Source organism: Algibacter ulvanivorans, from assembly GCF_048381495.1.
In the GTDB taxonomy this organism is placed as follows: Bacteria; Bacteroidota; Bacteroidia; order Flavobacteriales; family Flavobacteriaceae; genus Algibacter_B; species Algibacter_B ulvanivorans.
This window is the reverse complement of sequence record NZ_JBLWGD010000005.1, coordinates 228,352-286,022: the sequence shown is the minus strand read 5'-3', so window position 1 is coordinate 286,022 and position 57,671 is coordinate 228,352. Positions and strand designations below refer to the sequence as shown.

The 57,671-nt window shown below is 30.3% G+C and carries 59 protein-coding genes, 5 tRNA genes and 1 other RNA gene (2 of these 65 only partly in view); 22 read left to right on the top strand and 43 right to left on the bottom strand.

From position 1 onward, the window contains the following. From rplA to ACNG5D_RS13480, 19 genes are all read right to left on the bottom strand, one after another. Nucleotides 1-318 carry the start of a 50S ribosomal protein L1 gene (gene rplA / locus ACNG5D_RS13570; RefSeq protein WP_418184063.1) on the bottom strand. 372 nt of this gene lie to the left of the window's left edge, so the window shows 318 of its 690 coding nt (coding positions 1-318); the start codon lies at nucleotides 316-318; the stop codon falls past the left edge of the window. Nucleotides 319-338: 20 nt separating this feature from the next. Further along, nucleotides 339-776 (bottom strand): 50S ribosomal protein L11, encoded by a 438-nt coding sequence (gene rplK, locus ACNG5D_RS13565; protein ID WP_144116615.1) that lies wholly within the window; start codon nucleotides 774-776, stop codon nucleotides 339-341. A gap of 71 nt (nucleotides 777-847) precedes the next feature. Then, the gene (gene nusG, locus ACNG5D_RS13560; RefSeq protein ID WP_418184062.1) at nucleotides 848-1,402 is read right to left on the bottom strand and encodes a transcription termination/antitermination protein NusG; all 555 of its coding nucleotides are present in this window, start codon (nucleotides 1,400-1,402) and stop codon (nucleotides 848-850) included. 6 nt (nucleotides 1,403-1,408) lie between these two features. Beyond that, complete coding sequence (gene secE, locus ACNG5D_RS13555) at nucleotides 1,409-1,603, bottom strand: preprotein translocase subunit SecE (RefSeq protein ID WP_418184061.1); 195 nt, start codon at nucleotides 1,601-1,603, stop codon at nucleotides 1,409-1,411. A 45-nt stretch (nucleotides 1,604-1,648) separates the two neighbouring features. Then, nucleotides 1,649-1,721, bottom strand: a tRNA-Trp gene (locus ACNG5D_RS13550). Between the two features lie 64 nt (nucleotides 1,722-1,785). Continuing rightward, nucleotides 1,786-2,973 (bottom strand): elongation factor Tu, encoded by a 1,188-nt coding sequence (tuf, locus tag ACNG5D_RS13545; protein ID WP_418184060.1) that lies wholly within the window; start codon nucleotides 2,971-2,973, stop codon nucleotides 1,786-1,788. A gap of 68 nt (nucleotides 2,974-3,041) precedes the next feature. Further along, a tRNA-Thr gene (locus ACNG5D_RS13540) sits at nucleotides 3,042-3,113 on the bottom strand. A gap of 90 nt (nucleotides 3,114-3,203) precedes the next feature. Next, nucleotides 3,204-3,276: transfer RNA gene (locus tag ACNG5D_RS13535), tRNA-Gly, on the bottom strand. A 61-nt stretch (nucleotides 3,277-3,337) separates the two neighbouring features. Beyond that, nucleotides 3,338-3,419, bottom strand: a tRNA-Tyr gene (locus ACNG5D_RS13530). 33 nt (nucleotides 3,420-3,452) lie between these two features. Beyond that, nucleotides 3,453-3,526: transfer RNA gene (locus ACNG5D_RS13525), tRNA-Thr, on the bottom strand. A 109-nt stretch (nucleotides 3,527-3,635) separates the two neighbouring features. Continuing rightward, nucleotides 3,636-3,938, bottom strand: coding sequence for a ribosome hibernation-promoting factor, HPF/YfiA family (gene hpf, locus ACNG5D_RS13520; RefSeq protein WP_418184059.1), 303 nt, complete (start codon nucleotides 3,936-3,938; stop codon nucleotides 3,636-3,638). A gap of 38 nt (nucleotides 3,939-3,976) precedes the next feature. Further along, nucleotides 3,977-4,867 carry a tyrosine-type recombinase/integrase gene (locus ACNG5D_RS13515; protein WP_418184058.1) on the bottom strand — a complete coding sequence of 297 codons (891 nt, stop codon included), beginning with the start codon at nucleotides 4,865-4,867 and terminating at the stop codon, nucleotides 3,977-3,979. A 138-nt stretch (nucleotides 4,868-5,005) separates the two neighbouring features. Further along, nucleotides 5,006-5,200 carry a 30S ribosomal protein S21 gene (rpsU, locus tag ACNG5D_RS13510; RefSeq protein ID WP_418184057.1) on the bottom strand — a complete coding sequence of 65 codons (195 nt, stop codon included), beginning with the start codon at nucleotides 5,198-5,200 and terminating at the stop codon, nucleotides 5,006-5,008. A gap of 344 nt (nucleotides 5,201-5,544) precedes the next feature. Next, the gene (locus ACNG5D_RS13505; protein WP_418184056.1) at nucleotides 5,545-6,711 is read right to left on the bottom strand and encodes an acyl-CoA dehydrogenase family protein; all 1,167 of its coding nucleotides are present in this window, start codon (nucleotides 6,709-6,711) and stop codon (nucleotides 5,545-5,547) included. Next, a complete protein-coding gene (locus tag ACNG5D_RS13500) occupies nucleotides 6,712-7,593 on the bottom strand; it encodes a ComEA family DNA-binding protein (RefSeq protein WP_418184055.1) in 882 nt (293 codons plus the stop codon). Between the two features lie 14 nt (nucleotides 7,594-7,607). Next, nucleotides 7,608-9,305, bottom strand: a complete 1,698-nt coding sequence (locus tag ACNG5D_RS13495; RefSeq protein WP_418184054.1) for an alanine/glycine:cation symporter family protein — start codon at nucleotides 9,303-9,305, stop codon at nucleotides 7,608-7,610. A gap of 107 nt (nucleotides 9,306-9,412) precedes the next feature. Next, nucleotides 9,413-10,432: a potassium channel family protein gene (locus ACNG5D_RS13490; RefSeq protein ID WP_418184053.1), complete on the bottom strand. Its 1,020-nt coding sequence runs from the start codon at nucleotides 10,430-10,432 to the stop codon at nucleotides 9,413-9,415. After that, complete coding sequence (locus tag ACNG5D_RS13485; RefSeq protein WP_418184052.1) at nucleotides 10,429-10,656, bottom strand: PspC domain-containing protein; 228 nt, start codon at nucleotides 10,654-10,656, stop codon at nucleotides 10,429-10,431. Before ACNG5D_RS13485 ends, ACNG5D_RS13490 begins: the two co-directional genes overlap by 4 nt. Before the next feature lie 45 nt (nucleotides 10,657-10,701). Continuing rightward, on the bottom strand, nucleotides 10,702-11,973 hold the full coding sequence (locus tag ACNG5D_RS13480; protein ID WP_418184051.1) for a DUF2851 family protein: 1,272 nt from the start codon (nucleotides 11,971-11,973) through the stop codon (nucleotides 10,702-10,704). 79 nt (nucleotides 11,974-12,052) lie between these two features. On the opposite strand from ACNG5D_RS13480, the gene ACNG5D_RS13475 reads away from it, so the two are divergent. Next, nucleotides 12,053-12,448: a DUF2721 domain-containing protein gene (locus ACNG5D_RS13475; RefSeq protein WP_418184050.1), complete on the top strand. Its 396-nt coding sequence runs from the start codon at nucleotides 12,053-12,055 to the stop codon at nucleotides 12,446-12,448. Here ACNG5D_RS13475 and ACNG5D_RS13470 read toward each other — a convergent pair. Together ACNG5D_RS13470 and ACNG5D_RS13465 are read right to left on the bottom strand one after the other, a co-directional pair. Further along, entirely contained in the window at nucleotides 12,445-13,284 is an 840-nt protein-coding gene (locus ACNG5D_RS13470; protein WP_418184049.1) for a sterol desaturase family protein, read from the bottom strand. The two genes, ACNG5D_RS13475 and ACNG5D_RS13470, sit on opposite strands and share 4 nt — an antisense overlap. A gap of 25 nt (nucleotides 13,285-13,309) precedes the next feature. Next, nucleotides 13,310-13,801: a YkgJ family cysteine cluster protein gene (locus ACNG5D_RS13465; RefSeq protein WP_418184048.1), complete on the bottom strand. Its 492-nt coding sequence runs from the start codon at nucleotides 13,799-13,801 to the stop codon at nucleotides 13,310-13,312. A gap of 65 nt (nucleotides 13,802-13,866) precedes the next feature. Here ACNG5D_RS13465 and ACNG5D_RS13460 point away from each other — a divergent pair, with 65 nt between their 5' ends. Next, complete coding sequence (locus ACNG5D_RS13460; protein ID WP_418184047.1) at nucleotides 13,867-14,565, top strand: class I SAM-dependent methyltransferase; 699 nt, start codon at nucleotides 13,867-13,869, stop codon at nucleotides 14,563-14,565. Here ACNG5D_RS13460 and ACNG5D_RS13455 read toward each other — a convergent pair. Genes ACNG5D_RS13455 through ACNG5D_RS13445 form a run of 3 tightly spaced genes read right to left on the bottom strand, consistent with a single transcriptional unit; the run spans nucleotide 14,562 to nucleotide 19,762 of the window. Then, the gene (locus ACNG5D_RS13455; protein ID WP_418184046.1) at nucleotides 14,562-14,969 is read right to left on the bottom strand and encodes a hypothetical protein; all 408 of its coding nucleotides are present in this window, start codon (nucleotides 14,967-14,969) and stop codon (nucleotides 14,562-14,564) included. The two genes, ACNG5D_RS13460 and ACNG5D_RS13455, sit on opposite strands and share 4 nt — an antisense overlap. Before the next feature lie 13 nt (nucleotides 14,970-14,982). Continuing rightward, entirely contained in the window at nucleotides 14,983-16,710 is a 1,728-nt protein-coding gene (locus ACNG5D_RS13450; protein ID WP_418184045.1) for a TonB-dependent receptor, read from the bottom strand. Nucleotides 16,711-16,744: 34 nt separating this feature from the next. Then, a complete protein-coding gene (locus ACNG5D_RS13445) occupies nucleotides 16,745-19,762 on the bottom strand; it encodes a tetratricopeptide repeat protein (RefSeq protein ID WP_418184044.1) in 3,018 nt (1,005 codons plus the stop codon). 198 nt (nucleotides 19,763-19,960) lie between these two features. Here ACNG5D_RS13445 and ACNG5D_RS13440 point away from each other — a divergent pair, with 198 nt between their 5' ends. Next, nucleotides 19,961-20,644 carry a cell division ATP-binding protein FtsE gene (locus ACNG5D_RS13440; protein ID WP_418184043.1) on the top strand — a complete coding sequence of 228 codons (684 nt, stop codon included), beginning with the start codon at nucleotides 19,961-19,963 and terminating at the stop codon, nucleotides 20,642-20,644. Here the strand turns inward: ACNG5D_RS13440 and ACNG5D_RS13435 are convergent. Both ACNG5D_RS13435 and ACNG5D_RS13430 read right to left on the bottom strand, forming a co-directional pair. Then, nucleotides 20,641-21,759, bottom strand: coding sequence for a glycosyltransferase family 2 protein (locus ACNG5D_RS13435; protein ID WP_418184042.1), 1,119 nt, complete (start codon nucleotides 21,757-21,759; stop codon nucleotides 20,641-20,643). The genes ACNG5D_RS13440 and ACNG5D_RS13435 overlap by 4 nt on opposite strands. After that, nucleotides 21,749-23,005, bottom strand: coding sequence for a hypothetical protein (locus ACNG5D_RS13430; RefSeq protein WP_418184041.1), 1,257 nt, complete (start codon nucleotides 23,003-23,005; stop codon nucleotides 21,749-21,751). The genes ACNG5D_RS13435 and ACNG5D_RS13430 overlap by 11 nt, the downstream gene beginning before the upstream one ends. 406 nt (nucleotides 23,006-23,411) lie before the next feature. Between ACNG5D_RS13430 and ACNG5D_RS13425 the strand changes: the two genes are divergently transcribed. After that, nucleotides 23,412-24,266: a glycosyltransferase gene (locus tag ACNG5D_RS13425; protein ID WP_418184040.1), complete on the top strand. Its 855-nt coding sequence runs from the start codon at nucleotides 23,412-23,414 to the stop codon at nucleotides 24,264-24,266. Beyond that, nucleotides 24,266-25,201, top strand: a complete 936-nt coding sequence (locus ACNG5D_RS13420) for a glycosyltransferase family 2 protein (protein ID WP_418184039.1) — start codon at nucleotides 24,266-24,268, stop codon at nucleotides 25,199-25,201. The genes ACNG5D_RS13425 and ACNG5D_RS13420 overlap by 1 nt, the downstream gene beginning before the upstream one ends. A gap of 1 nt (nucleotide 25,202) precedes the next feature. On the opposite strand, the gene ACNG5D_RS13415 is transcribed toward ACNG5D_RS13420, so the two are convergent. The 6 genes from ACNG5D_RS13415 to typA all read right to left on the bottom strand — a co-directional run bounded on the left by ACNG5D_RS13415 (nucleotide 25,203) and on the right by typA (nucleotide 32,750). Continuing rightward, nucleotides 25,203-26,282 carry a glycosyltransferase gene (locus tag ACNG5D_RS13415; RefSeq protein WP_418184038.1) on the bottom strand — a complete coding sequence of 360 codons (1,080 nt, stop codon included), beginning with the start codon at nucleotides 26,280-26,282 and terminating at the stop codon, nucleotides 25,203-25,205. 8 nt (nucleotides 26,283-26,290) lie between these two features. Continuing rightward, complete coding sequence (locus tag ACNG5D_RS13410) at nucleotides 26,291-27,601, bottom strand: phosphoethanolamine transferase (RefSeq protein WP_418184037.1); 1,311 nt, start codon at nucleotides 27,599-27,601, stop codon at nucleotides 26,291-26,293. Nucleotides 27,602-27,920: 319 nt separating this feature from the next. After that, nucleotides 27,921-29,201 (bottom strand): O-antigen translocase, encoded by a 1,281-nt coding sequence (locus tag ACNG5D_RS13405; RefSeq protein ID WP_418184036.1) that lies wholly within the window; start codon nucleotides 29,199-29,201, stop codon nucleotides 27,921-27,923. Between the two features lie 34 nt (nucleotides 29,202-29,235). After that, nucleotides 29,236-30,537, bottom strand: coding sequence for an O-antigen translocase (locus ACNG5D_RS13400; RefSeq protein WP_418184035.1), 1,302 nt, complete (start codon nucleotides 30,535-30,537; stop codon nucleotides 29,236-29,238). 178 nt (nucleotides 30,538-30,715) lie between these two features. Further along, nucleotides 30,716-30,949, bottom strand: coding sequence for a uroporphyrinogen decarboxylase (locus ACNG5D_RS13395; protein ID WP_418184034.1), 234 nt, complete (start codon nucleotides 30,947-30,949; stop codon nucleotides 30,716-30,718). Between the two features lies 1 nt (nucleotide 30,950). Beyond that, nucleotides 30,951-32,750: a translational GTPase TypA gene (gene typA, locus ACNG5D_RS13390; protein ID WP_418184033.1), complete on the bottom strand. Its 1,800-nt coding sequence runs from the start codon at nucleotides 32,748-32,750 to the stop codon at nucleotides 30,951-30,953. A gap of 174 nt (nucleotides 32,751-32,924) precedes the next feature. Here typA and ACNG5D_RS13385 point away from each other — a divergent pair, with 174 nt between their 5' ends. The 3 genes from ACNG5D_RS13385 (at nucleotide 32,925) to ACNG5D_RS13375 (ending at nucleotide 35,157) form a co-directional block, all read left to right on the top strand. Next, a complete protein-coding gene (locus ACNG5D_RS13385; RefSeq protein WP_418184032.1) occupies nucleotides 32,925-33,284 on the top strand; it encodes a hypothetical protein in 360 nt (119 codons plus the stop codon). 183 nt (nucleotides 33,285-33,467) lie between these two features. Further along, nucleotides 33,468-34,286 (top strand): 3-deoxy-8-phosphooctulonate synthase, encoded by an 819-nt coding sequence (gene kdsA, locus ACNG5D_RS13380; protein WP_418184031.1) that lies wholly within the window; start codon nucleotides 33,468-33,470, stop codon nucleotides 34,284-34,286. Between the two features lie 10 nt (nucleotides 34,287-34,296). Continuing rightward, nucleotides 34,297-35,157: a hypothetical protein gene (locus tag ACNG5D_RS13375; RefSeq protein WP_418184030.1), complete on the top strand. Its 861-nt coding sequence runs from the start codon at nucleotides 34,297-34,299 to the stop codon at nucleotides 35,155-35,157. Here ACNG5D_RS13375 and ACNG5D_RS13370 read toward each other — a convergent pair. Next, complete coding sequence (locus ACNG5D_RS13370; protein WP_418184029.1) at nucleotides 35,154-36,146, bottom strand: helix-turn-helix domain-containing protein; 993 nt, start codon at nucleotides 36,144-36,146, stop codon at nucleotides 35,154-35,156. The two genes, ACNG5D_RS13375 and ACNG5D_RS13370, sit on opposite strands and share 4 nt — an antisense overlap. A 78-nt stretch (nucleotides 36,147-36,224) precedes the next feature. On the opposite strand from ACNG5D_RS13370, the gene ACNG5D_RS13365 reads away from it, so the two are divergent. The 5 genes from ACNG5D_RS13365 to ACNG5D_RS13345 all read left to right on the top strand — a co-directional run bounded on the left by ACNG5D_RS13365 (nucleotide 36,225) and on the right by ACNG5D_RS13345 (nucleotide 41,563). Then, nucleotides 36,225-38,564, top strand: a complete 2,340-nt coding sequence (locus ACNG5D_RS13365) for a TonB-dependent siderophore receptor (protein ID WP_418184028.1) — start codon at nucleotides 36,225-36,227, stop codon at nucleotides 38,562-38,564. A 92-nt stretch (nucleotides 38,565-38,656) separates the two neighbouring features. Then, complete coding sequence (locus tag ACNG5D_RS13360) at nucleotides 38,657-39,373, top strand: DUF4198 domain-containing protein (protein WP_418184027.1); 717 nt, start codon at nucleotides 38,657-38,659, stop codon at nucleotides 39,371-39,373. Nucleotides 39,374-39,388: 15 nt separating this feature from the next. Next, complete coding sequence (locus tag ACNG5D_RS13355) at nucleotides 39,389-39,721, top strand: hypothetical protein (RefSeq protein ID WP_418184026.1); 333 nt, start codon at nucleotides 39,389-39,391, stop codon at nucleotides 39,719-39,721. 1 nt (nucleotide 39,722) lies between these two features. Further along, nucleotides 39,723-40,022 carry a hypothetical protein gene (locus ACNG5D_RS13350; RefSeq protein WP_418184025.1) on the top strand — a complete coding sequence of 100 codons (300 nt, stop codon included), beginning with the start codon at nucleotides 39,723-39,725 and terminating at the stop codon, nucleotides 40,020-40,022. A gap of 2 nt (nucleotides 40,023-40,024) precedes the next feature. Then, a complete protein-coding gene (locus tag ACNG5D_RS13345; protein WP_418184024.1) occupies nucleotides 40,025-41,563 on the top strand; it encodes a PepSY domain-containing protein in 1,539 nt (512 codons plus the stop codon). Here the strand turns inward: ACNG5D_RS13345 and ACNG5D_RS13340 are convergent. Then, nucleotides 41,556-41,933, bottom strand: a complete 378-nt coding sequence (locus tag ACNG5D_RS13340; RefSeq protein ID WP_418184023.1) for a DUF1801 domain-containing protein — start codon at nucleotides 41,931-41,933, stop codon at nucleotides 41,556-41,558. The two genes, ACNG5D_RS13345 and ACNG5D_RS13340, sit on opposite strands and share 8 nt — an antisense overlap. A gap of 87 nt (nucleotides 41,934-42,020) precedes the next feature. On the opposite strand from ACNG5D_RS13340, the gene ACNG5D_RS13335 reads away from it, so the two are divergent. From ACNG5D_RS13335 to ACNG5D_RS13305, 7 genes are read left to right on the top strand one after another with little or no spacing between them, the layout of a single operon-like run. Beyond that, the gene (locus tag ACNG5D_RS13335) at nucleotides 42,021-42,626 is read left to right on the top strand and encodes a hypothetical protein (RefSeq protein ID WP_418184022.1); all 606 of its coding nucleotides are present in this window, start codon (nucleotides 42,021-42,023) and stop codon (nucleotides 42,624-42,626) included. Further along, the gene (locus ACNG5D_RS13330) at nucleotides 42,626-42,916 is read left to right on the top strand and encodes a hypothetical protein (protein ID WP_418184021.1); all 291 of its coding nucleotides are present in this window, start codon (nucleotides 42,626-42,628) and stop codon (nucleotides 42,914-42,916) included. Before ACNG5D_RS13335 ends, ACNG5D_RS13330 begins: the two co-directional genes overlap by 1 nt. Before the next feature lie 10 nt (nucleotides 42,917-42,926). Beyond that, complete coding sequence (locus ACNG5D_RS13325) at nucleotides 42,927-43,220, top strand: winged helix-turn-helix domain-containing protein (protein ID WP_418184020.1); 294 nt, start codon at nucleotides 42,927-42,929, stop codon at nucleotides 43,218-43,220. Nucleotides 43,221-43,271: 51 nt separating this feature from the next. Next, nucleotides 43,272-44,654 (top strand): DUF4153 domain-containing protein, encoded by a 1,383-nt coding sequence (locus ACNG5D_RS13320; RefSeq protein WP_418184019.1) that lies wholly within the window; start codon nucleotides 43,272-43,274, stop codon nucleotides 44,652-44,654. Then, entirely contained in the window at nucleotides 44,654-45,034 is a 381-nt protein-coding gene (locus ACNG5D_RS13315; RefSeq protein ID WP_418184018.1) for a hypothetical protein, read from the top strand. Before ACNG5D_RS13320 ends, ACNG5D_RS13315 begins: the two co-directional genes overlap by 1 nt. 1 nt (nucleotide 45,035) lies before the next feature. Continuing rightward, entirely contained in the window at nucleotides 45,036-45,404 is a 369-nt protein-coding gene (locus tag ACNG5D_RS13310) for a ribosomal maturation YjgA family protein (RefSeq protein WP_418184017.1), read from the top strand. Further along, on the top strand, nucleotides 45,401-46,066 hold the full coding sequence (locus ACNG5D_RS13305) for a DUF1361 domain-containing protein (protein WP_418184016.1): 666 nt from the start codon (nucleotides 45,401-45,403) through the stop codon (nucleotides 46,064-46,066). Before ACNG5D_RS13310 ends, ACNG5D_RS13305 begins: the two co-directional genes overlap by 4 nt. Here ACNG5D_RS13305 and ACNG5D_RS13300 read toward each other — a convergent pair. Next, entirely contained in the window at nucleotides 46,045-47,250 is a 1,206-nt protein-coding gene (locus ACNG5D_RS13300; protein WP_418184015.1) for an NAD(P)-dependent oxidoreductase, read from the bottom strand. The two genes, ACNG5D_RS13305 and ACNG5D_RS13300, sit on opposite strands and share 22 nt — an antisense overlap. A gap of 259 nt (nucleotides 47,251-47,509) precedes the next feature. Here ACNG5D_RS13300 and ssrA point away from each other — a divergent pair. Then, nucleotides 47,510-47,904: a transfer-messenger RNA gene (ssrA, locus tag ACNG5D_RS13295) on the top strand. A gap of 116 nt (nucleotides 47,905-48,020) precedes the next feature. Then, nucleotides 48,021-49,178 (top strand): tyrosine-type recombinase/integrase, encoded by a 1,158-nt coding sequence (locus ACNG5D_RS13290; RefSeq protein WP_418184014.1) that lies wholly within the window; start codon nucleotides 48,021-48,023, stop codon nucleotides 49,176-49,178. Here ACNG5D_RS13290 and ACNG5D_RS13285 read toward each other — a convergent pair. The 8 genes from ACNG5D_RS13285 to ACNG5D_RS13250 all read right to left on the bottom strand — a co-directional run. Continuing rightward, on the bottom strand, nucleotides 49,175-51,418 hold the full coding sequence (locus tag ACNG5D_RS13285; protein WP_418184013.1) for a hypothetical protein: 2,244 nt from the start codon (nucleotides 51,416-51,418) through the stop codon (nucleotides 49,175-49,177). The genes ACNG5D_RS13290 and ACNG5D_RS13285 overlap by 4 nt on opposite strands. Next, nucleotides 51,390-52,457, bottom strand: coding sequence for a hypothetical protein (locus ACNG5D_RS13280; RefSeq protein WP_418184012.1), 1,068 nt, complete (start codon nucleotides 52,455-52,457; stop codon nucleotides 51,390-51,392). The genes ACNG5D_RS13285 and ACNG5D_RS13280 overlap by 29 nt, the downstream gene beginning before the upstream one ends. Continuing rightward, on the bottom strand, nucleotides 52,454-55,216 hold the full coding sequence (locus tag ACNG5D_RS13275) for a phage tail tape measure protein (protein WP_418184011.1): 2,763 nt from the start codon (nucleotides 55,214-55,216) through the stop codon (nucleotides 52,454-52,456). The genes ACNG5D_RS13280 and ACNG5D_RS13275 overlap by 4 nt, the downstream gene beginning before the upstream one ends. After that, nucleotides 55,209-55,706, bottom strand: a complete 498-nt coding sequence (locus ACNG5D_RS13270; protein ID WP_418184010.1) for a hypothetical protein — start codon at nucleotides 55,704-55,706, stop codon at nucleotides 55,209-55,211. The genes ACNG5D_RS13275 and ACNG5D_RS13270 overlap by 8 nt, the downstream gene beginning before the upstream one ends. A 179-nt stretch (nucleotides 55,707-55,885) precedes the next feature. Continuing rightward, the gene (locus ACNG5D_RS13265) at nucleotides 55,886-56,407 is read right to left on the bottom strand and encodes a hypothetical protein (RefSeq protein WP_418184009.1); all 522 of its coding nucleotides are present in this window, start codon (nucleotides 56,405-56,407) and stop codon (nucleotides 55,886-55,888) included. Continuing rightward, entirely contained in the window at nucleotides 56,400-57,143 is a 744-nt protein-coding gene (locus tag ACNG5D_RS13260) for a hypothetical protein (protein WP_418184008.1), read from the bottom strand. Before ACNG5D_RS13260 ends, ACNG5D_RS13265 begins: the two co-directional genes overlap by 8 nt. 2 nt (nucleotides 57,144-57,145) lie before the next feature. Next, nucleotides 57,146-57,388, bottom strand: a complete 243-nt coding sequence (locus tag ACNG5D_RS13255; RefSeq protein WP_418184007.1) for a hypothetical protein — start codon at nucleotides 57,386-57,388, stop codon at nucleotides 57,146-57,148. A gap of 1 nt (nucleotide 57,389) precedes the next feature. Continuing rightward, nucleotides 57,390-57,671, bottom strand: the end of a protein-coding gene (locus ACNG5D_RS13250; RefSeq protein WP_418184006.1) for a hypothetical protein. The gene runs 318 nt beyond the window's last position; only the last 282 of its 600 coding nucleotides appear in the window; its start codon lies off the right edge, out of view; its stop codon occupies nucleotides 57,390-57,392.

Genomic DNA, 57,671 nt, shown 5'->3' with positions numbered 1-57,671 from the left:
ACCTTTAATTTTATCAAGGTACTCATCTAGACCTACGTAGTCTGCACCAGCTTCTTTAGCTTCTGCTTCTTTATCTGGTGTTACTAATGCTAATACTTTCATGTCTTTTCCAGTTCCGTGCGGTAAAGATACCACACCTCTTACCATTTGATTAGCTTTACGAGGATCTACCCCTAAACGTACTGCTAAATCAACTGATGCGTCGAACTTTGTATTGGTAATTTCTTTGATTAATGCTGATGCTTCATCAATAGAATAAAGTTTACCCTTTTCAATTTTTGCTAAAGCCTCTTTTTGCTTTTTTGTTAATCTTGCCATTTTGTAATGTCTTTAATAGATTAAGATGGGAATTGCCCCGTTACGGTTATACCCATTGATCTTGCTGTACCAGCTACCATTTTCATTGCAGATTCAATTGTAAATGCATTTAAATCTACCATTTTGTCTTCTGCGATAGTTTTTACCTGATCCCAAGATACTTTAGCTACTTTTTTTCGGTTTGGCTCTCCAGATCCCTTTTTCACCTTTGCTGCTTCTAATAACTGAACTGCTGCTGGTGGAGTTTTAATTACAAAGTCGAATGATTTGTCTTTGTAAACAGATATAACAACTGGTAATACTTTACCTGCTTTATCTTGGGTTCTGGCATTGAATTGCTTACAGAACTCCATGATGTTAACACCTGCAGCTCCTAAAGCGGGTCCAACCGGTGGCGATGGATTCGCAGCACCTCCCCGAACTTGTAACTTAACTACTTTACCTAATTCTTTTGCCATTTTTAATAATTTAAATTTGATGTTATCTTTCTTTTGGAAGCGAAAGACTCATCTATCTTAATGTAACACTATTATACTTTTTCTACTTGCATATAACTTAACTCTAATGGTGTTTTTCTTCCAAATATTTTCACCATTACTTCAAGCTTACGCTTTTCTTCATTAATTTTTTCTATGGTACCATCAAATCCATTAAAAGGCCCATCTATTACTTTAACAGTTTCTCCTTTTGTAAATGGTATTGCTACGTTAGTAGTTTCTTCAACAGATAACTCATCTACTTTACCTAACATTCTATTTACTTCAGACTGTCTTAATGGTACTGGGTCTCCGCCTTTAGTTTCGCCTAAGAAACCTATAACATTGGTTACAGATCTAATAATGTGAGGCACTTCACCTGTTAAATTAGCTTGAACCATGATATAGCCTGGAAAAAACACTTTCTCTTTTTGTATCTTTTTTCCACTACGAATTTGTATTACTTTTTCTGTTGGCACTAATACTTGATCAACATAATCTTGCAAACCTAAACGAGCAATTTCATTCTCTATATAAGTTTTAATTTTGTTCTCTTGACCACTTACAGCACGAACAACATACCATTTTTTTTCGCTTACTTCAGACATATTCTCTTAATTTATAATATCAAAATAAGCTGCAATAACCTTACTAAAAACTGTATCTACTCCCCAAATTGCTAGAGAGAACACTATAGAAAAAACAGCCACTAAAACTGTTAAACTTTGCGATTCCGCCCATGTAGGCCAAGTCACATTATTTTTTAGTTCTCCGAATGATTCTTTTATATAATTTACAATTCCAGCCATGTTATTTATTTTTTAATCTAAATTGAAATAATCAATTTTGCATTGCACGGGTTGAGAGACTCGAACTCCCGACACCTGGTTTTGGAGACCAGTGCTCTACCAACTGAGCTAAACCCGTAAACATAAGGCAAGGTATTCCGAATTACGAAATACCTTAACCTTATATTATATATTAAACTAAATTAGTCTAAAATTTCAGTTACCTGACCAGCACCAACTGTTCTACCACCTTCACGGATAGCGAAACGTAAACCTACGTTCATTGCAATTGGTTGAATTAACTCAACAGTTATTGTTAAGTTATCTCCTGGCATAACCATTTCAACTCCTGAAGGAAGCGCAATGTTTCCTGTTACATCAGTTGTACGTACGTAGAACTGTGGACGGTAGTTGTTATGGAATGGAGTGTGACGTCCACCTTCTTCTTTCTTAAGGATATAAACCTCTGCTTTAAAGTTTTTATGCGGTGTTACAGATCCTGGCTTAGTAATAACCATACCTCTTGAGATTTGAGTTTTCTCAATACCTCTTAATAAGATACCTGCGTTATCTCCAGCTTCTCCTCTATCAAGAATTTGACGGAACATTTCGATACCTGTAATAGTAGATGTTAATTTCTCAGCACCCATACCAATAATTTCTACAGGATCTCCAGTATTAGCTACTCCAGTTTCAATACGACCAGTTGCTACAGTACCACGACCAGTAATAGAGAATACATCTTCGATAGGCATTAAGAAAGGCTTATCCATATCACGTACAGGCTCTTCAATCCACTCATCACAAGCTTTCATTAATTCCATAACTGTATCTACCCATTTAGCTTCACCGTTAAGTGCTCCTAAAGCAGAACCAGAAACTACAGGTCCATTATCACCATCATACTCATAGAAGTTTAATAAATCTCTAACCTCCATGTCTACTAACTCTAACAACTCTTCATCATCAACCATATCAACTTTGTTTAAGAAAACAACGATACGAGGAATACCTACTTGACGACCTAATAAGATGTGCTCACGAGTTTGTGGCATAGGACCATCTGTTGCAGCTACTACTAATATAGCTCCGTCCATTTGCGCAGCACCAGTTACCATGTTCTTTACGTAATCGGCGTGACCTGGACAGTCAACGTGTGCATAGTGACGATTTGCTGTTTGATATTCTACGTGAGATGTATTAATTGTTATACCTCTTTCTTTTTCTTCTGGAGCGTTATCAATTTGATCGAAATCTCTTGCTTCAGATAAACCTGCATCAGCTAATACTTTAGTAATAGCAGCAGTTAAAGTTGTTTTACCGTGATCTACGTGTCCAATTGTACCAATATTTAAGTGTGGTTTTGAACGATCGAAAGTTGCCTTTGCCATGTTTTTAAATAATTTTAATCTTAGTTATATAATAATATTAGTGTATTCTACTTTTTAAACTCTAAAAGAGCCAATGACGAGATTTGAACTCGTGACCTCTTCCTTACCAAGGAAACGCTCTACCCCTGAGCTACACCGGCGTAAAGTTTTTATTCCTATTTTTCTTAAACAAAACCAACACTTTTGCTTCACTTAAAAAAAAGAAACTCCTACTTTCGCAGGATTTTTAGAGCGGGAGACCAGGTTCGAACTGGCGACATTCAGCTTGGAAGGCTGACGCTCTACCAACTGAGCTACTCCCGCAATTTTTTTGACAAATTCACATTTATCAAACTTCAATATTTACAAAAGCACTAAAAAATTGTGGGGAGAGCAGGATTCGAACCTGCGAAGACATAGTCAGCAGATTTACAGTCTGCCCTCGTTGGCCGCTTGAGTATCTCCCCAATTAACTTATTTTTAATACTTTAAAGAACTTGAGCCGATGGAGGGACTCGAACCCACGACCTGCTGATTACAAATCAGCTGCTCTAGCCAGCTGAGCTACATCGGCTTTTATATATTTTTATCATTAAAAACACATAAAAAAAGCCCGCTATTTCTAACGGACTGCAAATGTATATATTTTTTATTTTATTCAAAACATTTTTTAATAAATTTTATTATAAATGTGCTCTTAATTTTTCTTTTCGCTTTTTTAACTGCCTTTCTAACGATGCAACTGCCATATCTGTACCCTCTTCAAAAGATTTACATTGCTTTTTTACTACAAAGCTATCTCCTGGTACACTTACTTTTGCTTCAAATATTTTATTTTCTTTATCACTTGTATTTTCTACCTTTAAAAAAACATCGGATTTAATGACCTTATCATAAAACAAATCTAATTTATCCATTCGTTTTTGAATAAAATCGATTAATTTTTGGTCTGCGTTAAAATTTACTGATTGGGTGTTTACCTTCATAATCCTTTTTTTTTTGGTTAGACAATAATTTATTAATACTATTTTTTACTTCTTGGATGCGCATTGACATGCACTTTTTTTAATTCTGCTATACTATTATGTGTATATACTTGTGTAGCAGCTAAACTGGTATGTCCTAGAAGTTCTTTTACAGCATTTAAATTAGCACCTTGATTTAACAAATGGGTTGCGAAAGAGTGCCTGAGAATATGCGGACTCTTCTTTACCTTTGAAGATGCTAAACTAAAATACTCATTAATTATTCTGTAAACAAGTGTTTCGTATATTTTAACGCCTTTTTTTGTTAAAAAAAGTTTTTCTTCATTTAAAACATCCTCTAATTGGCTTCTTGCTTTTAAATATTTTAGTGCTGTTTGCTTTACTGATTTTAATAACGGGACAATACGCTCTTTATTTCTTTTTCCTAATACTTTTAACGTATTATTATGTAAATCTAAACTTTGTATTGTGAGTTCTACAAGTTCTATTCTTCTTATGCCTGTTGAATAAAATAGTTCTATAATGAATTTATTTCTTATCCCTTCAAAATCTTCTGTAAGGTTTAAAGTTTCTAAAACATTATTTATTTCTGTTTCTGAGAAAGGAACTTGAATTTTTTTACTTGCCTTTAAGGCTTTGTGTTTTGATAACGGGTTTATATTAATATGATTAATTTTTAAAAGAAATTTATAATAGGTATTGAGTGCCGATATTTTTCTATTTATGCTTCTGTTTGTTAATCCATTTTCTACAAGCAATACTATCCAGCTACGTATTTGAGAATAGTTTACTTTATTTATTGAATTGGTTTGATATTCGCTTTTAATAAATTGCAAAAAATCTTCTAAATCGTTTTGGTAGGCACTTACTGTTAGCTTAGAGTAGTTTTTTTCTAGCAGTAAATACTCTATAAATGATTTGAAAGGCATAATAAATTTATATTAAAATTTAAAAGTTAATATATTCTACACAACTTTTACAAGTTTTAAATATATTATTAAAATATTTAAATAAAAAAATCCCACTATATTCTAGTGGGATTGTATAATTTTAAAATAAGCTTTTATTTATACTTCTTCTGCATCTCTTAATGATTGAATGTATTGCGCTTTTTTTACTTGCGCTCTACGTTCAACAGAAGGTTTAGTATATTGCTTACGCTCTTGCAACTGATTTTTAACCGTTGTTTTAACAAACTTACGTTTGTAACGTTTTAATGCTCTATCTATATTTTCTCCTTCTTTTACTGGAATTTTTAACATATTGTCTTAACCTCCTCTCTTTTAGAATTTTCAGGCTGCAAATATAATAAGTATTTTAAAGTTTGCAATTGTTTTATATAAAATAAACATAACTAATTAAGCAAGATTGATGCATAGAACAAGTTTGTTTGTAAAAGCAGATTGAAACGGCATCCTTTTTATAAAGTCATATTTTATATCTTTTATTACAATTAATGCTAGTTATCCACTAAACTAAAAGTGTTTATACTAAAAAATATAATAAAAAGCACGATTGTACTTTTTTAACACAATTTACCAAATAAAAAAACCCTAAGCTTTGGTTTAAGTTTAGGGTTTAAAATTTTATTTATAAAGACTGCTTGTTAGGTTGCTGGCTTATATTCTTTTTTATCTATAATTATTTTTGCTAAAATTTCCTTTAGTATTTCTGATGTTCCTCCTCCTATTGGGCCTAATCTGCTATCGCGAAGTAAACGTGCCATTGGATACTCTTCCATATAACCGTAACCTCCTAAAAATTGCAAACATTGGTAAATAACCTCGTCTGCCATTTTTGTTGATTTTAATTTTGACATGGTAGCTTCTTTTACCACATACTTGCCATTATTTAAACTATTTGCTACGGCATAATTGAAGGATTTACAAATTTCCATATCGGCATATAGGTCTGCAATACTATGCCTTAAGGCTTGAAATTTATTAATAGTCTGCCCAAAAGCTTCGCGCTCGTTCATGTATTGTAACGCATATTCTAGAGCAAACTCTGCTCGTGCATGAGCGTTTATTCCCATAATTAAACGTTCTAAAGAAAAGTGCTGCATGATATAAGCAAACCCTTTGTTTTCTTCTCCCATTAGATTTGCTACAGGTACTTTTACATTATCGAAAGCAATTTCTCCTGTATCTGATGCTCGCCAACCCAATTTATCTAGCTTAGTTGCAGAAATACCAGCCATATCTCTATCTAAAACAAATATACTTATACCTTTATTTCCTAACTCGGGTGTTGTTTTAGCTGCAACAATTAAATAATCGCTTAGCACACCATTTGTTATAAAAGTTTTCGAGCCATTTATTATGTAATGATCTCCATGTTTAATTGCTGTGGTGCGCATGCCTGCAACATCGCTTCCGCCAAAAGGCTCTGTAATACAAAGGCAACCTATTTTATCGCCAGCTATACTTGGTGTTAAATATTTTTGTTTTATTGTTTCGTCTCCTTCGGCATTTAAATGGGTCATGGCTAAATACATGTGCGCCCAAATAGCCGCAGCAAATCCTCCTGAGTTTATTTTTTGAAGTTCTTCTAACATAATAACGGTATAGAATAAATCTAAATTCATTCCGCCATAGGCTTCAGGGTAATTAATCCCAAAGAACCCCATATCTCCAAACTTTTTCCAAATAAACCTTTCAATATTACCTGTTTGCTCCCACTTTTCTATATGTGGAACCACTTCTTTTTGTAAAAAATCTTGAAGGCTCTTTCTAAAAAGATTATGCTCTTCTGTGAAGTACATACTATTCATTTAATTTTCTTTATCGAAGTACAAATATAATTCAATTATCTTGATTTTATTTACCGGAAAGTCTTTAACTTTTAATAATTCGTTAATAGAACTAAAACCCTCTTGCAATTGGCGATGTTCTATAATGTTATGCGCCAAATCATAATCTATATGTGGTATATTTACTAGGTTGTTTATTGTGGCTTCATTTAGGTTTATACGTGTTATAACTTTTGGTGTTTTTACCGTGAATTGATTTGTTATTTTCTCTATTATTTCTGGGCTTAAACCGTAAACATCGTCAAGCTGAACATTGGCAATAAAACCTCCTAAAGATTTATTTCTAAATTTTATAATACGTTCTGAAAGCACTTTGCCCACCCCATTTACTTGCTGTAGTTGTTTAGCAGTTACTTTATTTAAATCTTGTTTTTGGGCATAAGATTTATTTGTGCTTTTATATTTTGTAATAGATGCCTTTTTTGATTTAGCGTTATTTACCCATTCTGGAAACTTAAAAAAAGGAGATATTACTTGTAGTAATGAGTCTGATATTTTGGTAACCTCTTGAAACTGCTTTGTAGAATTAATCCATTTATTTTCTTTTCTATAAGCCAGTAACCTATCAATCTCCCCATTAGTCATTCCTAAGGAAGCTCCTTTAAAATCTGTAATATAGTTTGGATTGAAAGGATATACTTTAGGTTTCCTTTTCTCTAGCTCAACTAACTTTAAGGAATCTATTTTTGCGGTGAATTTTAAAAGTTGCTCTTTATTTATTTTACTAATTTCTGCTGAAGGTAAATCAACAAAAAAATAAATACATTGAGCAATTACTATAAGTATTAATAATAAAAAAATCCCATTTCGCTGTTCTTTAGAAAACGTGAAATGGGATTTCATATCTAATTAACTTTTTAGTTATTTATAGCATCTGACTTTAATTTTATTGCCGACAGATAACGTTTTAATTGCTTCTTTACTACTGGGAATAATAAAAATAAACCAACCATGTTTGGAAAAATCATTGCAAAAATCATGGCATCAGAGAATGACCAAATAGAATTCATACTTGCAGCAGCTCCAATTACAACAAATGTTAAGAATAATATTTTGTAAATTAAATCTGCTGTTTTTCCTCTTCCAAATAAAAATTTCCAAGATTGCAAGCCATAATAAGACCAAGAAATCATGGTTGAAACGGCAAATAACACTACTGCTACTGTTAAAAACACATTAGAATAAGGTATATATTCCGCAAATGCTTTTGAAGTTATTCCTGCACCTTCAAAAGCTACACCATCAATAAATACAGCTCCTGATCCGTCTCCGCCATATTCAAAGAAACCACCTAGGTTAAAAATTACAATTACTAAGGCTGTCATTGTACATATAACTACAGTATCTATAAATGGCTCTAATAACGCTACTAATCCTTCTGAAGCAGAGTATTTTGTTTTTACTGCAGAGTGAGCAATTGATGCAGAACCTGCTCCAGCTTCGTTTGAAAAAGCTGCACGTTGAAATCCTACCAATAATACTCCTATTACAGAACCTACGCCAAATGCAGTAGGGTTAAATGCTTCTTGTACTATTAAACCAATAGCATCGTCAATTAAGGCGAAGTTACTTAAAATTATATAAACACAAGCCAATATGTACATAATAGCCATAAAAGGCACTACTTTTTCTGTTACTTGTGCAATACGCTTAATACCTCCTATAATAATTACACCAACCAAAATAGCTAGTACTAAACCTACAATAGCTCCTGCAGCAGTACTTTGCCAGTTAAACAGCTCTTTAATTACTATAGTTGCTTGGTTTGACTGTGCCGCATTACCACCACCAAAAGAACCACCTATACAAAATACTGCAAAAATACTTGCAGCAATTTTACCTATGGTTTTAAAACCTTTTGCTTTAAGCCCTTTACTAATGTAATACATTGGCCCTCCGTATACAGTTCCGTCTTCTCCAACATCTCGGTATTGAACCCCTAAAGTACATTCTACAAATTTTGTAGACATACCTAACAAACCACAAATAATCATCCAGAAAGTAGCTCCTGGCCCTCCAAGTGCTATTGCTAAAGCTACACCTGCTATATTACCATTTCCTACTGTACCCGATACTGCTGTTGCCAAGGCTTGAAAGTGAGATACCTCTCCTTCAGAGCTTTCATCTCTAATCGTGTCTACAATATCGCCATTAACTGCTAAATCGTTTTCTACACTTACTAAGTGCTCTTCAATATCAATATTACTTAAATCTTTACCTTGGGCAATACCATCTTCACCATATAATTCTTCTGCTCCATGTCTTTCTATATCTTCATATTTACCTCTTACTGTACTAATTGCTGTCCAGAAATATCTAATATTAGGAAAGCCAAAATATATTGTAAAAAATAAAGCACTACCTACCAATAGTACTAATACAAATGGTATTGTATATGCTTCGCTTTCATAAACTGGAAAAAAGACTACGTTGGTAAAAAATTCGGCTACAGGAGCAAAAGCTTGGTCTATTTTTTCGTCTAGACCTACATCGTCTTGAGCAAAGGTTAAAAATGGGCTTATTAATGTTAAAATTGAAAGAAGATACTTCTTCATAAAGTTATGTGTTAGTTAATTTATATTGAAAGATTCTTATTAAAAGCTAGCAAGATGCTAAAAAAAAATGATTTTTTAAAACAATAGCTGTTAAAATAGCATATTTACTACTCTATATTGTACTCTGAATTTAGTGCTTCTATTTGTTCTGGGCGTCCTAAAACTATGATTTTTGAATGTGTTGCTAATTCCATTTCTGCCTCAGGATTTACAATATACTTGCCATTTTCGTCTTTATAACCAATAACCGTACATCCGGTTTTTTTTCTTAGATCTAAATCTTTAATAGTTCTTGGTTTTTTAGAGTCAGAAAGCTTTTCTACTGCTACTTCTTCTATATTAATATCGGATTTACCAACTATAGATAAATTATCTATAAACTCCATTAAACCTGGAACCACAACTAAAGATGCCATATGGTCGCCTCCTATTTTATCGGGCAAAATAACATTATTTGCTCCTGCAAATTTTAATTTATCGTAAGAGGATTCGTTGGAAGCCCTACTTATAATATTTATTTTACTATTTAATTGCCTTGCAGAAAGTACTACAAATAGATTATCTGCATCGTTTGGCAATGCCGATATAAAACAGGATGCCCTACCAACGCCGGCCGTTATTAAGGTTTCATCTTCATTGGCGTTTCCTATTATATAAGGTACATCATCTATTTGTAAACGTTCTTCTAATTCTTTATTTTTTTCTATTACAACAAACTCTTTTTTATATGCTTTTAACTTTGTTGCTGCTTGTTTACCGTTTCGGCCATAGCCACAGATAACGATATGATTTTTAAAACCTTCAATTTTTTTTTGCATCTTTTTTAGTTTTAATTCTTCAACATCATTCTTACTCAAAATATATTCTGTTATTATAGATAAGGCATACCCTACTATAACAACGCTAGCTAAAATTAAAAATATTGTAAAAATTTTAGATTGATTATCTAACGGTACAACTTCGCCAAAACCAACAGTTGTCATGGTTATTACGGTCATATAAAAAGCATCTACCCATGAGTAACCCGAAATTGTCTTGTAACCAGCAACACCAATTAGCATAATAACAACAAGTAAAAATACTGCTGTGTAAATTTTTGTTCGAAAAAACTTTATTAATGGATTCATAAATCAAAAACCGATGAACGCTTTGTATAAATTAAGTCTTTTATTCGCATCCAAAAAGCTAAAAACAAGTATAAAGCAAACCCAAAACCAACGGTAACAAATGTTAAGTACATAAAAGATGTTCTAACTACTTTAGCTCGAATACCTAACCTATCTGCAATACGTTGGCAAACATAATAACCATGTTTTTGAAAAAACAATAAGGGTTTATAAATCGTGTTCATGTTGCAATTTAAGACTTACTTTTTTAGTTTAAAAGTTTATCGTTATTATTTATTAATAAGTGAATTTCCAATAGCACATTGTAAACATTTGTTTTTATCGCAATATTCTGTTTTTAGTTGAATTAATGCTTGAGACTCTAAGGCCGAGTGCGATATTTGTTTTAACCTATTAAAAGCATCAACAATGCTGTTTTTTTCTGAAGGTAATTTTAATGCAAGGCTTAAAATTCCTGAATCTATCTCTTCTCCCTTCTGTTTGGCATAACTAAATTTTATGGGTATTATAGTGTTAATAAGTAATAGGTTTACAAATGATTTTGATAAAGTTTTATTTGATGATTTAGATGTTTTTTGAAACGTATAATGTGTTTTCCAAAACTCTGTTGCTGTTATATTAAAAAGCTTATAAAAATCGTCTAGGTTTTTTGCTTCTATAACTTTAGAAAATAAACTTTGATGCTTGTTATACAAACTTGCTAATTGCGACAATCTAATGGTTGGAAAATTGGCTGGTCTTAATCTAAAAAATTGTACAGGCACAACTTGGTTATTTGTAATGCTGAATTTTTGTTTTAAAAAATTATAGTCTTTTACTAAACTTAAATAGTAAGCATTCTCGACATCTTGATTTAACAAGCCCGCCTGCCCTAATAATAGTGCTTCTAAAGTTTGTAAATTGGATTGTGTTTTTCTAATGATTGAAAAATCTATAGATTGTGCTAGACTAAAAAAAGATTCGCCATTAACCTTTAAACCAAAATTTTTGGTTAACATTTTAAATAAAACGGTTTCCCAATCGTTTTTCGAGGCTTTTAAAAGTGTTTTTATGGTTTTAGATTTTCGTTCTAAACGTTCAAAATACAATCGTTCTATCCAATTTCTTAAAACAAAATGATCTGTTAATGCAAAATCATTTTCGCAGTTAATCCATTTATTATCCTTATCGAAAAGTTTATCGTAATTATTTAGCAAAGCGCTATCAACAAAATCTTTTAACTGCAATGTTGGTATTGGCGTATTATTGTTTCTAAACACCTCTGTATCGTCTTCCCAAACTACATGCAAAATTACATTATCATAAGCTTTATCTTGTTCGTGATTATGCAAAAACCAATCTGACGATTTTATATGAATTTCTACATTTCCAGCCCAAAGCTGTTCGCCTATTTTAATTTTTGCATTAAAAAAATCTGGTCCCGAATTAAAATTATGTTGTCCTACAGATTCAATAACAACAGATTCTCCAACAGTTGTTTTTAAATTTATGAATTGTATTTTTTTATGTTTCCAGATGTAATGTAGGAAGTTTTCATGCATGTTGAAAGATAAAATTCCTATTTTAATATACCAAATTGAAAAACAGAATTTATAATTTTGCTATTAAGATTGTATTTTAATGGAAGCACTTACACTTACTACACCTGCCCTACTTTTTTCGGCTATTTCTTTAATTATGCTGGCTTATACAAATAGGTTTATAGCTTACACCTCTGCCATTCGCGACTTGTATGATAAATATCAAAAAAATCAAGATAAACGGTTTTATAAACAAATTAAAAATATAAAACACCGTTTATACCTTACAAGATATATGCAAATTTTAGGCATTACCAGCCTTCTATTTTGTGTATTAACTATGTTTTTAATTTACATAGACCAAAATACTATTGCGGTTTGGATATTTGGTTTTGCTTTAATTTTACTAATTGCTTCATTAGCACTTTTAATTATAGAAATTCAAATTTCGGCAAAAGCCTGGGAAGAGCATATTAGCGATATAGAAAATAATTAACTCTCGTCTTCAAACGAGGTTGGTTTTTGGTACTTTTGAAACGGTTGTAGCAACAAGCTTTTTATTTTACCATTCTTCTCTTCATCAGGAAACACATCTACACCATAAACTATTTTGCTAGTATCTAACTCCTTATAGGTACCAAATAATCTATCCCAAACAGAAAAAATATTTCCGTAGTTAGAGTCGGTATACGGCATTTTGTAATGATGATGCACCTTATGCATATCTGGTGAAACTATTATATAACTTAATAATTTATCTACTTTTTTAGGTAGTTTAATATTCGCATGATTAAATTGTGTTGCTATTACAGATAACGATTGATACAATAAAACCAATGCTATTGGGGTTCCTACAATAAAAATACCTGCAAGTGTAAACACATAACGAATAACACTCTCTAACGGATGGTGCCTGTTTGCTGTGGTAGTATCTACATGATGATCGGAATGATGAACCAAATGCACCATCCACAATGGTTTTACTTTATGCTCTATTAAATGCGGCAAATAAGCGCCTATGCAATCTATTAAAAGCACACCTAAAATACCATATAACCAAATTGGCATATCTGGCAACCAATTTAAAATTCCGAAATTATTAGCCATTACCCAATCAGACGATTTTAAAAACAAAAACGCTAAGGGCAAATTAACCAAAATGGTAGTTAGTGTAAAAAATATGTTAGGAATAGCGTGTTTCCACTTTTTATAATTAAATCCTACCAAAGGCACAATACCTTCTAATACCCAAAAAAGGGTTAGCCCTCCAATAATAATTAATGCTCTATGGTGCGTTGGTATGGTTTCAAAGTAATTTAATATAGTTTCCAAATTAATATATTTTGTTTTAAATATACTATTTTATTCTTGTTTTCATTTTTTCAACAATATTAAAAGCAGCAGGGCAAATGGCTACATTTTTTAAAGTTAGGTTTGATATTTGCTGAAACTTTTTTCTATCGGTATGCGGAAACTCTCTGCATGCCTTAGGGCGCACATCGTAAATTAAACAATAGTTATCGGCTCCTAAAAAAGTACAAGGCACACTTTGTAACACATAGTCGTTATCTTCATCTACCCTTAAATAAGTTTCAATAAATTGCTGCGTTTTCATTCTAAAATGTTTTGCAATCCTATCAACATCTTTATCGGTAAATAGCGGCCCTGTGGTTTTACAACAATTAGCACATTTTAAGCAATCGGTTTGATTAAAAGCTTCTTCATGCAATTCTTGCATGGTATAATCTAAATTTTTAGGTGGCTTTTTTTTTAATTTCGCAAAGAATTTTTTATTCTCGTTATGTTTATCTTTGGCGAGCTTTGGAAGATTTTTTATTAGGTCTTGCATGCTGTAAAAATAGTATTTTAATTTATTTGATTCCTAACTTTAGGTAAGCAACAAAAAAGTAAATTATGAAAGACCTTTTCGGGAACGCCTTATTAGACTACCAAAACGGAAATTATTCTGAAGACATTAAAACATCTACCAATATTTCGGGCGAAGATGATTTACCGCTTCCATACTTATTTCGTAATTTTAATACCATGCCAAAATTAGAACAAAAGGCATTAAAACTTTGCAAAGGCTACATTTTAGATGTAGGTTGTGGTGCCGGAAGCCATAGTTTATTTTTACAAAACAAAGGACATCAAGTTAAAGCTATCGATGTTTCTAAAGGCGCTATACAAGTTGCCAAACAACGTGGTGTTTTACATACTGAAACTTTAAATGTTTTAGATGAAACAGGTACTTTTAATACCATTTTGCTTTTAATGAATGGCACAGGCATTTTTCAAGAATTAACCCTAGTTTCGAAATATTTAACGCATTTAAAAAGCTTATTAAAACCCAATGGACAAATTTTAATAGACTCATCAGACATTAAATATATGTATGAAGATGAAGATGGTGGCTATTGGATGGATATGAATGCTAACTATTACGGCGAATTAGATTATTTTTTATCATATAAAGGCGAAAAAGAAGCACCAATGAAATGGTTGTATTTAGATTTTGAAACCCTAAAATTGGCCTGCGAAACGGTTAAACTTAAGTGCGAATTAATTATAGAAGGTAATCATTTTGACTATTTGGCACGAATAACAACTTAATTATCTTTTATAAAAACATGCTGATAATGACCTTTACCATAAATAAAATTAGTTTTATTTAAAACCTCAATTTTCTCGGTCACTTCATAATTTAAATTCTGTATTACAACAAAAAAGGCTTCTTGTTTTAATTGTATATTAAAAGCCGATTTCTTGTTAATAATCATATCCGAATCTTTAGTTTTTTCGGCTTTTGGCGGTAAATTCATTTCTGGAAGCACTTCAATAAAACCTTGGTTTTTATAAAAGCTAAATCTATAAACTACATTTTTTGTATCTCCTTTTAACCTCCAGTCTCCCTTTATTAAATTTTTAACTTGAGCAACCGTTTTACAACTATCAAGGTTTTGCGAAATACCATTAAAAGCTATTAATAAAATTAAAATGCAAAAAAGCTTTTTCATTTTTTAAAAATAGCTAAAAATCAAACTTATAGGTAGCTCCGGCTAAAAACTGTATACTTTGTACCGGAAAATTTTGCCATTTCTGGTAGGCATTATTTGCCATATTATTGGCTTTTGCAAATACTGAAAACTGATTATTTATGTGATATCCCACATGCGCATTGGCATCAAAATAACTATCTAATACAACTGTAAATGGTGTTGTTGCTGTTATACCATCGTTTAAGAAAAATTGGTCTTTACGCTCTCCAATATAAAATAAATTTGCACCTGCAAACCAATGTTGATCTATTTGGTAATCTATAAATAACGAGCCTTTAATGTCTGGCAAATTCCAAGCTTCGTTTTCATCATCAGTATCATATGAAAAATACTCTGCTTTTAATCCTAATTTAAAATTTCTGTTTACATCAACATTAATTTCGCCAGCCACACCAAAGGTTTCTATATCATCGTAAACTACACCAAAGGAGTTTCCGTAAGTGTAATTTTCGTTTGTTAAAGTTATTTCGTTATTTTTATATAAAGCTTTGTTTCTATCGGCAACATAACTTCCGCTAACATTATAACTCATATTACTAGAAAGCTTTCCTTTTAAACCTACATAGGCATTATATAATTGGTCTGTTGGTACTATAAATAATGTTGGCGATACAAATGGGTTTTCGTTTGCAAAACCATAATAAGAATTCTGAATTAAATCACCTTTAACACCGCCGTAGGCTATTAACACATCATTCACTAACCTATAGGTTGCCGAAATATTTGGGTAAACATAAAAATTGTTATCTCCAGAGGCTTTATCGTTTAAATAAAATAACGACACCCCTAAATTAACCGTTAAATCGTCTTGTTTTAACTGGTATGTTGGCGATAGGCCAACTTGAAAATTTCCGTAATCTAATGTATTTGTTGTCGTATAACCTCTATCAAAAGTACCGCCTAAATAATCTATTTTAAGGTTGGTAGAAATTTCAACATCATTAATAGGCACATCGACTTTTGCTTTTGCAATAAACCTATTTTCTCCAGAACCTTGATTGTCTCCAAAACGTCTAAAAAAGAAACTTCCGGAGTTTATATAAGTATCTTCAAAAGCTATATCGCCACCAAAATGAGCATCATAAAACGAGTGATCTACCTCTATATTATTAGCTTTTGCTTGTGCTATTTGAGATTCTGGAACACCATACCAATTATACATTTGATGCTGAAAACCTGCTTCAACATTCCATGATAAATCTCGTAATTTACTTGAGTAGTTTAATTCAATCTTAGAGTTTGAAAAATCATCATTAAAGTCTACACCTTCAATACCTCCCGCAGATGAATGATGGCTTACATAACCTCCAACACTCTCGTTTCTACTAATAGCATGATTTAAATATACTTCGCCCAAAATAGTTGTATATGTTCCTACGCCTAAAGTGGCATAATTATCAAATAATTTGGTTGGTGCTCGCTTTTCTACAACCGCTGCTTTACCCTTTGCTGGCGTAAAGGTTGATGCTACAGGAAACGAAAAAATATTGTATTTAATTTCTTTTTTTGTTTCGGTTGTTTCGTCTTCTAAAACTGGTACTTCTTTAACTTTAAAAGCATCAGAAATTGTGGGCACATATGGCTTAACAACATCTATAACCCCTGTATTTATAGTATCGTTTTTAGTTCTTTGAGAAAATCCTAAACTTACGCTTAATACTAATATAGCTAGTAAAATATATTTTATTTGCTTACGCATATTTTTATGTTTTGATTTATGATTGATGATTTTATTATTCTGGTTGAATAGACGAGTTTGTTTTTGCTTCTTCTCGCTTTATTGTATTAAGTTCGGTTTGGGCTTCGGCAACCACATCATCAAACTCAGGAAAATTTTGAATAACACTTTCTAGAATATAGGTAGCCTGAAAAGCATCATTTAAGGCATAATAATTCTTTGCCATTAACACTAAACCTTTTGCGCTGTAATACTTATAACCAGAAAAATCTTTAGCTAATTTTTGAACCGATTTGTTTGAAGCTTCATACTTACCTTCTTTATTTTTAAAATAAGCGTTGTAATACAAGGCTTCTGCTGCAGTTTTTCCTGTTGCTACACGCTCTAAATTAGCATATGCTGTTTTTGCTTTAGCTTCATTACCTGTTTGTATTGCAGAGCGTGCAATAATAATATGAGCATCGGCTTTAATTTTATTATCTATTGTAGCGCTTGCTAAAACTTTTTCGGCATAAGAAACCGCATCATCATATTGTTTTAATTCGTAATTAGCTTTCATTAAATTAGATTGCGCAAATACAATATTTTGCGGATAATTCGCCTCTGCTTCTAATCGTTTTAAAACTGGCATGGCTATATTCCAATTTTTAGCTTCTAAATAATATTGAGCTAAACGAGTTAGTGCTTCTTCAGTAAACTCGTTCTGGCTAGCATCGACTACGTATTTATAATGCGGTGCTGCATTTTCTAGCAAATCTTTTTTATAATATAATTGCGCTAGATAGAAGTGCGATTGCAATGCATGAATACCTTTAGGAAATTGGTTTAAGTAACCATTAAATTGCTTTATTGCTTTATCTGTATTATTATCTAAATACTGTTTTTCGGCAGCTATGTATGTTGTATTGTCTAAATCGGCATCGGTAACCTCTACATAATCAAGTTGCTTAACCCAACTCGCATACTCATCTACTCGACCTAAATCGATATAAATTAATCTTGCTGTAGAAACAGCCTGAACTGCCTCTGGTGTTCCTGGGTAATTGCCGGCTACTTTTTTAAACTTAGTTAATGCGTGCTCGTTTTCGTTTCCATTGTAATAAACTAAACCTTGGCGCAATAAGGCTTTAGGCACAAAGGAACTCATTCTATACTCGTTAGCCAACTGGTTATAAGCTTTCATTGCTTTATTGGTTTGGTTGGCTTTTACATAAGAGTTTCCTAATTCATAAAGTGCATCGTCTCTTAATTTCGATTTAGAATATTCTGATACAAACTGTTCTAATTCGGTTATTTTTTTTGATGTATTACCAGCATAACCAACACTTATTGCTTTTTGAAACGCAGGGTAATCGGGCTCTATTTCATTTAACTGAATGGCTTTTTGGTATGCTAAAATAGCATCTTGGTACTGACTTGAAACAAAATGCCCATCGCCTAAACGCAAATATGCATCGTTTAACCTAACTTTATCGGTAGTTTTATTTGAAATGAATTGATTAAAATGTGTTGTGGCTTTTGTGTAGTTTTTTAATTTAAAATAAGTATACGCTAAGTTATAATTTATGTTTGCCATTTCTGGAGTTGCTGATGCTTCGGTTTGTTGCTCAAACTGTTTAAACCCTATTAATGCATCATCATAATTAGTTAAATTATAATCGGCTTCGGCCTTCCAAAAGGTTGCTCTAGCTGTATATTTTTGGTCTTGCGACTCATTTAATGAAGTATCAAAAAGTAATTCGGCTTCTTGATAATTACCTTCATTATACAACTCTAAACCTCTATAAAAAGCTACTTTTTGATAAGCTACTTTATTTTTAAAACTCTTTTTACCTTCTAGTAATTTTAAAGCTTCTTTATAATTTTTTGAAGTAATATAAGAATCTATTAATAAGGTTTCTATTTCTTCTTTATAACTGGTATCTGGATACTTGTTTAAATAAGCTGCTAAAACCTGTGGTGCCGATTGATATGGGTTACCAATTTCATAGCTAATTTTGGCATAATTTAACCAAGCATCTTCTTGAATCTTTAAATCGAAATTCATTTGCGATGCATTTCTAAAGGCGTTTAAAGCTTCTTGTTTTTTATTTAAATTAATATAACTTTCTCCTAAATGATAGTATGCATTTTGTGCAATAGCATTATTTCCGCCTACTATTTTATTAAATTCTGAAATGGCATTTTCATAATCCTTTTGTTTATAATAGGCATAACCTAATTGATAAAAATCGGTATTATTCCATTTGCCTCTTTTACCTTTATACTCAGTTAAATAAGGAATTGCTTCGGCATATTTTTTTAAATTAAAATAACTTTCGCCTATAATTTTAGAAAGTTCGGACACTTCGTTTTCATCACTATTATCTATTCTTGCTTTAGCCAACTCAATAGCTTTATCAAATTCCCCTAATTTAAAGTTTAAATCGGCCTGATAATAAGATAACTTTTCTTTGTATCGCTCTTGGTCGCTTACTTGCTCGAAATACTCGTTTGCCCTATCGTAGTCATCACCTTCATAAGCCATAAAACCTATATAATATTTGGCTTGCGAACCAAATTCTGGCGAGCTTTCTACTTTGCTTAAATATTTTTTTGCATCTTTATACTGCTTGGTTGTAAATGCGGTATAACCATTATTAAAATAAAATTTTTCGCGTTCTTTTCTTCCTAAAGCGCTTTCATCTACTTTGTTATACCATTTTCTTGCGTAAGCGTATTTTGAGTTTTCAAAATAATAATCGGCTACATCTACAAAAGCCGTATTCTTTTTTGTACTTGTTGGATATTCTTTTACAAAATCTTCAATTAATTGATCGGCATTTTGCTGATTTAATCGTACTGCGCAATTAGCAATATAATAAGCGCAATTAGATTGCACAATATCTTCTTTAGCCGTTTTTTTAACACTACTAAACATAGATTGCGCAGCTTGGTATTGCTGATTATTATAAAGTGTTAATGCTTTTTGATAGTCGACCAAATCGCTGGTATACGTTGCCGATTGCTGAGCTGTAATTTGAAGACTAAAACTTATAGCAATTACTAATAAAACAATACTTTTCTTAGTCATTTTAGGATTAATTTTTAAATTTAAAATCAAAGATAAATTAATATGAATCTTATAACGAAATAATCGTGCCATAATTATAATGTTATGTATTAAATGTTAATTTTTAATTGAAAATATACCAAAGTTTTATGCGTTAACTTTTAAGATTTAACTTTTTAGTAATACATTTACAACACGTTTAAATTACAATTTAATTTCATGCCTACTCCTATTTTACAATTAAAAGATGCTTCAATTTACCAAGGCGAAAGCTTAGTACTCTCTCATGTTAATGTAGAAATTAATAAAGGAGATTTTGTATATTTAATTGGAAAAACTGGTACTGGAAAAAGTAGTTTTATGAAAACACTTTATGGCGATTTACCTCTTACTGATGGCGAAGGGCATATTGTAGATTTTAATTTGAAACAACTAAAAGAAAAAGACATTCCTTACTTACGTCGTAAATTAGGAGTGGTTTTTCAAGATTTTAAATTGCTTACAGATAGAACTATTAACGAAAATTTACTTTTTGTTTTAAAAGCTACAGGCTGGAAAGATAAAGACAAAATGAAAACCCGTGTTGAAGACGTTTTAACCAAGGTTGATATGAAAACTAAAGGTTTTAAATTTCCGCATGAGCTTTCTGGTGGCGAGCAACAACGTGTTGCCATTGCAAGAGCTTTACTTAACAACCCAGAACTTATTCTTGCCGATGAGCCTACTGGAAATCTAGACCCACAAACCAGTATTGAAGTTATGGAAGTGCTTCAAGATATTAATAAAAATGGCAATACTATTTTAATGGCTACTCACGATTATGCCTTGCTACTTAAATATCCTAGCAAGACTTTAAAATGTGATGAAAACCAAGTTTATGAAGTAGTACAGCGTAAAGGTTAAATTTTATCGTCTTTTAACCCAAGAATACTAAAAAAGAAGCTAAATAAAACCAATTGAATACCTAATACCATTACAATTGTTGCAGGTACTAATGTTTTAAGGATTCTCACTAAAGTTATACCTTCTTTAAAACCTAAATAATACAAAAACACTCCTACACAGGTGCATATTGTCCCTACAATTAACCCCCTTTCTAAAGTAAAGTATTTAAATAAATTATTGTACCCTTTTTTACGAGGTATTAATCCATGGTTTGTTGCATATATTTTAGTAAGTGCATAAAAAACAACAAATTGAAAACTAATTAAAAACAAACCTGCAAATAAAGGCAACCACCACAAACTATCGGCTTTATAACCAAACAAAACAGCTAATGACCCACCGCTACCAATAAACATAAAAAAGATTCCAGGTATTAAAAACAACCATTTAGGGCTATATAAAAGTAAAAATCTTAAATGTCTCCAACCATCTGGAAAAGTTCTTAAGTGAGCTTTTCTGGTTCTACCTGCAGGGAAAACAGTTGTTGGTACTTCGCTAATATTTAGATTAAGCATTGAAGCTTTTACTATAATTTCAGAAGCAAACTCCATACCTGATGTTGATAAATTCATTTCGTCATATGCCTTTCTGGTAAAACCTCGTAAACCACAATGAAAATCGCCCACATTGGTATTAAAAAACAAATTACCTAAAAATGTTAAAACAGGGTTTCCTAAGTATCTATGTAAAAAAGGCATGGCTTCTTTATTTTTTTCGCCTTTAAAACGGTTACCCATAACAAGATGATTACCTTCTCGCAATTTTTCAACAAAAGCATCTAAATTTAAAATATCATGACTATCATCTGTGTCGGCCGTAATAATATACTTCCCTTTAGAGGCATCTATGGCTCCACGAGATGCATTTCCATAACCTTTTTTTTTAACATCAACTACAACGGCTCCTAAATTTCTTGCAATATCTTGTGATCCATCTGTGCTTCCATTATCTCCAATAACCACTTCCCCATTAATGTTATTGTTAGCCATAAATTTTTTAGCCTTTTCTACACAAACTGCTATAGTTTCTGCTTCATTTAAACAAGGCATTACAATGGACAGCTCAAGATTCATGTATATTTTTTTTATTTAAAATTTCATTAATTAATACTAAAAACAAAGCAAAAATAAACCAATCGAAATAAAACGTATATCGCTTAATAGAATGTATTACTAATGCTATAAGTGTATTATTTGCAAACATAAACAAGATGGTTAAAGCCGTAAACTTTAAAATACTATTATTGTGTTTTCTTAAATAAACGATGCTTAAAACCATTAACATTAAAAAGAAAAGCATTTGTTTAGCTGTGTTAAACGAGTTTTTTAAATTCTTAAAAAACAATGTAAACCAAGTTTTAAAATTTGTTTTAATCAATGGAAAAAACATCTTTTTACACAATGCATTTAACGCAATATTCTGTTCTACAAAATTAAGTCCTTTATCTTTAAAATACTGCAAACCTAACTCATAAATTCGTCTATTACATATTTCTGGGAAATGATCATGATAAAATACATATTTATCTATTCCAGCAGCTTCACTTTGGCTATGTGTTAACTCTGCTTCTTTTAAACTATTATGAATTAAGTTGAAATATTCAATTTCTTCTTTATTAGAGAAAAGAGTAACATCGCGCTCTGTAGACACATAAAACGGAGAGGCAATTAAGTGTACAAAATTCATTGAATTATTTACAAAATGGCCAAAAACTACTTTATTATAAACGCGTTCTGATAAGCTTGAAATAATTGGAATAATTAATATTAAAATAAAAAAATTAAAGTTTTTAGCATATACTTTTACTTTTAAAACAATATATAAAACGACAAGTAATAGAACTGGTATTACCGTTAAAAACTGCCCTCTTGTAAGAATAAGGATAATTAGCAGAGGGCATATTTTATAAAGATAAGTTAGCTTTTCTTTAATAATCATTTTAAGGCTTAAGCTAAAAATTATTAAAAAAAGTGGATATGTTATTGCTTCAGATAAAATAGCATTTCCTAAGTCATGCAAGTAAACACATGGTGCCAAACAAATAATTTGAATAATAATTAAGCTTATTTCTGAAACCCTAAAAATATCTTTTAAAGTATCCAACAAATAATTAACACCTATAATTATAAAAATATACTGAATAATTAAAAGTGGTATTTCAAAACTGGCACCAAAAACACCTCTAACAATTTTAAGAAAAACACAGTAAACAGGGCTATGGTTAAAAGCCATATCTAGAAAAGTATAACTATCAGGAAAATACACAGCGCCTCTAAAAAGTACTCCACCTCCAATTAGTACGTATATAATAATCTGCAATATTTTATACACACTAAATCCTTTATTTTTAAAAAAAATCAAACTATAAAAATCTATTGTTTCACAAGCTAATATAAGTCTTTTACTTTATTATTTTTTTATTAAATAAACTAAATTAATTATGCATAACTTCGTTTTTTAATTTTAAGAAAAGTTATTAAAACATGTATCATTTCCTTAAAAAAAACGTTAAAACAATAATCCCTAAAAAAAGTGTAGTTAAAAATGAATTATTATTTATAAAAGTCTATACTCTTTTTTTATTGGCAAAAATAAAGCGTGTAACATTTGCACAACAAAACTACGCACTTTTATAACTTTAAAATAACGATTTGCTATGTCCATCTTGTCGCAGCTTATATAGAAACCACTATAAAATTTAAAAAAACAACTTAGTAATTTTTTTATGCTTTCAATACTAATTCCAACTTATAATTTTGATGTAACCTTGTTAATTAAAGAGGTAAACAATCAATGCATTGCGAATAATATTGAATATGAAATTTTAGTTTATGATGATGCATCAAAACCTAAATTTAACAAAATAAACCAATGGATAAACACTTTATCAAATTGCTGTTTTAAAATTCTCAAAAAAAATATAGGAAGAAGTGCCATTAGGAATTTATTAGGAAACGATGCTAAATACAAAAACCTACTTTTTATTGATGCTGGCACAACTATAAAAAACTCAAATTATATACAAAACTACTTAAAACATATAAACGAGCACGTTGTAAACGGAGGTATGGTTGCCAAAAGTAAAGCCGTAGGTAAACCTTATAAACTTAGATGGCTTTATACAAAGTATAGAGAGCACAATGCTTTATGTTCGTCTAATTTTTTAATAAAAAAAGAAGTTTTTGTAAAATTTCCTTTCAATGAATCTTTAAAAAAATATGGTTTTGAAGATGTTCTGTTTTTTGAACAGCTAACTAATAATTATTTGACCATTAAAAGAATAAATAATCCTGTTATACATTCTGCAGACGATGATGCCGAAACTTTTATACAAAAAACTGAATGGGCAATAAATAATTTAAACCTATTAATTGAAGATGACTTATTAAGCCCTGATACCGTAAAAATTTATACAGCTTATTTAAGTGTTAAAAAAATGAGATTAACATGGTTAGCAGCAAAAGCTTATAAACATTTAAACAAATTATTCCTTTTAAACTTTAAATCTAACACGCCATTTTTATTCCTGTTTGATATTTACCGTTTAACTTATCTTTGCTACATTAAAACAAAAAATTAATGCCATTTTTCTCTATAATAATACCTCTTTACAATAAAGAAAAGTATATAAAAGATACGCTTAACAGTATACTAAGCCAAACCTTTAACGATTTTGAAATTATTATAATTGACGATGGCAGCACAGATAATAGTTTTAAAATTGCTTCGGAATTTAAAGATGAACGGATACAAATAATAAGACAAAATAACACGGGTGTTTCTATTGCCAGAAACAATGGTATAAAAGTCTCGAAAGGCAAATATATTGCTTTACTTGATGCTGATGATACTTGGTATACTAACCATTTGTATGAACTAAAAAAACTAATTCTTTTATTTCCTAACGCTGGTTTGTTTTGTAATAATTATGAGGTGTATTACAATACAGAATTTAAAAAAGCAGCTCAGTTTAACTTTAAATTTAATAACAACTGTTTAATTGTTAAAGATTATTTTAAAGCTAGCATAATCAACTCTGTTGCTTGGACCTCTGCCGTTGCTTTTTCAAAAGAAAACTTTTATTTAGTAGGGGGATTTAAAGAACAGTTTACTGGTGCCGAAGATTTGGATTTATGGATTAGGTTTGCTTTAAAATTTAAAACTGCTTTTAATCCAACAATAACAATGTCTTATAAATTATATGTTAGTGAAAGCTTATCGAAAACTGAGTTTAATGCTATGCGATATGACTTTATAAATAATTTTAATTATGAAGAAAATTTAAACGCTTCTTTAAAATTATATTTAGATATAAACCGTTATGCTGCTGCTTTAAGAAGCAAGGTTAATGGAGATATTAACATTTACAAAAAACTTAAGTCTGAAATTAAATATTCTAATTTAAACTTAAAGCAAAAAATTCTTTTAAATACTCCTCGTTCTATTATAAAGCTTGCAAAAAAAGTGCAAAACCATTTAATAAAACGTGGTATTTACTATACAGCTTTTAAATAATTTAAGACCTAGATTTTAATAAGTCGTCCCATTTTTTTGCAATATACTCTGTAGAATAAACACTAACGCTTTTTTTAGAATTCTCTTTACATTTATTATATAGTAACGTGTTAGCTACAAATTGGTTAAATGCCAATGCCAAAGCTTTACTATTATAATTTTCAACTAACAAACCATTTTCTTCGTGTTTAATAATTTCTTTTGGGCCAGATTTACAATCAACAGATACTACAGGTGTTTGGCACGCTAAAGATTCGATTAACACCATAGGAAAACCTTCATGCTTACTTGTTAAAACCGTAAATAATGCCTTTTTAACATAGGTAAACGGATTTTTTATATACGGCTTACACTGCACCCAATCGTTAAGTTTCAAGTCTTTTATAAGGTTTTTTATTAAAGAAAGATCTTCTCCGCTTCCAACAATATATAATTTAATATTATGGTTAATTAAATTCGACTTTTTATAAGCTGTTAATAGTAAACTAAAGTTTTTAACACTTTCTTCTAACCTACCATAAAACAATATAAATTTTTGGCTATCCAAATTAACATGTGAAGCTTGTTTTTCAATAGATTTAAAATCTATCGCGTTATAAATCTGGTGGCAATTTTTAAGTTGATATTTTTTTATTACTTCTTCTTGAATTGCTTTGCTTACTGTTACTATTGTTGAATTGTTTTGGTAAAGTATTTTAGCTAAAAATCTAGATTTAGGGAAATAACTTTTTAAATAAAAGCTGTGCACAACTGGTATTATGTGTCTTGCCTTAAAAATAAATTTATATAATAAATACTCTTTAATAAAGGTTTGTCTTGGACGATTATCTATAATAAAATCAAAACTTTGAGCATTAAAATACGATTTTAAAGTCAATGCTTTTTTTAAACTAGAATGGCTACCTTCTGTTTCTTTATATAAGTTAAATATGCTTCCTGAGTAATTGTAATCTATACTGTTTTTGGTAATAAGTATATGCACATCATAATTTAAACCTGCTAACATTTGCGATAATAATGCACTAAAACGTTCTGCACCACCATTACTAAGCGATGTGGCTATTATGCATACCTTTTTCATTTTATGAATTAATTATTAAAATAAGCATCAAAATCAATTGTACTTTTTATAATTCTTTTTCTGCTCTTAAAATTTTTATTAAAAATACTTTTTGTAGTATCTACCAAATTAGCTTTTACACTTATTAAATCTGCAATTGAGTGAAATAAATCATCAGTCATATATGGTCTGTCTGCATCAAAAAACAATTGTTTTGATGCTTTATATTTCTCTGATCTCCATAAGAAAAAAGGTATTTCAAACATTTTTTTAGAGTAAATATCTTCATTATGCCCTGCTAAATTTATATCGTCATACATTTCTTCTCCATGGTCTGAAAAATATAATGCAAAGCTATTTAAATTTAAGTCTTTTAACCTAGAAATAATTTCTGAAATAATAAAATCGTTATACAAAACTGCATTATCGTATTGGTTTATTTTAGTTGCACTTTCCTGAGTTAGAAATTTAGTTTTTGGTTTGTTTTTAAATTTATTAAACGTTTCTGGATATCTATATTCATAATTATAATGTGTTCCCATTAAATGAATAAAAACAACCTTTTTCTTTATATCGTTATTAATAACCTTATTAAACTCATGCAATAATTCGCCATCTAAAACTTTACTGTATTTAGCAATTTCTGTTGATATAAATTTATTATAATTTGAAGACATTGCTATTTTAGTAATCATACTTTCAAATGGTCCTAATGGTCTCTGGTTTGATAACCAATAGGTATTAAACCCAACTTGATTTAGCAATTGAATTATAGATCCTTCTGAAATTTTTTTAGGGTTTTCATAATTACCTAAAGTTAAAATTTTGGTTATTGCACCTATAGAATATACATGTGGGCTAATAACATTATTGTATACTAATAATTCATTTGTTAAACTATCTAATTTTGGTGTGGTATTCCTATAGTAATTGTATAACCCTAAATGGCTTCGCGATGTAGATTCGCCTAAAATTATTACATAAAGTTCTTCTTCTAAATTCTCATCTCTTATAGCATCATTAAAGTTAACATTTTTTTTAGTAGCGTAAGCATCTAACTTCTTTGAGTCGACATAATACTCTGTAGCAGATTTTAATACCAAATAGGGCATATTATAAATAATAAAATCTGAAATTTTTAAAAATACAAGGATTAAAATAAATAGAATTGAAACTTTAAATTTAAACGGCTTAGATACTTTTTCCTGTTTAAAACCTATTTTTTTTAACAATAAAAATAAGGCTAAAACAAAAATTAAAACTGTTATTATTATTACTTGCAAGTCTACATAAAACTTAACAAACTCTTTACTTTCATCAAAGTTAGTGTCTAAAGCCACAAAAATAGCCGACGAACTGAGGGATACTTTAAAAAGGTAATAAAAAATAGTTTCGAAATAGACACACAGTGTAAAAACACAAAAAGCGGTTTTAAAATAAATAGATTTAATTTTGGTGCTAAAAAAATAAATTGGACAGATTAAAGCAATAGCAAATAAAATGTTTTCTATAAAATTAAAAACTAAGTGAGATGAAAAATGACTTGTAAATAACTCAAACAAAAAAGCTAATACCACTAAAGGTAAAAATCTTAATATTATTTTAATAAAACTACTTACCATTAAAATGTTATTTAATCTAAAAAATATTAATCATGGACTATTTTTTTAATAACGTATTTCTCAAAATAAAAAGAACAACTAATAAAAACAAAACATACCTAATAAAATGTGCGATAACTACACCATCAGTACCGTAAATATCTATAAAATAAACCGAAAAACCATAAAACATTAAAACAGATAATACTTCTGTAAAAATAAAATATCCTACTTGCTTTTTGGCAATAAATTGATACGATAAAACAATAGCAATAAACTTAACTAAATCGCCCAGTAATTGCCACTTAAATAAACTAGCCATGCCTAAAAACTCATTAGTATATAACGTTTTAATTATTAATTCTTTAAACACAAAAACCAACAACATACCTACAATTAATAATGGCAATAATAGCTTATAAATTCTTACTACTTCTCTTCTAAAATCAATAGTATTAGAAATTTTAGTATAGACTGGTAATATGTACAAAGAAAAAATAGCAGCCGTAAACTGCATATACACTTTAGAAATAGAATGCATTGCTGTCCAGTTACCAGCATCAGTAACACTTACTTTGGCTTCTATTAAATTTCTAATAGCAATATCTGTAATATTTACACAAAATAGAACGACTAACGTCATTAAACTATATGCTAAAAGTTGGTTTTTAAACTTTAACTTAAAAGAAATATGTTTAAGGTTAATAAATTTATTATAGGTTTTTAAACTAAAAATTAGAAAAATTAAAAACTGTGAAATAGGAATGATACTTAATGCCAATAAACTTCCCAACAGCCCTAATTTATAAGTTAAAAACACAATTAAAACTGTGCTTACTAGTGCTCCTATTAAGCCTATTTTAGAAAATAATTTATATGCCGACAAACCATTTAACAAAGCATACAAAACTGCAGTAACACTTATAAAAGGTATTATAAAAGCTAAAATTTTAAAAACAAAGCCAAAGTCTTTTTCAATACCAAAAACAACATTATTTAGTGTATTAGCCCAAAAAAACAAAACAATAAAAGAAATTATTGAAGCAATAATAGAAAAAACAAATACGGTTGAAAATAAACTAGTAAGTTGCTTTTTATCTTCTTTAAACTCAGAAATATATTTTACTAAACCATCAGAAACACCTAAAATTGAAAATTGTTCAATAAAACTAACAACATTCTTTAAATTACCTACTAGAGCAATACCTTCAGCTCCAACTAAAATAGCTAATGCTTTTTGAGATATTAATGAAAAAACCATTCTAACAGCTACTAATAAGGTATTAGCAGATGTAACCTTAATTAATAAATTATTTTTTATAAAATCTGGTATTTTCAATACTTTACATAAGTAAATTAAAAAAAAGAAATATTTATTCTTCTTGACTTGCTAAACCAAAAAGTGAGCTTCCAAAAATAAGCAATACAATACCGTAATACATAATATAACTAACAAAGTGAGCTATTACAGCCCCCTTTACATGGTCTAATAAATCTATAAAATAAACACTTGTTGTATACAAAATTATAATTAAAAAAGCTTCTGTTAAAATGTAATGCCAAAACATTTTTTTAGCTAAAAACTGATAAGCAATTATAATGGATAATACTTTTACAAAATCTCCCAATAATTGCCATAAAAATAAATCTGCAACAGGTTCAAATTCCTCAGAAAATATAGCAAGTATAATATGGTGTCTTAATAAATAAACTAAAAACAATCCAATAGCTAAAATTGGTATTATAGTTTTATAAAAGCGTAACACCTCTTTTCTAAAAGCCTTAATTCCGTTTATTTTTGCGAATCTTGGTAATAAATATATAACTACCATAGCACTAATAAACATTAAATAATAGCTAGATATTCTTGTCATGGCTTCCCAAAAACCAGCATCTTTATACCCTATATTATCTATAATATAAGACCTAATGGCTATAGCTACAAAAGGCAACAAAACAGTTGTAAATAAAGCCATTAAACTATATGGATTTAACTTTTTAAAAACACTATAACTTACATTACTAATCTTTATTTGATTTACTAAACTTTTTCTATTAATAATAGCTACTAGTGTAATTAAGAATATTAAAGATTCGGCAATGACTACAGATATTAATGCACCATCTATTTTATTCTGATAAATTAAAAGTAATGCTATAGATACACTTAAAATTTGTCCAATAATATTTATTATAATAAGGATTTTATACTTTGAAAATCCATTCATTATAGAAAATGAAAACATATTTAAAGCATAAAAAGGCAGTACAATTGCAAATATTTGAATTACGTAAGCATAATCGTTATAGGTAGGAAATATAATATCGTTTATCCACTCTGAATTAAAATAGCAAAAAAACGAAACAATTATAGTTGAAACAAAGCCCACATAATAAACCGTAGAAAGTGTTTTGCTTAGCAGTAAAGTATTGTCTTTAAATTTTGAGATATACTTTACAATACCTTTGTAAAAGCCAACTGTGGCTACGGTTTGAAAAGCTCCAACAAAGTTTCGTAAATTACCTATTAATGCTAAACCTTCGGCACCAATAAAAACAGCAATAGCTTTAGATGTAAATATACCAGCCAATATTCTGGTTATTACAGAAACCATTTGCAATGAGGTAATTTTAGCTAAAACCTTATTGTTAATATAGTGTATTAATTTTTTCAATTAATATATGTGGCATTTTATTTAGTTCTAAAAACTTTTTTTTCATATATAATAAACGTTATTTAGAACTTATTATTTTCTACTATATACTAGAGCTATCAAATATACAAAATCATTTTACGTTTGGAGATTTTCATTAATAAAACCACAAGGTTTTAAACAAACAAAAATAGATTTCTTATTGCTTTTTTTGTAACAAATAGTATATATTAATACCCAAAATAGCCAAATTAGTAATAATTATGGGCTTTGAAATAGGCTGAAGCAAAATACCATAAAAAACAAATAGTAAACACCCAAAGGAGTTTACTATTCGTAATTTATTAACAGATTTCATTAAGAACGAGATTAAAACGGTTGCCATTGCAGCATAACCAACCCATTCTACCCATGAAACTCCTAAGAATTCCATACTATATAGATTTATTTCGTTTACGCTCTACCTCTGTTAAATAGATTTTACGTAAGCGTAAATGGTTAGGTGTAACCTCTACATATTCATCTTTTTGAATATATTCTAAAGCTTCTTCTAAAGAGAATTTTATTGCAGGAACAATTTTAGCTTTATCATCTGCTCCGGCACTACGTACGTTACTTAACTTTTTAGTTTTAGTTACATTAACTGTCATATCATCACCACGAGAGTTTTCACCTATAACTTGGCCTTCATAAATATCTTCTCCTGGGTCGATAAAAAACTTACCTCTTTCTTGTAATTTATCAATAGAATAAGGTATAGCTTGTCCTTTTTCCATAGACACTAAACTTCCATTTTGTCGCTCTGGAATACCGCCTTTTAATGGCTGATATTCTTTAAAACGGTGTGCCATAATAGCTTCACCAGCAGTTGCTGTTAATAATTGGTTACGTAAACCAATAATACCTCTAGAAGGAACAACAAACTCGCAAACCATACGCTCGCCTTTAGCTTCCATGCTTAACATTTCACCTTTACGTAAGGTTACCATTTCTATAGCCTTACCAGAAACGGTTTCTGGCAAATCAATAGTCATTTCTTCAACAGGTTCGCATTTTACACCATCAATTTCTTTAATAATAACTTGTGGTTGCCCAATTTGTAGCTCGTAACCTTCACGACGCATGGTTTCAATTAAAACAGATAAGTGTAATACACCACGACCAAAAACCATAAATTTATCGGCACTATCGGTCTCTTCTACTCTTAAAGCTAGATTTTTTTCTAACTCTTTAGTTAATCTTTCTTTAATATGTCTAGACGTTACAAACTTACCGTCTTGCCCAAAGAAAGGCGAGTCGTTAATTGTAAACAACATACTCATGGTTGGCTCATCAATAGCAATGGTTTTTAATCCTTCTGGATTTTCAAAATCGGCAACAGTATCACCAATTTCAAAACCTTCTAAACCAACTATAGCACAAATATCTCCTGTTTGTACTTCTTCTACTTTTAAACGACCTAGACCTTCAAAAGTGTGTAATTCTTTAATTTTATTTTTAACAATAGAACCATCTCTTTTTACTAAAGATATTTGTTGTCCTACTTTTAAATTTCCTCTGGTTAAACGCCCAATAGCTATTCGGCCTGTAAATGAAGAAAAATCTAACGACGTAATTAGCATTTGCGTTGTACCTTCTTCTATTTTTGGTTCAGGAATATGATCTATAACCATATCTAGAAGTGGCTCAATATTTTCGGTTTGCTTTTGCCAATCTTCGCTCATCCAATTATTTTTTGCCGACCCGTAAACGGTAGGAAAATCTAATTGCCACTCTTCGGCACCCAATTCAAACATTAAATCAAAAACCTTCTCGTGCACCTCATCTGGAGTACAGTTTTCTTTATCAACCTTATTAACAACCACACAAGGTTTTAAACCTAAATCGATAGCTTTTTGTAAAACAAAACGTGTTTGCGGCATAGGCCCTTCAAAAGCATCAACGAGAAGTAAAACACCATCGGCCATATTTAAAACACGTTCTACCTCACCACCAAAATCGGCGTGACCAGGCGTATCTATAATATTAATTTTAGTGTCTTTATAAATTACAGAAACGTTTTTAGATGTAATAGTAATACCTCTTTCACGTTCTAAATCGTTATTATCAAGAATTAAATCACCTGTATTTTCGTTTTCACGAAACAATTGGCAGTGATACATAATTTTATCAACCAAGGTAGTTTTACCATGATCTACGTGTGCAATAATTGCAATGTTTTTAATCTTAGCCATAATAGTGCCTTATTTTAAGCGTGCAAAGGTACGCTATATTTAATTTTAAATCTATTTAATTTAACAAATTACTAGTATAAAAAGTTAATTAAATGTTATAATCATGGTTTTTAAAAACTTTTTCGCAAAAAATAACGTTTAAATTCACAAAGCATAATGCTAAAAAAACACATAATGAAACCCTTATCTAAATATACAAAATTTACGCCATATCTTTATTTTACTGCTATTACGGCCTATTGGTTTACTATTGTAAATAAAAGCGAAGGCATTACAGCCTACCCTATATTATTATTTGGCATTCCTTTTTTATGGCAAATAATAAAGCCAAATAAAACTTTAAATTTAACATTAGGCATAACATTTGTTTGTGTATCGTCGTATTTAATACTCGCTTTTATATCAGATATATTACATATAATATCATTTTCTGGCCCTATAAAACAATTTTTATTACCTGGTGGCCTATTTATTTTTGCAAACCTTATCATGTCTCTTTGGATTATTAAAAACAGCCTACACAAAAGTTTTTAATGTAAATAATGGCGTTACCCAAAGGGTCGGGCTTTCACTACTCGCTCCCTCCTATGGTCGGGGAGCTTAAACACACCGTTCAATCCCTAACGCGGTACATTTTACAAAAGCAAGTAATAACATTAAAGATAAAGCTTTTTTAAAACTCCTTTTTGTAACTTTGCAGACTAAATTTTTAAGCAAATGCAACTTACCGAAGTTCCAAAATTAAAACACACCAATTCTAATAATTTCTTTTTATTATGTGGCCCTTGCGCCATAGAAGGCGAAGACATGGCTTTACGTATAGCCGAAAAAGTAATTAACATTACAAATAAATTAGAAATACCTTATATCTTTAAAGGTAGTTTTAAAAAAGCTAACCGTAGTAGAATAGATAGTTTTACAGGAATAGGAGACGAAAAAGCTTTAAAAATTCTAAAAAAAGTATCCGATACGTTTAATATACCAACAGTTACCGACATACATGAAGTAGCAGATGCTACCAAAGCAGCCCAGTATGTAGATGTATTACAAATTCCTGCGTTTTTAGTTCGCCAAACCGATTTGGTTGTTGCAGCAGCCAAAACAGGAAAAGTAGTTAACTTAAAAAAAGGACAATTTATGAGTCCTGAAGCCATGAAACATGCCGTACAAAAAGTAAAAGATGCAGGCAACCATAAAGCATGGATTACAGACAGAGGTACTATGTTTGGTTATCAAGATATGATAGTAGATTTTCGTGGTATACCAACCATGCGTAAAATGGCACCAACCGTTTTAGATGTAACACACTCTTTACAACAACCAAACCAATCGGTTGGAGTAACTGGAGGCCGCCCAGACATGATTGAAACCATAGCCCGAGCAGGCGTTGTAAATAATGTAGATGGCTTGTTTATTGAAACGCATTTCGATCCTGCAAACGCAAAAAGCGATGGTGCTAACATGCTACATTTAGATAATCTAGAACAACTACTTACAAACCTTGTAGCCATAAAAAAAACGGTAAACGCCCTATAATTTTTATTAAATGACTGTTAAAACATCAAAACCTATATTAGGTTTACTATGCCTTTTATTTACATTTAGCCTAAATGCCCAAAATACAGAACCATTAAAATATACCGCATCAAACAAAGGCAAATTCTTTGTAAGTTGGGGTGGCAATAGAGCATCTTTTTCAAAATCGGATATACACTTTAAAGGCGAAAACTATAATTTTACCATAAAAGATGCCGAAGCAAAAGATAAGCCTAAAGGTTGGCATATAGATTATATAAACCCAACCCGAATTACCATACCGCAAACCAATTTAAAGTTAGGGTATTTTATTTCAAACAAATACACCATCTCGTTAGGTGTAGACCACATGAAATATGTTATGTACAGAAATAAAACAAAAACTATAAACGGTTATATTAACTTACCAGATACAGAACCAGGCTCGCAATTTAATGGCACGTACAATAACGAAACCACTTTTATATCAGAAGATTTTTTAAAATTCGAGCACACCAATGGATTAAACTACGTTTATGCCGAATTTGCTAGGTACGATGATATTTCAAAAATATTTAACATACAAAACACAGACAAGTTTCAAATAAACCTAACAGAAGGCTTAGCTGGCGGTATTTTATATCCAAAAACAAATACCACACTTTTACAAAAAGACCGGTATGATGAGTTTCATTTAGCAGGTTATGGCGTTTCTATTCATGCTGGACTTAACTTTACTTTTTTCAAGCATTTCTTTATACAACTAGATTTAAAAGGAGGCTATATTAACATGCCAGATATTAGAACCACAAGTAATACTGCCGAAAGCGCATCGCAAAACTTTCTTTATTTACAACGTGTCATTGCCTTTGGAGGAATTTTTAGAATTTAAACAACCTTATTTCTAAAACTTTTAGGTGTTTTATTGTAAAACCTTTTAAAAGCCGCGCTAAAATGTGTTGCATTTTTATAACCAACAATTTCTGCTATTTCATATATTGGAGCATCTGTATTTTGTAATACATACATGGCTTTTTTCATTTTTAACTCTAAAAAGTATTGATTAACCGTACAGTTAAAAACACGCTTAAATTCTAATTTTAAAATATTTTCACTTAAACCTGCAACATCTGCCAGCTCTTGTATAGCAAAATTCTCATTTAAATTATTTTCTAAAAACTGCTTTAAAACAAACAATCTTTTTAATGGTTTTGGTTTTACTAACCCATTATTATTAACATTAAATGCCTTATAGTTTTCTAGTTGCAAAGCTACAATCTCTAGAACTTTTGCCTCTAAAAACAGGCGTTGCACTAACCCTTCACCATATTGCTCTTCTATAGCTTCAATAACCGAAAATACACGGTGCGTTATAGGTATAATAATGTTAGAATCGGTTAGCTTTTTAAACTCTGATGCCTCAATAAAATTATGTTTTTTTAAAAATGTGTTAGAAATGGTTAGTTTAACTTCTTTAAAAGGCTTGTTATTATAAAACTTTAAAGCGCCTTTAAACTTTTTTATGTAGGTCATTAAACATTCATTCTCTTCGCAAGGTATATCATCTGTAGAGTTATTTATTTGAATAAGCATTTCGCCCTTAACTAAAAAGGATAAACACAACGCATTAACATCTAATTCATTAAAAAAAATAAAATTGTTATTAAATATAAAATTGCTAATAGTAATGTTTACGCCATCAAAATAATATTCAGTTATCTCTCCTTTTCCAAACTCTGGATATACTTCTCTTTTTACTTTTAATAATCCGCATCGTTCGTTCTGTTTAACTTCTTTACTTATAACGTTTTTTAAAGTTAATTGTTCTTTTACTAAATCTATTACTTTAAAATTTTTCGTTTCACGTCTTTTTTTTTCCAAATCACGTCATTAATTAATTAACTAAGCATTCTATTTTTGCACAAAATTTTATTTAGACTAAATACAAATAACAAAAATATGATAAAAAAATTAATACTTATAACAACACTTTTATTTTCTTCAATATTTATATATGCTCAAAAAGGTAATTTAAAAGGAAAGGTAATTTCTAACAAAGGTGAAGCCATAGAAAATGCCAATGTGTTTATTAAAAACACAACTTTAGGAGGTTTTACAACACAATCAGGATTATATACTATTAACAATATAAATACAGGAACTTATACCTTACACGTATCGTATGTTGGGCATAAAGCCCAAGAAATAAATGTGGTTATTAAAAGTAATGAAACCACAAATGCACCAACCGTTGTTTTAAATGAAATTGAAGAACAGCTAAACGAAATAATTTTAGAAGGTAATAGAACAAATAAATACTCGCAACGCGAAACATCGCCTTCGTTACGTTTAAAGGGTGAACTTATTAAATTGCCTCAAAACATTCAAGTTATTAGTAGCGATTTAATGGTAGATCAACAAGTTACAAGTATTATGGACGGTGTTATTAGAAACGTAAGTGGTGTATCTATGCTAGAACATTGGGGGCATTTTGCACGTGTAAACATGAGAGGTTTTAGATTGCCTGCGTTTAGAAATGGTATAAATGTTCAAGATTCGTGGGGACCACTTTCTGAAGACATGAATACTGTAGATCGTATAGAATTTGTTAAAGGTCCTGCTGGTTTTATGATGTCGGCAGGAGAGCCTGGAGGCTTTTATAATGTAGTTACCAAAAAACCAACTGATGAAAAAGTAGCTCAAATATCGTTAGCTGGCGGAAGTTTAGATTATTATAGAGGAACCATAGATTTAGGTGGAAAATTAACTAAAGATGGAAAACTTTTAGGCCGATTTAACGGTATGTATCAAACTACCGATTCGCATCGTGGTAATGAAGACGTACAACGCTTTGGTATTGCGCCATCAATAACCTATAATTTTTCAGATAAAACCTCATTAACTACCGAGTTAAATCTTCAACAAGCCGAAAGTTTTATAGGATCTGCTTATATTTTCGCCCCTGTAGCCGATGGTTATGGTAGCTTAGATAGAGATTTTAAATTTACTGATGATAACTACCCCGTTACCAACATACAGGAAGTTACTGTGTTTACAAACTTTAAACACGAATTTTCTAAAAACTGGAGTTTAGAGTTGCAAGTAGCTTATTTAAGATACAATCAAGAAGGAAACTCAACATGGATTTGGAGTTTTCAAGACAATGGTGATGCTGTACGATACGCAAGTGGCTGGGATGCTTTATCTATAGGTAAATATTTTCAAGCTTATATTAACGGTAATTTTAAAACCTTTGGTTTAAAACATACTGTTTTGGGTGGTTTCGATTTTAGCGAAAAACAATACTGGGCAGATTTTAATCAAACTTTTATTATTGATACAGATCAACCATTTAATATTTACAATCCTGTATATGGCCAAACAGAAACCCCTACTTTTAATAGATCGCAAAAAGTAAGAAACAGGCCAAATGCTTATAATTATGGTTCTACAATACGTGCGTTTTATGCTCAAGACGAAATAAGCTTTTTAGAAAACAAAATTAGACTTACTCTTGCTGCAAGACATACAGAACTTGTTACATTAGGAAAAACCAAAACCGATAAAAAATTTACACCCAGATTTGGTTTAAGTGCAGACATTTTACCAAACTTAACCGCTTATGCTTTGTACGATCAGTCGTTCTTAGGGCAAACAGGCATCAGTAAAACAGGAGAATACTTTGACCCTGTTGAAGCTAATGATATTGAAGGAGGTATTAAAACATCGCTTTTAGATGGACGCTTAAAAGCATCCGTTGGTGTATATCAAATTACGAAACAAAACGTATTAGTTACAGACCCAGAAGATATAAACTTTTCTATTCAGCTTGGCGAAATTCAATCAAAAGGTATCGAGTTTGATATGCAAGGCGAAATAACACCTCAATTAAACATTGTATTAAACTACGCCAATACAAATGTTGAAATTACTAAAGATACAAACCCTGATAATATTGGGCAACGTGTAGCTGGCCATGCAAAACACTTAACAAACGGGTGGCTTAATTATAATTTTGCCAACACCTCGAAACTAAAAGGCTTTGGGGCTTCTATTGGTTACCAATACCAAATAGACCGTTCTGCATGGGCTTGGGGAGCCGATAACAAAAGTGATTTACCAGATTACTTTAGGCTAGACGGAGGGCTTTCTTGGAAAAACAAAAAAATGCGTATACAGTTTAATGTTAATAACATTCTAGACGAATATTTATACTCTGGTTCTAACTATGGTAGCTATTTATATTGGCAGTCTGAACCTGGTATTAACGGAAGAGTAACCGTAACCTACAATTTATAATAGTTAATTTTTGAGTTTAGTTGAGTTTTAGTTATGCAGTCTTCTTATTTAAAATTAAGAAGGCTGCTTTTAACCTTTTAAATATAACACACATGAAAAAAATATTTTTTACAATTGCATTAGTTACCATGGTAACTACAAAATCTTTTGCCCATTATCTGTGGATTGAAACAAACCCTATTGGTAAAATAGGAACCGAGCAACAAATAAAAGTTTACTTTGGCGAGTATACTTATGGCGTTATTGAAAAAGTAAATGGAGAAAACTACCCAAAAGTTAAAAACTTCACGCTTTGGATTATTGATGAAAACGGAAAAAAAACAACCTTAAAAACCAATGCCTTTGAAAATTATTATCTAGCCACATTTACTCCAACAAGTAACGGCACTTATACCGTAGCCTTAAACAATAATAATATTGATGTTATTGATTATACACAGTACGATTTTGGAATTTTTAAAACACACTATCATTCATCTACAAAAATACAAGTAGGAGAAACAACAACCGAAACTGCTGCTGTTAACCAAACAGGAATTACAATAAAAGACGTATCTAACAATACCGATGAAAAAAAGCTACAAGTTTTATACAAAAACAAGCCACTAGCAAACAACGAATTAAAAGTTTTTGTGGCCGATTTATGGACAAAAACCTTACAAACAGACAATAATGGCATGGTTTCATTTAAACGCCCTTGGAAAACAAAATATATTGTTGAAACCACAACCAAAGAAGAAGTACCAGGTATTTACAACAAAAAAGAATACCAATTTATATGGCATTGTGCTACATACACTATACTATAAAAACATAAAGTTAACATGGCATCATTAGCATTTATTATACTTTTTACAGCTTTTTATATGTTTTATTGCACATCTAAAAAAGCAACAATAATTTTAAATTTTGGAATTGAAAACTGGGTTAAAAGAAACACTAAACCAGCAAAAATTATTGGTTTACTATTATTAATTGTAGCTATAAGTTTATATGCGTATTATTTTGGAATTGGCGTTGGTATACTACTTTTTTTTATTGTTTTAATGACTTTAGGAAGTCTAATAATAATCCTTTCGCCCTTAAAATTATTAAACATAAAAACCACATTATTGCTATTTGCTGCATTGGTTGTTATAGAATTTCTAGCTTTTTAATATGCCTGCTAACACAAAATATTTATCGTCAAACTGGCAACGATTTGCAAAAATATCTGCCGGGATCTTAGGTGGCTATTTAGTATCTACAACCTGCCATTTAGCTTTAGCGTCTTGGTGTAACCATGTTATAGTAATTATAAGTTCTACCTTTACAGGTTTTATACTTTGGGTTACATTAATGATTTTGGCCTTTTTATCAAAAAACGGTTGGAAACTCTGGGGTATTTATTTACTACTAACCATATTTTTTTCAATTATACTGTATTTAGGAATGCTTTATAACCCTATTATTTCTTAACCATGAAAAACAGAACGTACAATATTCTTTTCCATACTCATACCGTTAGTGGTATTGTTATAAGCGTCATACTTTATGTTATATTTTTTGCTGGTTCGTTTTCTTTTTTTAGAGATGAAATTGTAAACTGGGAACGTAATGATACTGTAAAAATTACTGATGATATTGAAATAGATTTTGATACCGTATTAGATTCCTTAAACACCACATATAATTTACATGGCAGAGATATTGAATTAAAAAAATATTATATAGAAGATAGAATTGGAGTATCTATTTCGGCATCAAAAGATACCTTAAGAACAGAAAATAATTCAGCCTTTTTCTATTTAGACAATCAAGATTTAACCGAACATAACTACACAGACTCCTATACTTTAGGCGAGTTTTTATATAGGCTTCATTTTTTAGCACAAATACCCTACCCTTTTGGCTACTATTTATCGGGCTTTATTGCATTATTCTTTTTATTTGCCATTATTACAGGAGTTATTGTACATTGGAATAAGATAGTGTCTAATTTTTATGTTTTTAGACCATGGTCGAAACTAAAAACACTTTGGACAGATGCACATACTGGTTTAGGAATGATTGGTCTTCCGTTTCAATTTGTTTATGCTGTTACAGGTGCATTTTTTATGATAAAAGCTTTATTAATTGCTCCAACTGTAATGACGCTTTACCAAGGTAATGAAACTAAATTTTATGAAGATTTAGGTTATACACACCCGCATTTCGAATTTAAAAACGAACTAATAAAAACAGATGTTAGTATTAATAACTTAAGTAAAAAAACAAAAGCACTTTGGGAAGGTTTTAATATAACCGAAATTCATATATTTAATTATGGCGACTCTAATATGCATGCCTCTATAAGCGGTCATTTAAATTACAACACTAAATTTAATGCTACGGGAGAAGCTATTTATAATTTAAAAACAGGGCATTTAGTTTCTAAAAAAGATCCAACCTTACAAGCGTCGTACCTTGATAGTGTTAAAAATATATTATACCGAATTCATTATGGCGATTATGGTGGTTATGTTTTAAAAATTATTAGCTTTTTACTAGGTATAATAACTTGTTTTGTTATTATTTCTGGTGTTATGATTTGGCTTGTAGCAAGAAACAAAAAAAATACGCCAGAAAAAAAACGACGCTTCAACCAACGCGTTGTTAGAATTTATTTAGCCATTTGCTTAAGTATGTATCCTATAACAGCCGCAACATTTGTTGCTGTAAAGTTATTTCAACCTTATAATAAAAGTTTTATTTATAGTTTTTACTTTATAGGTTGGTTAGTACTAACTATACTTTTTATTATAAAAAAGGACAACGTATTTACCAATAAAGTGTGTTTAATTTCTGGTAGTATTATTGGTTTTTTTATACCAATAGCAAATGGTATTAGTACAGGAAACTGGATATGGAAAAGCTATAGTGAACAACAAACTCAATTATTTTTTATTGATGCTTTTTGGATTGTATTAGCTTCAATTACACTTTGGGCCGCTTTTAAAGTAAAAAAAACAGTTAAATAAACCATGCCTTTTTGCTTTTACTAAGTAATGCGTATGCTGCATGCAAAAGTGCTATAAAATTTTCTTGGTTTAAACTTTCAAGTGTTTTTAATTGTATGGAACGTACTTGCTTTCTTTTATTATCGTTTTTTAAAACAGGAAAATCTTTTTCTAATAATATACCTTGTACAAAACACACATCAACATAATCTTTCCCTTTTAATATGTTTAAATAAATCATTGGCTTTTTGCCAATATTATAAAACGGAATTTTGTAGCTATAACGCTCTTCTACTTGTGGCAAGGTTTGTAAAATTATGCTTCTAACATAAAGCATTATAGATTGATAGGGCTCTTTTTGGTTTATAAAATATTCGTCTACAGGTTTCACAAATTTTATTTTATTTCAAACTTAACAAAAATTTATAATCATAAATTCAAAAAATATTATTTACTTTGCATTTCAAAGTACTTTTATATGGAATCAAAAGATTATTTAAAAGACATTAGCGAAATTAAAGATTTAATGAATAAATCGTCTCGTTTTATTTCGCTTAGTGGTTTATCTGGAATACTTGCTGGGATTTACGCTTTAATAGGCGCAGCTATAGCTTATTGGTTAGTTCAAAATTTTAGTTATGGCACTTTAAAATTAGACGGAAAAATATTTAGGTTAATATTACTAGACTTAGGTTTGGTTGCACTATTTAGCATTATTACCGGAATTATTTTATCTATAAAAAAGGCAAAGAAAAATGCAGCAAATATATGGGATGCAACGTCTAAACGTTTAGTTTTAAATTTTTTAATTCCTTTAGTTACAGGCGGCCTGTATATATTAATTATTTTAAGCCATGGTAAGTACGGCCAAACTGGAGCGTTAATGCTAATTTTTTATGGACTAGCTTTAGTAAATGCCTCGAAATATAGTATTGGAGATATTAGGTATTTAGGCTATACCGAAATAATTTTAGGCCTAATTGCCGCATTAATCCCTGGATATGGGTTTTGGCTTTGGGTTTTTGGCTTTGGTATAATGCACATAATTTATGGTACTTGGATGCATTTTAAATATGATAAATAATGGTAACAATAAGCAAAAGATTTAAAATTTTAATGGCTTGTATTATAGTCATACTTTTAATACCGTTAATTGGCATGCAATTTTCTAACCAAGTTAACTGGACTATACAAGATTTTATTGTTGCAGGGTTATTACTTTTTAGTGCAAGCTTTACTGTAGAATTATTTCTTAAAAAATTTAAAAATAAACAACACCGTATTATAATAGTATCTGCCATTATAATTATTCTTATTTTAATATGGATAGAGCTTGCAGTTGGTATTTTTGGCTCGCCTTTAGCTGGAAGTTAAATAAAAAATAATGAGCATAATAACAAACATAAACAAAGCTTTCGACCATAGAATTAGATTAGGTATTATGTCCATTTTAATGGTTAATGAATATGCCGATTTTAATATGTTAAAAGAATTACTTGGAGCTACAGATGGAAATTTAGCAAGCCACACCAAAGCTTTAGAAAAGGCTGAATACATTAAAGTTGAAAAGCAATTTATTGGCAGAAAACCCAACACCCGATACTCTACTACTAAACTAGGCAAGGAGGCTTTTAAAAAACATATTGAAGCTCTTGAAAAATTAATTAAAAAAGAATAAAAAAATTTACCCATTTACTTTGAAAAACAAAGTACTTTAAAACAATTAAAAATGAAAAACTTAATATCAATAATTAGTGCTCTTTTATTCAGCATACTTTTTTACGGTAAAAACATAGGGCTTAACCTTTCTTTGTTTAGTGTATTAATTATAAGCGCTTTATTTATTCAGCATAAAAAAGCATTTAAACAAAAAAGTACTGTAGCATACGCAATACTTTATTTATTAACTGCCTTTGCAGTATTTATATATAACAATAGCTTATCAATTATAGCAAATACAATAGCTTTAATTACTTTAGTTGGGCAAATATCAACACCAAACGCATCCCTTTACATTAATTGGTTAAATGGCTTATACTCTACTATCGCAGGGCTATTTCATAGACATTTTAATACTATTGAAAAAGAAGAAAAAAAAGTTTTAAATAAAAACATAGATTACTTACATCTTTTTAAAATTATTAGTGTTCCTATAGTTGTAATTGTTCTTTTTATTTGTCTTTACAAAGATGGAAATCCTGTATTTAATAATTTAATTAACCATATAGATTTTAGTTTTATAAATCTTCAATGGATATTGCTAGCAGTATTAGGGTATTATTTAATAGATAACATATCTAAACCTATAGCTGTAAATCCAGCTACTACTATTGATGCCGAAACAGGAAACCTGTTAATTAAAGAAGAACAAAAACAAGAACAAGCCAATTTAATAAAAGAGCATCAGTTTGGTTTTATCCTAATATTTGCCTTAAATGTACTTATTATTTTATTTTTAATTACAGACTTTACATACCTTACAACGTCGACCGATTTTCGGGCTCCATCATTTTCTAATCAAGTACACAGTAGTATTTATACACTAATTGCTTCAATTATAATAGCAATAATTATTATTCTGTACTTTTTTAGAGGCGAATTAAACTTCTATAAAAAAAATAAAGGCTTAAAAGTAGTTGCTTTTGCCTGGATTTCACTTAACGCTATACTTATAATAAACATAGCTATAAAAGACTTTCAGTACATTTATTACTTTGGGCTTACCTACAAACGCATTGGTGTTTTAGTTTACCTATTACTAACCATTATTGGCTTAACAACTACATATATTAAAATTAAAAACATTAATAACCTTTGGTATTTATTTAGAATAAATACCCTAACAGCTTTTACTATATTAATAGTATCCTGTACTATAAACTGGGATAGTTTTATAACCATTTACAACTTAAACTATTCAAAATCTATGGATTTTAAATATTTAATAAAACTATCTAACAACAACACGTTTATTCTTAAAAATTATTTAGATAAAAAAAGTTTAAACCAAAAGCAAACAAGAGCAATTAACAGAAAATACAAGCGCTATTTAAAAACGTTAAGCAAAAATACTTGGCAAGAAATTCATTTTGATAACTTAAAAATTAAATAATGAGCTTAAACACCTCAACAACAATAATTAAAGCAACCGGATTATCTGGTGTAATATTTTGGGCAATTATTTTTACTGATTATTTTAATTCTGAAATGTTTCTATTTGTTTTACTATCTGTAATTCCAATTAGTATATGTTGCTCGTTAACCATTTGTTTAACCATTGCTCCTTTTTACTGGCTAAAGCAAAAGCATAAAAGCTATAAACATATTTATAAAACCTATCTGCCTTATTATGCTATTATTTTATTTGGCTTATGTATTTATTTAATAGTCTTTTCGAATTTCGAACTCTTTTTTATAGCGTTTGTAACGGCTGCTTTTTTTACAACTTTAAAATCTTGGAGTTGGCTTATAGAACCAGAAAGAAACAACTAATATGAAGCTAAATAAAACATATATAATTTTAACTTTAATACTTTTAACAATAGAAGTGCTTATTGCTATATATTTAAAAACAGGTTTTATAAGGCATACCGTTGGCGATTACTTATGCGTTATTTTACTTTATTGCTTCTTTAAAAGTTTTATAGTAAACAACCATTTTAAAATAGCAATTATGGTTTTACTTGTCGCTTATACTGTTGAGTTTTTACAGCTTACTAATTATTTAGCTTTATTTAATTTGCAAGATAACTACCTTTGTAAACTCGTTTTAGGTAGTACTTTTCAAGTTTTAGATTTAGTAGCCTATACACTTGGTATTATTAGCACATTATTTTTTGAATATAAATTTAATAAACTATGAATAGCTTAAAGCAGCTCTTTTTAAATAGAAATAAAACGGTTTGGTTATTAGGTATTTCTATTTTATACAGCTTGGCATTATTAGTTATACAGATAAAAATTTCAAATTCTCTTTTTTATTTAATATTAATTTGGAATTTATTTTTAGCTGTTTTGCCTTATGTTGTTTCTTGCTATTTATCAATACTTAAAAATCATAATAAAATAGCTTTTACCTTTAGTTTTTGTCTTTGGATTGTTTTATTACCCAACGCACCATACATTATTACAGATTTTATACATTTAAAAATAAGTAATCCATATATGCTTTGGCTAGATGCCTTATTAATTTCTTCTTTTGCATTTAATGGACTGTTATTATTTTACTTATCGGTACATGATGTAAAAACTTTACTTTATCGTTTTTTTACCAAAAGACAAGTAAATTATATAATTATAGTAACTATGTTTTTAACAAGTTTTGGTATTTATTTAGGTAGATTTCTAAGGTATAACTCTTGGGAAATATTAAGTAACCCTAAGTGTTTATTTATCGATATTTTTAATATAATAACTAGCCCAAATACGAACCAAGAAGCATGGCTTTTTACCATACTTTTTGGTTTATTTTTATGTATTGGCAATTTTACTTTTAAGATTTTTTACTCTAATCCGTCCACATAATCTTGTAAATACGAAAAGCGTTTTGTTAGTTTTCCGTTTTCGGTAATTTTAGCACGTTTAAGAATACCATCGGCATCGTTATTGAAAAAGGCTGGTATTACATGGTTTAAAAACATATCGCCAAAACCTTCGCTAGCGTCTTGTGGGAGTTCGCATGGTAAATTATCTACAGCCATTACGGTTATAGCTTTATCGTTTTTATAATCTATTTCGGTTTCGGTTTCTGGATCGTATCCATAAATAGGATCTGCAATGGTTGATGCTTTTATAGTTGTTGCTACTGGGCCATCTACATCGCAACTTACATCGGCTACAACTTTAATATTAAAATTGGCTAATTTCACATCTGCTCTTGTATATAAGTATGGTGCACCATCGCCATAAAAATGTCCGGCAATATAAAAATCGGTTACTTTGGCAAAGCGCATAAAGTTAGATGTGTATTCTTGCGGATTGTTATAAAAATCTTGGTTATTTATTACTTGTCCATCTTTTCGTTTATTATAATCTAAAACATCTATTTTACAATATACAGGCTCGTTAAATGTGTTATTTAGATATTCTTGTACCGATACATTTTTAATATTCATGGCGTCTAGCATTTCTTGCGACCCTTTTGCTACTTTACCGCTTCCGGTTAATAGTATTTTTATGTTTGGAAGCGTTATTTGGTTTAATTCTGCTATTAATGCAGCTTGGTTTGGTAACGGTCCTGCTTTGGGCAAACTCCATGAATTGTATTTTAGTCCCCATGCTCGAAACCCATTGTAAGCTCCAACAATGCCTGCGTAACGCCCAAAACCTATTAAACGAAATCCTTTTTCGTTTACTATAGTTTCATGGTCGTAGAGTTCTATATTTTTTTCTAAAATGGCTTTTAGCAGTTTACGGTTATAGGGTTGTTTTTTTATGGTGTGCGAAAAGAAAAAATATTTTTTGTTTGGTATAAGTGCTTCTATTGGCACTTCTTTTACGCCTAACATAACATCGCAATTTGCCACATTGTCTAATACTTCAAAGCCTGCGTTTTTATATTCTTGGTCTTGAAATACTCTTATGTTTGAAGACTCTACTTTAAATACGGCTTCTGGAAACTTATTTGTTGCTTCTTTTAATTTTGATGGTGAAAATACCACACGGCGGTCGGGTGGGTTTTTGCGTTCTTTTATTATGGCAAATTTCATATTTTGTATTATTACGCCTAAAATTTAGGATTAATATTTTTTGTCTTTTTTACTGACAGATTCTCTTTTGGTATAAATTTTGACTAAAAGTAATTAGATTTGAAGTGGTAAACAAAGTTTTTTGATACCTTTGCTGCCCGCGTTAAGGATTGAGGCTTTGTTGAAGCTCTTTTTGTGTTGTTGCACCTATGCAACACAAAAAAGCGACTGCCGAAAGCCTGACCCTTTTTAGGGTAACGCCCAAATGAAAATTAATTATGGGGTCGACTGGTTTTGACAGCGAGATTAATTGAACGGTAAGCACGTCGTGTAATGGCATTGAAACACGTTAAAGGCTAGACCAAATTTTAAACGGCGAGAATAACTACGCTTTAGCTGCATAATCTGAATTATAGTAAGATTAGCCTAGGTACACAAGGTGTACAAGCTTTATGTCTCCAGAAAGCCTTGATTGACGGCGTTCTATTTTGAGGCATCGTAAATGTCAATATAGTTTAAGTAGTGCTTTGATGCTTTTACGAAATTAAAGAAGATAAGTTATAAGTGGGTTGTCTGTAACCAGCTTATAATCGAAAAACCAAGAATAGAATAAGCGTGTAGAAAGCTCTTTGGTTACTTGTTTGGACGAGAGTTCGATTCTCTCCGACTCCACGATAAAACACTCCTATTTTACTAGGATTAGGAGTGTTTTTACTAAAAAAGCGTGTCAAAAACGTGTCAAGTTTATTATTAATTTTTTGCAACTGGTATTAATCAGATGTAAAAAAAAAATGCAAAAATCTGAAAAGCGCCAAAACATAGTATTTATAGATTTTATTCCTGCAGAACTTCATGCCAATAAAACATGGGAAATTGTTTATTATGTTAAACACCCTGTTACAGAAAAATTAACTAGAAAACGCAACAGAGTTAAGCCATTAAAAAGTATTACTGAAAGGAAAAAATTAGCTAAACGAATGGTTTTTGAAATAAATAAACGTTTAGAAGAAGGTTGGAATCCTTTTAATCAAAACGAAGGTGCTAAAGAGTTAACTAAATTAATTGACGCCATAAATATTTTTAAAACACGCGCTAGTTTAGAATATAAAGAAGGTAATCATAGATTTGATACGTTTAAAACGTATACTTCGCAGCTTAATCAATTAACTATTTACATTACTGATGTTGTAAATAAACCAGAAATGATGTGTTTTAAATTTAATTCTGATTTTATCAACAATTATCTAGATTATATCAGATATAAAAAGAATAGGTCGGCACGAACACGAGATAATTATTTGAATTTCATTAGAACATTCGCTTCTTTTTTAATTTCAAAAAAATATATAACCACTAACCCTACTGAACATTTTACAAAAATTAACAGGCAAAGAAAAAAAAGGAATATTATTTCTGATGAAGACTTAAAAAGAATTTTTGAATTTTGGAAAAACAAAAATAAACACTACCTAACCCTATGCTTAACTTGTTATTATTGCCTAATAAGACGCACAGAAATTACAAATATTAAAGTTTCCGACGTATCTATTAAAAATTCTACATTATACATTGGCGCTGAAAATTCTAAAAATAGGAAAAGCAATTCGGTTACTATTCCTAACTTACTACTACCTGTTTTAAAAGCACACATAAAAGGCTTTAAAGCAACTAACTATTTATTTTCTAACACTTTTAATCCAGGATTAAAAAAATTATCTCCAGATATGGTTACAAAAAAATGGAGTTTTATGCGTAAAAAATTAAACCTTGAAAGCCATATACATTGGTATAGCCTAAAAGATACTGGTATAACGAATATGTTAAAAGCTGGTATACCAACAATTTCAGTAAGAGATCAAGCTAGACATCATAGTATTACGCAAACAGAAGCTTATACTCCAAAAGAAATTTTAAAAGCTAATATGGATATTAAATCTGTAAAAATTTAAACAACTGTTAAAGTTAAATCAATACTACTTGATAGTCCAACCGAGTTAGTAGCTGTTAATCTTACAATATAATTGCCATAAGGGTTTTCGCTTCCTATTGATTTTTGAAAAGTGATAATATTTTTATCTGTTATTGACGGATAAATATCAGCTGTTAAATCTAAAGTTGGCGCGCTTATTAATTTGGCTGAAAAGTAAAAGTCCAAATCTTGTGGGTCGTAAGACAAGTTAGTAAAAATCGAGCATTTTATAAATACAGGATTTTCGCCATATCTTTTATAATCAACAATATCCACAATAAAATTTGTAGTTTCTGTATATAAATAGTGTGGCGCAGGAAGTGCGTTGTCAATACTCCTAGTAGCTGTTATAATTACTGGTGGTTCAAAATCTGGAGTGGTTATTCCAAAATTAAACGACACGGTGTTTTTAACCTTAAATAATCTAAATTGAATAGATTCAAAAAGAGCTCCTTTATCTTGCCTTTTTAAATTATGTATTGAAAAATTATTATTATAAAGTTTCAACTTACTTTCAGGCTTAATTTTTAATGCTTTATATAATGGTATATTAAGTGTAACATTATATTCTTCTGCATTTAAATTTTGATATAACCAATTTCTTAAAAAATGATGCACAAATCCATATCTTGTGTATGAAACATCATCATCTGTAACTAATGGCAACGCATTTTCGTTGGTTTTATAAAACAAAATAGAAGTGCCTTCTTGATGCTTAACATAGCCTTTAGTTAATATAAAAAATGCAGGAAGTGGTTCTAAAGGGATAGATGTTGATGTGTAACCAATAGCAGAATTAACAAACTCTCCATTTTTATTTAAAAATAAAGTTTCGTTATTAGAAAAATCAATTTTATAGCCTGTTAGTTTATTTAGTTTTCTAAAAGGTATAGAAGCTTGATATGATGTTAAATCTATAATTGGTTGTGTATTTATGAAATTATTGAAAAAATCGAACGATACCGTTTTCGCTAAAGGATTAAAAGTAGATGTCATTATAAATGTTGATTTTATATTCGAAATATACTCTCCAACAGTTTGGTTTGGCAACAAATTTTTTATGTTAATACTATTATAGTATAAAGGCCGCTTGGTGCCTTTAATTTCAAATTCGCCTTCAAGAAAATAGATAACTTGCGAAGGACATTCTAACTTAAATTCTAAAGGCAAGGTTTTAAAGTCTTCAGGTATTTCTAAATTAAAATTTAATTCAATACTAAACTCTAACTCGGCATCTGTAGCGTAGTTTGTTGCTAATTTACTAGCAAGTAATTTATCGTTAAAAAAACAAGATATACGGCATTGGCAGGGGTCGTTTTCAGACAACAAAGAACTAATTTTTAGGCTTACTGTATATGAAGCCGATTTTCCTTCCAAATCTATTTGTTGTAAATATTCGTTGTAAATTAATGGCCCTGGATTATCAACAACATTTGTTTCTGCGAGTTCAAAATTAAAATTTTGCTTTATTAAAAAATCTTTATTTGTGAAAAATATCTGGTTGTCATGATACTGCAACGCTTTCTGTAACGAAGGGCTTGTGACTAAATCGCCAATTACAGTATAGCCTATTTGCATAAAAATAAACTTTACTATTTCTAGTATATAAGCAAATGGCCGCAACTCATTCATTTTTGTTATTGTAATGGCGTATTTATTTTTTTCATGCTCTGTAAACTCGCCATTTCTACAATGGTTTATAAAATTTCCATTTTCGTTTTCGCTAGTTGTAGTGTATGGGTTTTTATATTCGCCGTATTCATAATCTTTATATTTTTCGGGATCGTAAACTTGAACAAAATTAACTGGTGTTTCTGGATAGCTTTTAGATTTTGTTTGATTAGCAAAATCAAACATATTTGTTTCAATTTCTATGTTAGGCCATGGCAGGTCTTGAATTGGAGTGTTAAAAATGGTAAGCTTATCGAAGCTAAAGTATATTATAGCGTTTAAATCTTTTAACTGACCTAGAATTAATAATTCGGCTTCATAATAGCTGCCGTTACGAAATAATTTAGCTTCTAATAGCGGGGTTTCAGAAGCACTATTATGCGAGCTAACAAACTCTAAAAAGGGGATAAAATGGCGTGTTCTTGGAATTTTAAAAGGAAATGATTGTTGTTTAATTAAATCTTTTTCAAAAAAGGAATTTTCTTCTGAAAACTTAATATTTAAAGGGGTTAAATCTAATTTAAAATGTTCTGTATATAGGATTGTCATTTTCAGAAAGTTTAAAAATTAAGGATTCATTATTTTGATAAAAATTGGTTTTATAAGGTGTTATTGTGGTGGTTTTGCTTAAAATTATTTTCAACCATGTTGTTTGAAAAAGAAATATGTTGAAGGATTTTAGTGTGCGTTTTAATAATTTATATTTAATTACATCCAGCCAATACCCTGTGTTTAAGGTGTAGGTTTCGTTATATGTAATTTCTGAAACATTTATGCTATTAATGTTATTCGATCTAGTTTCGAAATCATCATATTTAAACTGATTATTTATTTTTAATTCTCCATTAAATTCTAAAACAGAAATAGAACCGAATTGATTTTGAAACGCTATTAAATTGTGATCAATTCCTTTATCTATAACATTAATGCTTGCAATATTTAATATAATATTGTTTGGAAACTCAAAAGAAAGCGTTAATGCGGATGTTGTTAAGCTAACAATTTCTTTTACAGGTATAATTATGGTGTGCAATAGTTTTGTTGTGCTAGGCTGTATTAAATTAATTTCTCTAGTGGTTTCGCTAGAGTTTATTAATAATTTTAAAGGAAAATTTGTTGATAAAAAGGAACATGATATTAAGGCATTTGGTGTTACAAATTCTGGTATTTCATTTTCTAAAATATAATTATATGTTGGTGTAAATGCTGTAACATCTTGTGTTTGAAACTTACCTAATATCATGAAAAATGAATGCGACAAACTGCTTAATTCTGTTTCGTTATCCATTTCTTTCAGCGTCATTGTTACCTGAGCCAAATCAAAATCTAAATAATTAAAAGTATTACAATCTAAATTTGGCATAATAAATTTTTGGGTAATAATACTGTGTATAAAGTTACCGAAATAAAAACTAGCTATATTATCGAAAAAAGGAATTTCGAAAGGATGGCTCCATACTTCTCCATTAAATAAAACATCTAATTGGCAAATTAAAAACGTGGCATTATTTTCGGTTTTAACGGTTATACTATGGTTGTTTTCGGTGCCATATATTTTATTAGATAAATAATCGCCTGTGTATATCATGATCTCGTATTGCTTAGTATTTGTTGGTGTTCTTTGTCTTGCTCTTTACGCTCTAAAAACTCTTGGTAATCTCTAACCATATAACCTTTAAAGCCTTCGTCTAATTTAGCATCTAGTTTTTGTAACAGCTGTATCATTGCTAGATTGGTTTGATTATTTTCGGGGTTTATTGTTGGAGCTTCTGAAAACATAGGTGGTGTTGTTTTACTAGTGCTACCGCCATCAAAAAACAATCCTAATTCTTTTTTTCTTTCTTTTTCTAACCATTGAAGTGTTGATGCGTAACGCGGATTTTGTGTCATGATTTTAGGGGCCACCCACTCATCATCATGCACAACGCCTGTTACTTTACCATATTGATCGTGATATATGGCGTTTGAACCTGTTGGGCCACCGTCTTTAAACCCTTGAATTGCTGATGCTGCAATAGTAGCTATTTGTACACCAGCGTTTATTTTGTTGGCTAAAATAGATTTTGTCATTGTTGCTACAGAGATGGGTTTTGCTGGATTTGGTACTCCTGGCGGAATAATCCATGGAACTGCGGCATTTGTAGATTTCGCTAATGCATTAGCTTTGGCTGTAGAATTAATAATTTCTGATATTGCTAATGCTTTTTCAAGCGAAAACATTACTTTATATATACCTGTTTTTTCGCCGAAAATGGTTTGAAGAGTATTTATACCAAAACGCAATGCTCGAGCCTTGGCTTCTTCTAAATCTTGCTCTGCCTGTGCTAATTTTTTATGATGCTCTTTTAATTTTTTCTCATATTCTTTATCGGCTTTGTCTTTATCTTTTTGGCGTTTCTGCGCATACTTCTGTCTAATTGCTGCTATTCCTTCTTCTTTTGATTGTTCTAAGCGTTCTTTTAATTCTTTATCGGCGTTGCTTAGTTCTTCTTCTTTTAATCCAATAATTCCAGCTTCTTCTTCCATTTTTAGAAGTTTAGCCTCTAGTTTTAATATTTCCTCTTCTTCTTCTCGTGCTTCTTTTTCAAATTTTTCTAGTTCTTTTTGAATTTTTTGTTCTTCTTCCCACTCATCTAAAAATTGTTTTAGTTTTTTCTTAGAATCAATAATACGCTTATCTTCTGGGGTTAAATCTTCATTTTTAGAATTAGGGTTTAAATTATTAGTTGTGTTTTCTTCTGGTGTTTTACTACCAGTATCATCGGTTAAAAAATTATCTAAAGATACACGTTCGGCTTTATTGTTACCTTTAAAGGCGTTTGCTATTTCGTTGGCATCTTTTTTGGCTTGATCTTTTAATTTAGAGATGCTCTTGGCAATATTTACAACTCCAGAAGCAAACCCTTCTTTTATTTTGTTTAGATCTAATGTAAAAACACCTTCTATAATGGTGCCTAAACTTCCAAATTCTTTTTTTGCTAGTGTTAGTAAGCTGCCTATAATTTTAAAACTGCCTGAAAAGGCTACTCCAAAACCTGTAAGTATTCCAGAAAATACTCGCGATTCGTTGTTTAGGTCTACAAACCAATTATATACATCAACTCCGCCTTTTAAAATAGCGAGTAGTGTTTTTGAAGCAAATAGTTTTCCTTTTTCTATCCAAAGATTAAAACCTTTAGATCCGCTTGCAAATAGTTGTGTGTAAACGCCTTTAAGTTCTTTATTTATTTCAAGTTTTTGCTTTTCTATTTCTTGAATTTCGGTAAGTGGCTTTTTTTGTTTGTTTAAAGCGGTATTTACAGCTTCGAATATTTTAAGTGCGCCACCAGCATCTTCGCCTGCGCCTTTAAATAAATCGGCAGTTAATAATTGGGCTTGTTGTGCGTTTAATCCAATACGACTAGCTTCTTCTGCTATTGTTGCTAATGCTTCTTTTGGCGTTTTTGCGCCTGATTTTATATCTGCAAATAATTTACTTGTAAATTTTTTACCAAAAGCGTTTTCCATAGCTTCTTTTGCGGCATCGGTGCCTTCGGTAATTGATAAAGTAAATTCTTTTATGGCATCTGGTAGTTTGTCTGAATAAATAGATAAATCTATGCCTGTGCTTACAATGTTTGCAAAATCGGTGGCAGAAAATCCTGCGTTTTTAAATTGTATTGGGTATTCTTTTAAAGAGTCTAAAAACTCGTCGTTTGTAAGTTTTCCTCGAATGGCGCCATCTTCAATAATATCGAAAGCTTCGTTGTAAGAAATACCAAAATTTTTAACCATACTTTTAGCGGTTTCGACGCTTTTGGCAACATCGACTTCAAAAGTTTTTTTTAAAACTTCTGCACGTATACGTATAACGCTAATGGCGTGTCCAGATTCTTGGGTTAAATCTCTTATTAATTGATTGGTTTTTTCTATTTCTAAATTGTAGTCTACCCATTTTTTTACGCCTGCGCCAATGGTGGCTATTGCTGCTATTGCCATACCAAAAGGAGTAGCAATAAATGCTAATGCAGCTTTAGTTATATTTTTTATATTGCCAACTAAGCCTTTAAGACCTTCTTGCGCTTGTGCTAAATTTCCTGAAAGGAAACCGGATAGCAAATTATCCCAATCACTTTTGGCTTCTTGTAAAGAAACATTTGTGCCATCAATTTCATTTTTAATTTCTGCATAACGTTCTCTGGCTTTCTGGAGTTCTTGGGCTTTTTTTTGAAATTCTGGGTCAGACTCATTTAATTTATTTAATTGACCTTTTAATTTTCTAATTTCTTTACCTACACCGTTTAGCGTATTAGCAACCTCTTTCCCATTTATTTTAATGGTTAAATTAAATTTTGTGTCTTTAGCCATCTTGTTTATTCATTTCTAAAACAATATTTTGAAGCTGGAAAGTAACAGCTCTTACTCTAGTTTTTTGCAAACCATTTTCTAACATTTGTAATGCTCCAGAACTTTTATATATGTCATCAAAAAAAGACTGACTTTTAAGGTTTGGATTAACTTGCTTATAGACGGTGCCAGTTTTACTATGTGTTCTTAAGTATCTGGTATTGTCTTTTATAATACCAAAGTGATGTACAAAGCCCGACCTGTTACTTTTGAAGTCGAAACCTAATAAACGGTTATCTCCAATAGCAGGCTCAATATAAGTAGCTTCAAGCATTGGTTTACGTTCGTTTTCAGAAAACTTGCTTCTCCCTTTTTTATAAGGCGAACCAATACCTCGCATTGTTAATGAGCTGCTTTTTATTTTAGAGTGTACATAATTAGTGGTTACCTTGGCTACTGTTTTAGCCAATACCCTTTCTTCTGCTAAAATTTTATCGTTTTCACTACTCATTTTACATCGAATTATAGATGCAATTTAGTTGTGTATATGGTTTTAAAATAGGACATAAAAAATATTATCTATTTTTGGTGTATGGAAAATTTTGAGTGGTGGCACATCCCTATTATAATTATTGTTGCAATATTTGGTCTTTGGTTTAACCACTATGTTTATAAAAACAAATACAAAAATTAATTTAAATCATTCCATTTATCTTTTTCAACACATATTGTTGATTGATTTTTTAAAGTAATTTCGCATCTGTAACCATATAGCCCTTCTGCATATAATGGGCCTACTTTAAAGTGATGAAAACTATTTTGATCTACTAATCCGTAAAGCCAGTTTTTATTTCCCTGGGCATCTTTAATTTGTTGTGCGTCGTGTAGTATTCGGTTTTCTATGTCGAAACATATATTTTGGCAATATTCTAGCACTTGATTTTGTGCTTCATATTGATCTAAATTACCAGTTTTAGTATTGGGTTTTCCTAATATTGTAAATGCTGTGGAGTTAAGGTGTATTATTTTTGTTTTATCTCCGGTAGTTTTAGTTTCAACAGCATCAATAGCCATAAAAGGAAGGTTTACGCCTTTTCTTAATTGGCCTGTTACTTCAGAAATATTCCAGCGAAATTTATCTTGTATTAATGCATGATTATTAGCAATATTTTCTAAATAGCTGGTTATAATTAACATGGTTATTCTAGGCATCGTGTGGTTTTTTTAATTGTTCTGTAAACTCGTTTAAAAAGGTATAAACATTTGTAGTTTTGGTTTCGTTGTGTGTTCCAAATTTGCCACCTGCTAAGTGTAAGACTATGCTGCCGAAACCAGATTTTGTTGGTGGTGTTTTTGGTGGCGTTTTAGGTTTTGGAAATACTAAAGGATATTGTTTTGTTAAGTGAGAACGACAGCCTTGATAGCTTAGTGCTATAGCTAACAGGGTTGGCTTGTTAATTTTTTTTAGTGATTTTGCTCTTACTTCTAATTCTGTTTTATCAAAATTAACGCGTTTACCATATTTTTTTTCTCTGTATAATACGGCTGTTAAATATTGTAAATACTCGAAATCTTGTGTGTTGTGCCAGCCTAAAAATAAATCGTCGGCATGTGCAAATTCATCTATAGTTAAATTACTTATCCTTTTTTCTGGCGCATAAAGTGTTTTTGTTTTTAGCTTTATTTTGGGTATAAATTTGGTTAATGTTGTTTCTAAATATAACCAATTATAGTGTTGCTTTAATGTTGAGAAACCAACGTTTTTAATAGTCTTTAATACTTTAAATATTTTTAATAACTGCCAAGACTTTGCTTTATTTAATATTAAAAACGTTTTGTAATCGAATAATACACCTGTGATATTAAGGTGTAAAAGTGTGGCGAGTTTTTTTAATTGCCAATTATTTAACTGATTCCAATGTGTTGGTATGGCTAATTTTATTGTCATTTTTATTGTGGATTTCCTATTGGTGGCGGTACATCTATTGGTTTAAGTTGTTTAATGCTTTGCATTTCTAAATTGTTTAATAGCGCGGTTTTTGTAATTTCTGATCCATCAACAGATGTTAATGTGTATTGTATTTCGAAAAATACAGACTCATCTTTACAGGCTTGCAAATATGTTTGCGCATTATATATCGCTTCTGCCGTGTTGTTAATTAAAGTTTGTAATTGTTGATCTGTTAGTGCCATGCTATTTTTTTTTATTAAAGAGTTTGAAACCTACTTTTGCATTAACATAAATAGGTTTTGGTGTGCCATTTATATACTCTATGTTTACACCAAAAATGTTTTTTTTTGTAACTAAATCTAGTCCTACTTCTAATTTTTCGAGAGCTGGTTTAATAGAAGTTTCTCCATATAAAAATAAACCTGTAGGTTGTTTTATTATAGTTTTTGTGGTGGTGGTATTTTTTTGTGTGTAATTAATTGTGCCATCGACATGAACAACTTCTCCAGAGCTAAAAATATCTAA

Excerpts from the sequence above, each read along its gene's own strand:
- rplK (WP_144116615.1), bottom strand. The coding sequence starts at position 776 with ATGGCAAAAGAATTAGGTAAAGTAGTTAAGTTACAAGTTCGGGGAGGT.
- nusG (WP_418184062.1), bottom strand. The coding sequence starts at position 1,402 with ATGTCTGAAGTAAGCGAAAAAAAATGGTATGTTGTTCGTGCTGTAAGT.
- secE (WP_418184061.1), bottom strand. The coding sequence starts at position 1,603 with ATGGCTGGAATTGTAAATTATATAAAAGAATCATTCGGAGAACTAAAA.
- tuf (WP_418184060.1), bottom strand. The coding sequence starts at position 2,973 with ATGGCAAAGGCAACTTTCGATCGTTCAAAACCACACTTAAATATTGGT.
- hpf (WP_418184059.1), bottom strand. The coding sequence starts at position 3,938 with ATGAAGGTAAACACCCAATCAGTAAATTTTAACGCAGACCAAAAATTA.
- ACNG5D_RS13515 (WP_418184058.1), bottom strand. The coding sequence starts at position 4,867 with ATGCCTTTCAAATCATTTATAGAGTATTTACTGCTAGAAAAAAACTAC.
- rpsU (WP_418184057.1), bottom strand. The coding sequence starts at position 5,200 with ATGTTAAAAATTCCAGTAAAAGAAGGAGAAAATATAGATAGAGCATTA.
- ACNG5D_RS13505 (WP_418184056.1), bottom strand. The coding sequence starts at position 6,711 with ATGAATAGTATGTACTTCACAGAAGAGCATAATCTTTTTAGAAAGAGC.
- ACNG5D_RS13500 (WP_418184055.1), bottom strand. The coding sequence starts at position 7,593 with ATGAAATCCCATTTCACGTTTTCTAAAGAACAGCGAAATGGGATTTTT.
- ACNG5D_RS13495 (WP_418184054.1), bottom strand. The coding sequence starts at position 9,305 with ATGAAGAAGTATCTTCTTTCAATTTTAACATTAATAAGCCCATTTTTA.
- ACNG5D_RS13490 (WP_418184053.1), bottom strand. The coding sequence starts at position 10,432 with ATGAATCCATTAATAAAGTTTTTTCGAACAAAAATTTACACAGCAGTA.
- ACNG5D_RS13485 (WP_418184052.1), bottom strand. The coding sequence starts at position 10,656 with ATGAACACGATTTATAAACCCTTATTGTTTTTTCAAAAACATGGTTAT.
- ACNG5D_RS13480 (WP_418184051.1), bottom strand. The coding sequence starts at position 11,973 with ATGCATGAAAACTTCCTACATTACATCTGGAAACATAAAAAAATACAA.
- ACNG5D_RS13475 (WP_418184050.1), top strand. The coding sequence starts at position 12,053 with ATGGAAGCACTTACACTTACTACACCTGCCCTACTTTTTTCGGCTATT.
- ACNG5D_RS13465 (WP_418184048.1), bottom strand. The coding sequence starts at position 13,801 with ATGCAAGACCTAATAAAAAATCTTCCAAAGCTCGCCAAAGATAAACAT.
- ACNG5D_RS13460 (WP_418184047.1), top strand. The coding sequence starts at position 13,867 with ATGAAAGACCTTTTCGGGAACGCCTTATTAGACTACCAAAACGGAAAT.
- ACNG5D_RS13455 (WP_418184046.1), bottom strand. The coding sequence starts at position 14,969 with ATGAAAAAGCTTTTTTGCATTTTAATTTTATTAATAGCTTTTAATGGT.
- ACNG5D_RS13450 (WP_418184045.1), bottom strand. The coding sequence starts at position 16,710 with ATGCGTAAGCAAATAAAATATATTTTACTAGCTATATTAGTATTAAGC.
- ACNG5D_RS13445 (WP_418184044.1), bottom strand. The coding sequence starts at position 19,762 with ATGACTAAGAAAAGTATTGTTTTATTAGTAATTGCTATAAGTTTTAGT.
- ACNG5D_RS13440 (WP_418184043.1), top strand. The coding sequence starts at position 19,961 with ATGCCTACTCCTATTTTACAATTAAAAGATGCTTCAATTTACCAAGGC.
- ACNG5D_RS13435 (WP_418184042.1), bottom strand. The coding sequence starts at position 21,759 with ATGAATCTTGAGCTGTCCATTGTAATGCCTTGTTTAAATGAAGCAGAA.
- ACNG5D_RS13425 (WP_418184040.1), top strand. The coding sequence starts at position 23,412 with ATGCTTTCAATACTAATTCCAACTTATAATTTTGATGTAACCTTGTTA.
- ACNG5D_RS13420 (WP_418184039.1), top strand. The coding sequence starts at position 24,266 with ATGCCATTTTTCTCTATAATAATACCTCTTTACAATAAAGAAAAGTAT.
- ACNG5D_RS13415 (WP_418184038.1), bottom strand. The coding sequence starts at position 26,282 with ATGAAAAAGGTATGCATAATAGCCACATCGCTTAGTAATGGTGGTGCA.
- ACNG5D_RS13395 (WP_418184034.1), bottom strand. The coding sequence starts at position 30,949 with ATGGAATTCTTAGGAGTTTCATGGGTAGAATGGGTTGGTTATGCTGCA.
- typA (WP_418184033.1), bottom strand. The coding sequence starts at position 32,750 with ATGGCTAAGATTAAAAACATTGCAATTATTGCACACGTAGATCATGGT.
- ACNG5D_RS13385 (WP_418184032.1), top strand. The coding sequence starts at position 32,925 with ATGAAACCCTTATCTAAATATACAAAATTTACGCCATATCTTTATTTT.
- kdsA (WP_418184031.1), top strand. The coding sequence starts at position 33,468 with ATGCAACTTACCGAAGTTCCAAAATTAAAACACACCAATTCTAATAAT.
- ACNG5D_RS13375 (WP_418184030.1), top strand. The coding sequence starts at position 34,297 with ATGACTGTTAAAACATCAAAACCTATATTAGGTTTACTATGCCTTTTA.
- ACNG5D_RS13365 (WP_418184028.1), top strand. The coding sequence starts at position 36,225 with ATGATAAAAAAATTAATACTTATAACAACACTTTTATTTTCTTCAATA.
- ACNG5D_RS13360 (WP_418184027.1), top strand. The coding sequence starts at position 38,657 with ATGAAAAAAATATTTTTTACAATTGCATTAGTTACCATGGTAACTACA.
- ACNG5D_RS13355 (WP_418184026.1), top strand. The coding sequence starts at position 39,389 with ATGGCATCATTAGCATTTATTATACTTTTTACAGCTTTTTATATGTTT.
- ACNG5D_RS13350 (WP_418184025.1), top strand. The coding sequence starts at position 39,723 with ATGCCTGCTAACACAAAATATTTATCGTCAAACTGGCAACGATTTGCA.
- ACNG5D_RS13345 (WP_418184024.1), top strand. The coding sequence starts at position 40,025 with ATGAAAAACAGAACGTACAATATTCTTTTCCATACTCATACCGTTAGT.
- ACNG5D_RS13335 (WP_418184022.1), top strand. The coding sequence starts at position 42,021 with ATGGAATCAAAAGATTATTTAAAAGACATTAGCGAAATTAAAGATTTA.
- ACNG5D_RS13330 (WP_418184021.1), top strand. The coding sequence starts at position 42,626 with ATGGTAACAATAAGCAAAAGATTTAAAATTTTAATGGCTTGTATTATA.
- ACNG5D_RS13325 (WP_418184020.1), top strand. The coding sequence starts at position 42,927 with ATGAGCATAATAACAAACATAAACAAAGCTTTCGACCATAGAATTAGA.
- ACNG5D_RS13320 (WP_418184019.1), top strand. The coding sequence starts at position 43,272 with ATGAAAAACTTAATATCAATAATTAGTGCTCTTTTATTCAGCATACTT.
- ACNG5D_RS13315 (WP_418184018.1), top strand. The coding sequence starts at position 44,654 with ATGAGCTTAAACACCTCAACAACAATAATTAAAGCAACCGGATTATCT.
- ACNG5D_RS13310 (WP_418184017.1), top strand. The coding sequence starts at position 45,036 with ATGAAGCTAAATAAAACATATATAATTTTAACTTTAATACTTTTAACA.
- ACNG5D_RS13305 (WP_418184016.1), top strand. The coding sequence starts at position 45,401 with ATGAATAGCTTAAAGCAGCTCTTTTTAAATAGAAATAAAACGGTTTGG.
- ACNG5D_RS13300 (WP_418184015.1), bottom strand. The coding sequence starts at position 47,250 with ATGAAATTTGCCATAATAAAAGAACGCAAAAACCCACCCGACCGCCGT.
- ACNG5D_RS13290 (WP_418184014.1), top strand. The coding sequence starts at position 48,021 with ATGCAAAAATCTGAAAAGCGCCAAAACATAGTATTTATAGATTTTATT.
- ACNG5D_RS13285 (WP_418184013.1), bottom strand. The coding sequence starts at position 51,418 with ATGACAATCCTATATACAGAACATTTTAAATTAGATTTAACCCCTTTA.
- ACNG5D_RS13280 (WP_418184012.1), bottom strand. The coding sequence starts at position 52,457 with ATGATATACACAGGCGATTATTTATCTAATAAAATATATGGCACCGAA.
- ACNG5D_RS13275 (WP_418184011.1), bottom strand. The coding sequence starts at position 55,216 with ATGGCTAAAGACACAAAATTTAATTTAACCATTAAAATAAATGGGAAA.
- ACNG5D_RS13270 (WP_418184010.1), bottom strand. The coding sequence starts at position 55,706 with ATGAGTAGTGAAAACGATAAAATTTTAGCAGAAGAAAGGGTATTGGCT.
- ACNG5D_RS13265 (WP_418184009.1), bottom strand. The coding sequence starts at position 56,407 with ATGCCTAGAATAACCATGTTAATTATAACCAGCTATTTAGAAAATATT.
- ACNG5D_RS13260 (WP_418184008.1), bottom strand. The coding sequence starts at position 57,143 with ATGACAATAAAATTAGCCATACCAACACATTGGAATCAGTTAAATAAT.
- ACNG5D_RS13255 (WP_418184007.1), bottom strand. The coding sequence starts at position 57,388 with ATGGCACTAACAGATCAACAATTACAAACTTTAATTAACAACACGGCA.